This window comes from Mesorhizobium sp. LSJC285A00 (genome assembly GCF_000503155.1).
GTDB lineage: Bacteria > Pseudomonadota > Alphaproteobacteria > Rhizobiales > Rhizobiaceae > Mesorhizobium.
Window position 1 is genome coordinate 1 of record NZ_AYVK01000028.1, and the last position, 57,671, is coordinate 57,671.

34 protein-coding genes and 12 pseudogenes (1 of these 46 running past the window's edge) are annotated in these 57,671 nt (G+C 59.5%); 23 read left to right on the forward strand and 23 right to left on the reverse strand.

Annotation, left to right across the window (positions count from 1 at the left end; translation table 11 throughout):
• Positions 1-122: 122 nt before the first annotated feature.
• From X726_RS01000000167185 to X726_RS147285, 9 genes and pseudogenes are all read right to left on the reverse strand, one after another.
• Positions 123-726: pseudogene (locus X726_RS01000000167185) on the reverse strand (DDE-type integrase/transposase/recombinase); the annotation flags it as partial.
• Positions 727-1,106: 380 nt separating this feature from the next.
• Entirely contained in the window at positions 1,107-1,961 is an 855-nt protein-coding gene (locus tag X726_RS147315; RefSeq protein WP_023671591.1) for a D-amino-acid transaminase, read from the reverse strand.
• Positions 1,962-2,553: 592 nt separating this feature from the next.
• Positions 2,554-4,044, reverse strand: coding sequence for a M81 family metallopeptidase (locus X726_RS147310; protein WP_023671592.1), 1,491 nt, complete (start codon positions 4,042-4,044; stop codon positions 2,554-2,556).
• A gap of 65 nt (positions 4,045-4,109) precedes the next feature.
• The gene (locus X726_RS147305) at positions 4,110-5,183 is read right to left on the reverse strand and encodes a dipeptide ABC transporter ATP-binding protein (protein ID WP_023671593.1); all 1,074 of its coding nucleotides are present in this window, start codon (positions 5,181-5,183) and stop codon (positions 4,110-4,112) included.
• Positions 5,180-6,261: pseudogene (locus tag X726_RS01000000167190) on the reverse strand (ABC transporter ATP-binding protein). The gene X726_RS147305 and the pseudogene X726_RS01000000167190 overlap by 4 nt, the downstream one beginning before the upstream one ends.
• A gap of 1 nt (position 6,262) precedes the next feature.
• Positions 6,263-7,144 (reverse strand): ABC transporter permease, encoded by an 882-nt coding sequence (locus tag X726_RS147300; protein ID WP_023671596.1) that lies wholly within the window; start codon positions 7,142-7,144, stop codon positions 6,263-6,265.
• Between the two features lies 1 nt (position 7,145).
• On the reverse strand, positions 7,146-8,087 hold the full coding sequence (locus X726_RS147295) for an ABC transporter permease (protein ID WP_023671597.1): 942 nt from the start codon (positions 8,085-8,087) through the stop codon (positions 7,146-7,148).
• Positions 8,087-9,694 (reverse strand): ABC transporter substrate-binding protein, encoded by a 1,608-nt coding sequence (locus tag X726_RS147290; protein WP_033001920.1) that lies wholly within the window; start codon positions 9,692-9,694, stop codon positions 8,087-8,089. Before X726_RS147290 ends, X726_RS147295 begins: the two co-directional genes overlap by 1 nt.
• Positions 9,695-9,865: 171 nt before the next feature.
• Positions 9,866-10,576: a gamma-glutamyl-gamma-aminobutyrate hydrolase family protein gene (locus X726_RS147285; protein WP_023671599.1), complete on the reverse strand. Its 711-nt coding sequence runs from the start codon at positions 10,574-10,576 to the stop codon at positions 9,866-9,868.
• A gap of 1,040 nt (positions 10,577-11,616) precedes the next feature.
• Between X726_RS147285 and ggt the strand changes: the two genes are divergently transcribed.
• The 9 genes and pseudogenes from ggt to X726_RS1000000170610 form a co-directional block, all read left to right on the forward strand.
• Complete coding sequence (gene ggt / locus X726_RS147280) at positions 11,617-13,230, forward strand: gamma-glutamyltransferase (protein WP_023671600.1); 1,614 nt, start codon at positions 11,617-11,619, stop codon at positions 13,228-13,230.
• Positions 13,231-13,328: 98 nt separating this feature from the next.
• Entirely contained in the window at positions 13,329-13,532 is a 204-nt protein-coding gene (locus X726_RS147275; protein ID WP_023671601.1) for a hypothetical protein, read from the forward strand.
• Positions 13,529-14,946: pseudogene (locus X726_RS1000000172415) on the forward strand (amidase). The gene X726_RS147275 and the pseudogene X726_RS1000000172415 overlap by 4 nt, the downstream one beginning before the upstream one ends.
• Before the next feature lie 819 nt (positions 14,947-15,765).
• Positions 15,766-16,650 (forward strand): ectoine/hydroxyectoine ABC transporter substrate-binding protein EhuB, encoded by an 885-nt coding sequence (gene ehuB / locus X726_RS147270; protein ID WP_031215181.1) that lies wholly within the window; start codon positions 15,766-15,768, stop codon positions 16,648-16,650.
• 152 nt (positions 16,651-16,802) lie between these two features.
• A complete protein-coding gene (locus X726_RS147265; protein ID WP_023671605.1) occupies positions 16,803-18,671 on the forward strand; it encodes a CocE/NonD family hydrolase in 1,869 nt (622 codons plus the stop codon).
• 184 nt (positions 18,672-18,855) lie between these two features.
• Positions 18,856-19,320, forward strand: coding sequence for a hypothetical protein (locus X726_RS1000000171205; RefSeq protein ID WP_245272141.1), 465 nt, complete (start codon positions 18,856-18,858; stop codon positions 19,318-19,320).
• 93 nt (positions 19,321-19,413) lie between these two features.
• Complete coding sequence (locus X726_RS1000000171210; RefSeq protein WP_023671607.1) at positions 19,414-19,602, forward strand: NAD(P)-dependent oxidoreductase; 189 nt, start codon at positions 19,414-19,416, stop codon at positions 19,600-19,602.
• A gap of 188 nt (positions 19,603-19,790) precedes the next feature.
• Positions 19,791-20,561 (forward strand): class II aldolase/adducin family protein, encoded by a 771-nt coding sequence (locus X726_RS147260; RefSeq protein ID WP_023671608.1) that lies wholly within the window; start codon positions 19,791-19,793, stop codon positions 20,559-20,561.
• A 119-nt stretch (positions 20,562-20,680) separates the two neighbouring features.
• Positions 20,681-20,819, forward strand: a pseudogene (locus X726_RS1000000170610) (IS110 family transposase); the annotation flags it as partial.
• 254 nt (positions 20,820-21,073) lie between these two features.
• On the opposite strand, the gene X726_RS147255 reads toward X726_RS1000000170610, so the two are convergent.
• Positions 21,074-21,667, reverse strand: coding sequence for a hypothetical protein (locus X726_RS147255; protein ID WP_156940688.1), 594 nt, complete (start codon positions 21,665-21,667; stop codon positions 21,074-21,076).
• Between the two features lie 589 nt (positions 21,668-22,256).
• Between X726_RS147255 and X726_RS1000000171815 the strand changes: the two are divergent.
• Together X726_RS1000000171815 and X726_RS147245 are read left to right on the forward strand one after the other, a co-directional pair.
• Positions 22,257-22,612 (forward strand): annotated as a pseudogene (locus tag X726_RS1000000171815) (malonyl-CoA synthase); the annotation flags it as partial.
• 248 nt (positions 22,613-22,860) lie between these two features.
• Positions 22,861-24,576 carry a gamma-glutamyltransferase family protein gene (locus tag X726_RS147245; protein WP_023671612.1) on the forward strand — a complete coding sequence of 572 codons (1,716 nt, stop codon included), beginning with the start codon at positions 22,861-22,863 and terminating at the stop codon, positions 24,574-24,576.
• Positions 24,577-24,882: 306 nt separating this feature from the next.
• Here the strand turns inward: X726_RS147245 and X726_RS147235 are convergent, their stop codons facing one another.
• The 8 genes and pseudogenes from X726_RS147235 to X726_RS01000000167205 all read right to left on the reverse strand — a co-directional run bounded on the left by X726_RS147235 (position 24,883) and on the right by X726_RS01000000167205 (position 36,711).
• On the reverse strand, positions 24,883-25,869 hold the full coding sequence (locus tag X726_RS147235) for a 2-dehydropantoate 2-reductase (RefSeq protein WP_023671614.1): 987 nt from the start codon (positions 25,867-25,869) through the stop codon (positions 24,883-24,885).
• Positions 25,869-27,329, reverse strand: a complete 1,461-nt coding sequence (locus tag X726_RS147230; protein ID WP_031215187.1) for an acyl--CoA ligase — start codon at positions 27,327-27,329, stop codon at positions 25,869-25,871. The genes X726_RS147235 and X726_RS147230 overlap by 1 nt, the downstream gene beginning before the upstream one ends.
• Positions 27,330-27,381: 52 nt before the next feature.
• Positions 27,382-27,978 (reverse strand): lyase family protein, encoded by a 597-nt coding sequence (locus X726_RS147225; RefSeq protein WP_023671616.1) that lies wholly within the window; start codon positions 27,976-27,978, stop codon positions 27,382-27,384.
• A gap of 166 nt (positions 27,979-28,144) precedes the next feature.
• A complete protein-coding gene (locus X726_RS147220) occupies positions 28,145-30,619 on the reverse strand; it encodes an FAD-dependent oxidoreductase (RefSeq protein ID WP_023671617.1) in 2,475 nt (824 codons plus the stop codon).
• Between the two features lie 976 nt (positions 30,620-31,595).
• Positions 31,596-32,777: a Xaa-Pro peptidase family protein gene (locus X726_RS147215; RefSeq protein ID WP_031215189.1), complete on the reverse strand. Its 1,182-nt coding sequence runs from the start codon at positions 32,775-32,777 to the stop codon at positions 31,596-31,598.
• A 782-nt stretch (positions 32,778-33,559) separates the two neighbouring features.
• Positions 33,560-34,459 carry a succinate--CoA ligase subunit alpha gene (sucD, locus tag X726_RS147210; RefSeq protein WP_023671619.1) on the reverse strand — a complete coding sequence of 300 codons (900 nt, stop codon included), beginning with the start codon at positions 34,457-34,459 and terminating at the stop codon, positions 33,560-33,562.
• A 12-nt stretch (positions 34,460-34,471) separates the two neighbouring features.
• Positions 34,472-35,656, reverse strand: a complete 1,185-nt coding sequence (locus X726_RS147205) for a malate--CoA ligase subunit beta (RefSeq protein ID WP_023671620.1) — start codon at positions 35,654-35,656, stop codon at positions 34,472-34,474.
• Between the two features lie 19 nt (positions 35,657-35,675).
• A pseudogene (locus tag X726_RS01000000167205) lies at positions 35,676-36,711 on the reverse strand (CoA ester lyase).
• A 675-nt stretch (positions 36,712-37,386) separates the two neighbouring features.
• Here X726_RS01000000167205 and X726_RS147200 point away from each other — a divergent pair.
• The 6 genes and pseudogenes from X726_RS147200 to X726_RS01000000167210 all read left to right on the forward strand — a co-directional run bounded on the left by X726_RS147200 (position 37,387) and on the right by X726_RS01000000167210 (position 44,321).
• Positions 37,387-38,862 carry an NAD-dependent succinate-semialdehyde dehydrogenase gene (locus X726_RS147200; protein WP_031215191.1) on the forward strand — a complete coding sequence of 492 codons (1,476 nt, stop codon included), beginning with the start codon at positions 37,387-37,389 and terminating at the stop codon, positions 38,860-38,862.
• Positions 38,863-38,874: 12 nt separating this feature from the next.
• Positions 38,875-40,278 (forward strand): aspartate aminotransferase family protein, encoded by a 1,404-nt coding sequence (locus X726_RS147195; protein WP_023671624.1) that lies wholly within the window; start codon positions 38,875-38,877, stop codon positions 40,276-40,278.
• Positions 40,279-40,614: 336 nt separating this feature from the next.
• A complete protein-coding gene (locus X726_RS1000000169380) occupies positions 40,615-41,685 on the forward strand; it encodes a GlxA family transcriptional regulator (protein ID WP_084630848.1) in 1,071 nt (356 codons plus the stop codon).
• Positions 41,686-41,883: 198 nt separating this feature from the next.
• Positions 41,884-43,062, forward strand: a complete 1,179-nt coding sequence (locus X726_RS147190; protein WP_023671625.1) for a M24 family metallopeptidase — start codon at positions 41,884-41,886, stop codon at positions 43,060-43,062.
• A 40-nt stretch (positions 43,063-43,102) separates the two neighbouring features.
• Positions 43,103-43,363 (forward strand): annotated as a pseudogene (locus tag X726_RS1000000172285) (amidohydrolase); the annotation flags it as partial.
• A gap of 1 nt (position 43,364) precedes the next feature.
• Complete coding sequence (locus X726_RS01000000167210; protein WP_023671626.1) at positions 43,365-44,321, forward strand: amidohydrolase; 957 nt, start codon at positions 43,365-43,367, stop codon at positions 44,319-44,321.
• Positions 44,322-44,965: 644 nt separating this feature from the next.
• Here the strand turns inward: X726_RS01000000167210 and X726_RS147185 are convergent.
• The gene (locus X726_RS147185; protein WP_023671628.1) at positions 44,966-45,427 is read right to left on the reverse strand and encodes an Lrp/AsnC family transcriptional regulator; all 462 of its coding nucleotides are present in this window, start codon (positions 45,425-45,427) and stop codon (positions 44,966-44,968) included.
• 290 nt (positions 45,428-45,717) lie between these two features.
• On the opposite strand from X726_RS147185, the gene X726_RS147180 reads away from it, so the two are divergent.
• From X726_RS147180 to ehuB (X726_RS147170), 3 genes are all read left to right on the forward strand, one after another.
• Positions 45,718-46,908: an aminotransferase class V-fold PLP-dependent enzyme gene (locus X726_RS147180; protein ID WP_023671629.1), complete on the forward strand. Its 1,191-nt coding sequence runs from the start codon at positions 45,718-45,720 to the stop codon at positions 46,906-46,908.
• A 38-nt stretch (positions 46,909-46,946) separates the two neighbouring features.
• Positions 46,947-48,092 (forward strand): M20 family metallopeptidase, encoded by a 1,146-nt coding sequence (locus X726_RS147175; RefSeq protein WP_023671630.1) that lies wholly within the window; start codon positions 46,947-46,949, stop codon positions 48,090-48,092.
• Positions 48,093-48,988: 896 nt separating this feature from the next.
• Positions 48,989-49,864, forward strand: a complete 876-nt coding sequence (gene ehuB, locus X726_RS147170; protein ID WP_031215193.1) for an ectoine/hydroxyectoine ABC transporter substrate-binding protein EhuB — start codon at positions 48,989-48,991, stop codon at positions 49,862-49,864.
• A gap of 804 nt (positions 49,865-50,668) precedes the next feature.
• Here the strand turns inward: ehuB (X726_RS147170) and X726_RS147165 are convergent.
• Positions 50,669-52,435 carry a N,N-dimethylformamidase beta subunit family domain-containing protein gene (locus tag X726_RS147165; RefSeq protein ID WP_156940689.1) on the reverse strand — a complete coding sequence of 589 codons (1,767 nt, stop codon included), beginning with the start codon at positions 52,433-52,435 and terminating at the stop codon, positions 50,669-50,671.
• Between the two features lie 425 nt (positions 52,436-52,860).
• Positions 52,861-54,078, reverse strand: a pseudogene (locus X726_RS1000000171820) (IS3 family transposase); the annotation flags it as partial.
• An 83-nt stretch (positions 54,079-54,161) separates the two neighbouring features.
• On the opposite strand from X726_RS1000000171820, the pseudogene X726_RS1000000171825 reads away from it, so the two are divergent.
• Positions 54,162-54,461, forward strand: a pseudogene (locus tag X726_RS1000000171825) (ABC transporter substrate-binding protein); the annotation flags it as partial.
• A gap of 187 nt (positions 54,462-54,648) precedes the next feature.
• On the opposite strand, the pseudogene X726_RS1000000172420 reads toward X726_RS1000000171825, so the two are convergent.
• Positions 54,649-54,894, reverse strand: a pseudogene (locus X726_RS1000000172420) (ABC transporter); the annotation flags it as partial.
• A gap of 438 nt (positions 54,895-55,332) precedes the next feature.
• Here X726_RS1000000172420 and X726_RS147145 point away from each other — a divergent pair.
• A complete protein-coding gene (locus X726_RS147145) occupies positions 55,333-56,022 on the forward strand; it encodes a GNAT family N-acetyltransferase (RefSeq protein ID WP_023671639.1) in 690 nt (229 codons plus the stop codon).
• A 567-nt stretch (positions 56,023-56,589) separates the two neighbouring features.
• On the opposite strand, the pseudogene X726_RS1000000169385 reads toward X726_RS147145, so the two are convergent.
• A pseudogene (locus tag X726_RS1000000169385) lies at positions 56,590-57,065 on the reverse strand (transposase); the annotation flags it as partial.
• A 201-nt stretch (positions 57,066-57,266) separates the two neighbouring features.
• Here X726_RS1000000169385 and X726_RS147135 point away from each other — a divergent pair.
• Positions 57,267-57,671, forward strand: a pseudogene (locus tag X726_RS147135) (IS481 family transposase); it runs 786 nt beyond the window's last position.

A 57,671-nucleotide genomic window follows, 5' to 3' on the forward strand; every position in this document is an offset into this window, starting at 1 on the left:
CCTGGGCAACATCACGCCCATCGAATTCGCCATCAAAATGGCTCTGGAAAAACAGGCCGCATGAGGCCAGAAAAAACTCCGGACTCTCCATTGAACTGGAGGGAACAAGGGTCCCAGGTCATGGTGAACTGGATGCCGTTGTCGGTCAGCACCGTGTGGATAGTGTAGGGACCGCCGCGATCAGATTGCGCAGGAACTGAGCTGCGACCATCTTGCCTGCCTCCCGGTGGAGCTCGGCGTAGGCGAACTTGGATGTGCGGTCGATGGCTACGAACAGGCGCAGCTTGCCCTCGGCCGTTTGCACTCGGCAATGTCGATGTGGAAGAAGCCGATCGGATAGGCTTTGAACTTCTTCTTGGGCGCCTTGTCGCCTTCGATCTCCGGGAGCCGGCTGATGCCGTGCCGCTGCAGGCAGCGATGCAATGAAGACCGCGACAGGTGAGGGATCGTCGGCTGAAGCGCATAGAGACAGTCATCGAGCGGCAACAATGTGTGTTTGCGGAAGGCGACGATAATTGCTTCCTCTTCCAGCGAGAGCACCGACGAATGCGGTTCTTTCGGCCCGCTCGCGAGGTCGGCGACCGAGTTGCGCTTCTTCCACTTGGCAACGGTCTTCTGGTTGATCCCGTAGCGCTTTGCCAGAGGCCTCAGGCTCTCTTAACCATTTTATATCGCTCGACTGATCGCCTCTGTCGTCGTGGCGCTCCCGTATAGAACCTGGCCCATAGCGCATCCCTCCATCCCTGCGAGAAGACTGCACCATCAAAGCCCGGGATCAAACACCTAGAATGGCTTTCGCTTGAGGTGCCGGCGCGAACTGCGGGATGCCCGGGTCGGCAAACTTTTTCGAGTGACCGAGTTCGAGTGGATACACCCGCAATTCGGCAAGCTGGTTCCGCTCAAAACGGCTTACCGTGACAATGCTTTCATAGAACGTCTATGAATCCTCTTGCCGTCTCGGCGACCTTCACCTCCGCACACCGGGACGGGCATTCCTATCAAAAAAACCGGACCCGTTTAGAATTGAGTAGGAATTGTCGCGCAAGGTACGACCGGAGGTTGGTACTTCGGACTCTGTGGTAATCCGCATGGTCTGGCCAAAAGCCCTACATCGCCGAAGCACGGCTTTGGTCGACGTAAATTCGTCGCAAATGCGCTGTGGTGGCCCCCGGTTTACCGGATCCGATCGGCTTCCCATTGATGTTCACGACGGGGGTGACCAGACTTGACGCGGATGTGGAAAACGCTTCCGCGGCTTTCTCGATTTCCGGTACCGTAAACGGCCGCTCCTCTATCCGGAGCTGAAGATTACCAACGCATAGCAGCACGGCTTCGCGGGTAATGCCTCGCAGAATGTCGGTGGAAAGATCTCGTGTCACGATCGTTCCGTCCGTCGTGACGATGTAGGCGTTGCTTGACGAACCTTCCGTGATAAATCCGTCCTTGACGAACCACGCATCATCGGCCCCCTGGGCCTTGGCCTGCATCTTTGCCATTGATGGATATAGGAGCTGAACAGTTTTGATGTCGCAGCGCCGCCAACGCAGATCCTCCAGCGTGACGACAAACTGACCACGGGCAGCGAGTGGGCTATCGAGCACCGTTTTCTTCTGCGTGAAGAGCACAACTGTATTGGGCGTCGATTCGTGCGGGAAGACGAAATCGCGGTCCGACGCCCCACGTGTCACTTGGACATAGACTAGACCTTCGCTGATTTCGTTCCGCTCGATCAGTTCGCGATGGATTTCCAGCAGGTTTTCCTGGGTGAGCGAGAACGGCATTTTCAGTTCACCAAGCGAACGGCGCAGGCGGGCCATATGACCAGGAAAATCGACGAGCTTCCGGTCAAGGACCAGGGTCACCTCGTAAACGCTGTCTGCAAATAGGAATCCGCGGTCAAAGATCGAGACGCGGGCTTCGGTTTCCGGCAGATAGTCACCGTTGACATAGACATGACGCATTTAACTAACCCCATGGAGATGCTGATGACGGCTCCATCCGTGAGCTGTCGAACCGAACGGCGGAAGAATCCCATTCGTTCGCCAGGAGATGCGGGCTGTCGAAATCGACTGACGGGCGTCCTGAGCCACAGGAACACGGGCGCAACGCCGCCAGGCGATGGAGCAGACCGCGGCCGTCCTGCCCGACCTATTCAAAACCGTTCGACGAGGCCTTGTACCATTTTGCCAATCCCGAATGCGGCTGGTGTTGCAATCAAAACCAGGACAGTTAGACGAGCGTGTTGCGCATTCTTGGATTGCCAGGGTCCGGCGCGCGCCACTGTCACGCGAGATCCAAGCGGCAGGCAGCGGCGATTTGCAGCTATTGTAATCGGTCGTCCGCCAGGGGCCGAGGACACGGTCGAATAGCCCGCCCTGGAAAGGAATCTGTATGCTCTCGAGATGCAGGCTATCGGCGGTGTCAGGCATGAGCTGCAATCTTGCCTGACCGGTGAAGGTGACAGGCAACGCGTACGACCTAGGGTCGGACCGAAAACTGGCCGCCGTCAAATCGGAGTCAAAGGCCGGTTTCATCAGATACGCACGAAGCGCGCTAGAGCTTGATGTCATCGAGCGGCCAGATCGGACGGCGGACACGGCGACGCACTGCCTTCGACATAGCGGCGGATCCCGCCATCCCGCCGCCGTCGACCGTAATTACATCGCGCGCGATCGGCTCGAAGGCCGCGCGGAAATGGTGGTAAGACTTCAATGCTATCGTCGCGCAGTGAAAGGGGTCAATGCCCAGCGAGGTGAGCTGGGCGAGGTCAGTCGCTTGGCCGTTCCGCGAGACCACCGCTACTTCGACGCCGCCAACTCGCACCATCAGGCTTGGCCCGTAATTGCGCCATGCGCCTCCGCCCATGGGGCCATGGCAGCGAAATTGGCCGTCGGTGATCGAGACGATCTGCGCCTCGACCTCGAGCGGCCCGCCACCCATCTCGGGGGCATGACTGCCGCCGAGCACGATGCGCCCCTTATTGCCGACGCCGATCGCGGCGCCGGCCTGCACTGCCGCCGGATCGAAGATCGCATGGAAGGCCGCGTTCTGGAGGTCGGCCGCCATCATCGCGCGTAGCAGGTCCGTCGCATCTCCGTAAGCGCCGCTGCCAGGATTGTCGCTGACATCAGCGAGCACCAGCGGCTTGTCGGCGCGAACTTCGCCCGACTTGGCGCGCTCAACCGCCTCGGCAATGGTGATAGAAGTGTCTCGGCCGGAGGCAAACGCGCGTGTCTCCCACGCGTAATCCATGAATTCGTCGGCGATGCGCTGCGCATCAGTGGTGTCACCGTCGGCGGTAATAGTGACGCTGGGGCCGACATCGTAAATGTCACTCCAAGAGAACCCGGCGCAGACGCTGACAACAAGCGCCTTGCCAGAGGCTTCCAACGCCTCGCCGCGGTCGATCAATTCGCGCATCGGACCTGCCTGAGTACGCCCATAATCCAGACCGTGCATCATCGGGCGTTTGGCTATGACGGTGCGGGGACGAATCTCGCCGCGTAGGGCGCGGTCGAGCAGTTCGGCCCCCTGCCAGGCGCGCTCATAGTAGTCGATATGAGGATAGGTTCGCACGGCGATCAGCGCCGAGGCGTTAGCCGCCATCTTCTGAGTGACATTGGCGTGCAAGTCGAGCGTTGCGACGATCGGCGCGTCTGGCCCGAGCAATGCGCGCAATCCGGCGAGGATCTCGCCTTCTGGATCGTCGCAACCTTCAGCGACCATCGCACCGTGTAGGTTAATGAGGGCACCATCACAGCCCTCGGCGCCTGCAAGAAACCAGGCGCATAGCTGTTCAAAAGTTTCCTTCTTCAACATGCCCCCAGGGGTGGCGCTAGCTGCGAGCGGATGAGAAAGCGTCCAGCCGAATTTCTCGGCCGCCTCAAACACCGCGCCCAGGGCGGTGCGTGTGCCCCGCCGCGCCGGCAGAATCTCGTCGCCCAGCAGCAAGGCGCCTGACCGGAAATGCTCGAGCGTGGTCGGCACCTTGCTGAACGTGTTTGCCTCATGTTCGATCTCGCCAGTGATGATGCGGTAGTTCATAATCTCTCCTCAATACAAATTGGTGGCGCAGCAATTAAGCAGGATAACCGGCGGATCATCTGCGGCTATTCTTGGGCTTTCGAATGCAGCAGGATCGGATTATGCGGCTCAGCAACATGCGCAAGCGAATGAACACCCGCTTCAGCTAGCTGGCCTGGAATCTCTGTAGCCGGGGCGCGGACATGACAGGCCACGACGCGCCCGTCGGGCATCGGCATCAAAGGCGGAAGCTCGTTGCGGCAGCGTTCGACCGCGAGCGGGCAGCGCGGGTGGAATGCGCACCCGCTCGGCGGATTGATCGGGCTCGGCACCTCGCCTTCCACGGGCGCGTCCAGCCGAACCCGGGTGGGATCCGGCACCGGAGCTGCCGCGATCAGCGCCTCGGTATAGGGATGGACCGGGTTCGCGAAGAGCGCCTCACACGGAGCGAGCTCCACGATCCGCCCCAAATACATGACGGCCACGCGATGCGCGATATGCTCCACGACGCCAAGGTCATGTGAGATGAAGACGAAGGCAATGCCCATCTGCTGCTGGAGATCCAGAAGCAGATTCAGGATCTGAGCCTGCACGGAGACATCAAGGGCTGACACCGCTTCGTCGGCGATGATGAGAGAGGGGTTGAGCGACAGGGCGCGTGCAATGCCGAGCCGCTGCCGCTGACCGCCCGACAATTCGGATGGCAGCCTGTGCATCATTTCAGGCGACATTCCGACTTTTCGGAGAAGGTCCGCGGCGAGTGCCTGGCGCTGCTTCCGGCTGAGGCGCTCGAAATTCTCGACGGGTTCGGTGATGATCTGTCCGGCGGTGAGGCGCGGGTTCAGCGACGAGTAAGGATCCTGAAAGACCATCTGCATGCGACGGCGCCAGGCGCGAAGCGCGTCCTTCTTGAGGCCGGCAATGTCGGTTCCTTCAATCAGCACGCGCCCGGCGGTCGGCCCCACGAGTCGCATCAGGAGCCGCGCGACGGTCGACTTGCCGCAGCCGGATTCCCCGACGATGCAGAGGGTCTCGGCTGCCTCAACGGTGAACGATACACCCTGCACCGCCCGGATCACCGGGATGGTCTTCTTTAGGAATCCCGCACCGAGCGGATAATGCTTGGTTAGATTCTCGACTTTCAGCAGAGGACCGTTCATGCGCCCATGACCTCTTCGGCGCGCCAGCAGGCTGCGGCGTGGTCCGACCCGACATCTCGCAGGGCGGGCGTCTTGTCGTGGCAAATTTCGATCGCGAACGGGCAGCGAGGCGCAAAGCTGCAGCCCACAATAGACTCGCGCAGGCTTGGCACGATGCCGGGGATTTCTGGAAGGCGGCGCTGACGGCCGCGCCGCCGGTCAGGCACCGAGCGCATGAGGGCTTGAGTGTAGGGATGCGCCGGACGCGCAAACAGATCTATGACGTTGGCCTGTTCCACGATACGGCCGGCATACATCACGATCACACGCTCGCATGTCTCGGCAACAACGCCCAGGTCATGCGTGATGAACATCACAGCCGTTCCCGTGCGCTCTCTCAGATCGACGATCAGCCGCAGGATCTGCGCCTGGATCGTGACGTCGAGCGCAGTGGTGGGCTCGTCAGCGATCAACAGTTGCGGTGAGCAGGCAAGAGCCATGGCGATCATGGCGCGCTGGCGCATGCCGCCCGACATTTCATGGGGATAATTGTTGACGCGACGCTCGGGGTCGGCGATGCGGACGAGACGGAGCATCTCCTCGGCCTTCGCCATGGCAACGGATCGCGAGGCCTTGGTGTGGATCTGAACCGCCTCGGCGATCTGGTGGCCGACCGTATAGACCGGATTGAGACTCGTCATTGGTTCCTGGAAGATCATGGCGATCTGGTCGCCGCGGATCTTTCGCATCTCGCGATCGGAAAGCTCAAGCAGGTCACGACCCTGGAAGCGGACCTCGCCGCCGACTGTCCTGGCGCTTACCTTCGGCAGCAGGCGAAGGATGGAGAGAGCGGTAACGCTCTTTCCNCCTCGCCGCCGACTGTCCTGGCGCTTACCTTCGGCAGCAGGCGAAGGATGGAGAGAGCGGTAACGCTCTTTCCGCACCCGGATTCGCCGACGACGCCAAGCGTCTCGCCTTTTTTCACCTGGAAGCTGATGCCGCCCAGGGCACGGGTCACGCTTTCTTCGCCGTAAAAGTGCGTTTCTAGATTTCGTACATCGAGAAGCACGTCGTTCCCTGTGGTTTGATGCATCTGCATGTCAGCGCCCCCGCTTGGCGCGCGGATCGAACAGGTCGCGTAGGCCGTCCCCGAGCAGGTTGACGGCAAGAACGGTGACGGCAAGGCAGATACCGGGGGCAAAGATCGTCAAGGGGGCGATCGAAAGATACAGCCGCGAACTGGCAATCATGTTGCCCCAGCTTGGAACCTCGGGCGGCACACCCACGCCGAGGAAGCTCAACCCCGCCTCCGTCAGGATCGCGCTGGCGCAGACGGTGGCGCCCTGCACCATGAGCGCCGGAACCGTTCTCGGCAGGATATGCCGCCACAGCACTTTCGGCAGGCGCGCCCCGCCGCAGAGCGCGGCCTCCACATAGGGCCGCTCGCGAACCCCCAGAACCACCGAGCGAACCAGCCGCGCGACGGCGGGCGTCTCGGGGATCGCGATCGCGACGATGAGGATGCCGATCCCGGGACCCGTCAGAGATATGAGCGCAATCGCCAGCAGAATCGTCGGGATCGACATCAGCCCGTCCATGACCCGCATGACGAGATTGTCGAAGCTGCGGCTGTAGCCGGCGATGACGCCGATCAGAAGGCCGGCAGAAGCCGCGCACGCCGCCGACAACAATCCGACCACAAGGGAGATGCGGGCACCGAAGATCGTTCGCGCAAACACATCCCGGCCCAGATTGTCGCTCCCAAACCACATTTCGGCGGAGGGCGGCTGGAGGCGCTTGAATGGATCCATGTTCACTGGATCGCCGGCGTAAAGCGGGGCAGCGAGCACCAGGATGATCAGAAGTCCCAACAGGCCGCCGCCGACCAGGACCAGCGGGTGTCGCCTTGCCAGACGGGGAAGATCGGATAGCTGCAGCCGACCCATCGGCACGGCTTCAAATGGTGCGGAGATGAGCGTCATATCAGTACCGCACACGCGGATCGATCAGCGTATAGGCCAGATCGACTGCGAGATTAATAAGGACGTAGAGACCTGAAGTCAGGATGACCACGCCCTGAATGATGGGATAGTCCCGGTTGTTGATCGCATCCACCACCAGGCGACCGATACCGGGTATGTTGAACACCGTTTCGGTGAGGACGACCCCGCCGATCAGATAAGCGAAGCTTATGCCTATGACGGTCAGGATCGGGACGCCGGCATTCTTCAAGGCATGGTGGAAAAGCATGGCGTAGGACGAAGCGCCCTTGGCAGCGGCCGTTCGCATATAATCTTCCGACAGCACCTCGAGCATGCTTGCACGTGTGACCCGGGCGATGAATGCAATGTGGCCGAGGCCTAAAGCCACGGTGGGCAGGACCAGGTGGGCGAACCATGATCCGAGGCCACCATCGATTGGCACATATCCCTGCACCGGTAGCCAGCGTGTCCTGATGGCGAAGAAGTATATGAGGAAGTAGCCGATGACAAAAACCGGGATGGAATAACCAAGTGCCGAGAAGGCCGCGAGGAGGCGGTCGAGGAACCCGCCAGTTCGCCATGCGGCAAGGATGCCGAAAGAGACCCCGACCGTAACCGAAAGGATCATCGTCAGGATTGACAGCGAAAGGCTCGGCTCAAGACGCTGCGAGATGAGCTCGAGGACAGGGCGTCCCGCAAAGATTGAGGTACCGAAATCGCCGCCTAGCATGTCCCGCAGCCAACGTATGAACTGAACCGGCAGCGGCTCGTTCAGTCCCAGTTGCTCGCGGATGCCTGCGAGCATCTCCTCCGTAGCCGACCTGCCGGCGATCATGGCCGCCGGGTCGCCAGGCGCCAGCCTGAGAAGCAGGAAGACGAAGATCCCGACCATCGCCATGACGGCGATGGCCGAAACCAATCTGCGCAGAATGTAGACAGCCATTAGGCCGATGCTTTCTGCATCTTCCACATCGGGATGTACCCGACAGGTAGCTCAATAAGGCCCGTGAGCGTCTTGCGGCGCGCAATTGGCGAAACGATTTGACCTAACATCAATCCCCCGACGAAGTCCCACCATACTCGCTGCATCTTGTGGGCCAGTGCTTTGCGCTCTTCGAACGAATCCACATCTGCCCATTTGGCCCGCAGAGCCTCGTATTCGTCGTTCTTCGGCCAGCCGTACCAGGCCTTGTCGCCATCTGCACGTAAGAAAGGAACGCTTATTGGATCGCCGAAGCTCATATCGGAATCATTCGAGATGAACATGTTCCACCCACCATCCTCGGTGGCGCCCTTGTTCGCCCGACGTGTGGCAAGCTCAGCAAACGACATTGGTGCGAGCTCGACATTGACCCCAATCTTGCGCAACGCAGCCCCCAAGAGCTGCGAGGCAGTGCTGCCCGTCTGCCAGTCCGTAGGTTGGAGAATGACAACCTTCTCACCGGCATACCCGGCTTCCTGAAACAGTTGCCTGGCCTTTTCCGGATCTCCTCCCTTTTTGAACCATCCTGTATTTTCGTCGTTGGAATACGGGGCGCTGTTTCCAAATATTGATGTGACAGGGTGGGCGTATCTAGAATCGGGGGCCATGACGCTCAAGAACGCTTCCTGGTCGACCAGGTGAAGCATTGCCTGGCGCGCTTTTACATTATTGAACGGCGGCTGCAGGAAGTTCATGCGAAGATAATATACCTTGCCAGCTTTATTTTGAACCTGAAGTTCAAGCTTGGGATCACTGTCGATCACGGAGTACAGGTCGGCTGGCGGCGCCGGACAATAATCAATCTCACCTGCTTGCAGGGCAGAGATTGCAGTCTGCTGATCGGTCATGACTTGCCAGATGGCGCGATCTATGTTGACGCTCTTACCTCCGGCCAATCCGTCTGCAGGCTCTTTGCGCGGAACGTATTGTTCGTTGCGCTCGTAGACGAAGCTTGCGCCGGGTTTGGCAAAAGCCTCATTGAACTTGAATGGCCCCGAACCGATGTTCGAGGTGACCTGCTCGGTTGGGGGCCGATCTGCGTCCTTCTCGCGCATAATAGCGGGGAAAAGCCCACTCGGTGATGCCAAGATGTCGACCAGCAGACCCAGCGGCTCTTTTAGATCGATCGTGAAAGTCTTGTCGTCCTTTTTCGAGATATCCCTGGTACGCGCCATGATCAGCTGCCCGCCGGAATCAGCGACGCCCCAGCGCCGGATCGAGGCCACACAGTCGGCGGCAGTTACAGGGCTGCCGTCGTGAAAGCGTAGGCCGTCTCGGAGTTCGAACGTATAGGTCTTCTTGTCGTCGGAAACGCCCCACTTACTGACCATTTGCGGCTGCGGGAGGAGCTTGGAGTCAATCCCGAACAACGTGTCGTGGATCGCCAAGGCATGGTCGTAGGTCATTTCGGTCGTCGACAAAATGGGATCGAAGATGCCGATGTCAGCCGTCGCCATACTTACCGTTTGCCCCGATGTTGGCGATGTCTGCGCCCTCAAGACCGAAGGTATAGATAAAGCTGTTCCAACAGCGATGCCAGCCTTGAAGAAGTTACGTCGAGAAATCATCTTGGTTCATTCCTCCTTTTAAGCAAATCGCAAACATACATTTATTCCGAAAAGGACAGGGCGCGCCTCATGCCAGCTCTTTTTTCGGGCAAATCACGAGCATAGAACGCGATCAAAATACAAATCGATTTTGCTCCAAGCCGAAGCTTTTTGGCACGTCCGATGTGGCGCTCATCTAGAAGCGTCAACAAAGCCATGAAAGAGGTGACGGCTGGCCGGCTCGCTCTCATAGAAGAACTCCGGGTGCCACTGAACTCCGACCACAAAAGGCCGGCCGGGGGCCTCGATTGCCTCGACAAGGCCATCATTTGCCCGCGCGGATACGATGAAGTCAGGTGCCACCCGCTTAACGGCTTGGTGATGCCCGCTATTCACTCGCAGCGACGATGACCCCCCATTATACTGGAACAGTAGTGTATTAGGCTCCAAATGAACATCGTGAGCAGCTTCCTCCAATGGTCTCCCATTCCGGTGGTCAAGTCCGTTTGGAAGCTCGTCGATTGTATGCGGATAGAGCGTACCTCCCGCGACTACGTTCAGAAGCTGCATTCCCCGACAGACACCGAGAATGGGCATTGAACGTTCGAGTGCCAAGCGCGTCAGCGCAATTTCGAAGTTGTCCCGCGCCGGTTGAACTTTAGCGGCCGGATGAGGAGCGGCACCGTAAGTTTCGCTCGCCAAATCTTTCCCACCTGAAAGCACAAGCCCTGATATCAGATCGAGTATATCTTTCAGCTGACCCGCTTCTACGTACGGTAAGATTATCGGCAGAGCACCAGCTCGTTCGATTGCACGTGCGTACAGATGGCTGCAGAAGTAATTCTCCTTTTCATCTTCATATTCGCCGACAATTCCTATTATAGTCTTCTTATGAGCTGCCATAACGGTCACCTGATTGAGTTTACGTGCATTCGTGTGGCGCGCCCGGTGCGCGCGTCGCGGACGCCGGCGTGATTATAGGGACCTGAAGGAACAAGCCGCCGAGAATTGTCCGTGCCGCACGCAGGAAATCAGCGAATCCGTGCCATTTTCTGCATATTTTTCGCGTTGCTCAAGTGCCCGTCGGCAGCGGACCGACGCGATCTTTTCTGCCGCCAGCATGCTGCTCTCCGGCTTTAATACGTCAGGATCTGGCCCGCGATCGTTGGGTCGTCGTCGCCTCATTGGCTTGAATTCGGATCCTCGTGCCGAGGTCGGCCAGGGCCAGACGGCGCTCCAGGACACAATCGCCTAGGCTTGGACGGAGTCGGCTTGGAGCCGGAGGTGGCGTACAGGTCGTGGAACCTTCATCCCGGCCGATAGTCGGCTTCGTGCATATGCGGCGAGAAAACGCCCATTTGCTGCGATTGCAGCGGGCGATTTGCGCAGAACTGGCCATATGACGAGGCTACGCTACGAAGTGGGCAGTGAGCGGTCCTGTACCAAGCTGCCCAAACGGCAAGTTCCAGTGGAGGCGCGATATGCGTTTTGCGTGCCGCGCGGCAATAACAAAGCATTGTTTTGCGAGTCGACTGAGGAGGAGAAGGTGGCTCAGGCAAACACCGGGTCGGATTCGACGCTCAAGGCATCTGCTTGGGAGGTCACTCCATTCGATTGCCAGGGCCAAGCCAAGCCCTTGTACAGAGACGGCTTCAGTTTGAAGTCGGTTTGTGTAGCCGAGCGCGACGGCACGCGCCTTCCGGTGACTTTATACTACCGACCGATCTGCCGTTTCCAAACCACCGGGATTGGGCTTTCCGGTCCGCAGTTTGCCCAATTCATTCAATCGGCCGTAGGTCTGCGCTTTGATCTCCGGCGCCACAAGGAAATATTGGGTTGCGAGCAGCGCAATCCAGAACCGACACGTGGTTCTCACGGAGTTAGTCGAACCCAACCTATTTCGGTAGCACCACACCAAATCAAAACATCGGAGAAGATCTCGTATGAAAAACCGCGACGCAATGATTGTGGCCCCAGAGCCTGAGGCTGTCGAGGTCGGAGCCGAAATACTGAAAGCCGGTGGAAACGCCATTGATGCGGCCATTGCTTGCGCTTTGGTCGAAGGGGTCGTCGATCCGATGATGTGCGGCATTGCCGGGTTTGGCAGCATGGGCATTTATGCACCGTCCAAAGGACGTCATCAGTATATTGACTTCCATGCGCCTGCCCCGCTCGCCGCGCGCGAGGATATGTGGGAAAATTTGATTGAAGGCGAAGCCCGGGATGGCTTTGGTTTCATTTTGGAAGGGCGGCTCAACGACCTTGGATACCAATCGATCTGCGTACCGTCATCTTTGCGCGCCTACGAGGTTGCTCACGCCCAATACGGCGTCCTTCCTTGGGCAGAAGTCATGGCGCCGGCGATCGATTACGCAAGAAAAGGTTGGACAGTCCGACCCTCCGTCGCCGACTGGTGGTCAGCCGACGGGCAAATGGGGCGCGTCGCAAACCACGAGCGGCTCAGATACGCCGAATCGGGCCGCGCAATCTATTGCCACGAGGATGGCAGCCCGAAGATTGTTGGCGATCTCGTTGTCAATTCTGACCTCGCCAACACGCTTGAGTTGATCGCTCGCGAAGGCGCTGACGTGTTCTACAAAGGTGAAATCGCCGAGCAGATCGCGCAAGACATGAAGGCGAATGGCGGGCTGATTTCGAGGGAAGATCTGGCGACCTACACCCCCCGAGTCAGCGATCCGATCTGGGGCGAATACAGGGGATTGCGCGTGGCAACCAACCAACCCCCCGGCGGGGGTGTCATGTTGCTTCAGATGCTCAATATTCTCGAGAATTTCGATCTCAAAGGCCTCGGCCATAATACCGAGGAGTATGTCAGGATCGCCTGTGAGGCGATGAAATACGCTACAATCGACAAGGACCGGTTTATTGGTGATCCGAAGTTTGTCGACGTCCCGGTCGATCGACTCATCGCCAAGGATTACGCCAAGGAACTTGCGGAAAGAATTTCCGCAGGGATCAAGGCTGACGTTCCCCGATTCAATTCTGGATTTCCGAGCAAGGACACCACGCACCTCAGCGCTGTCGACCGAGATGGCAACTGCGTGACGATGACCCATTCGCTGGGTATGCCGTCAGGCGTGATTACGCGAGGGCTGGGCTTTATGTACAACGGTTGCATGGGAGTGTTCGACCCCCGTCCGGGCCGCGCAGGTTCGATTGTGCCGGGTAAGGCGCGGTTCAGTTCAATGTGTCCTTCGTTTGTCTTCAAGGGCGACGAACCCTATGTCGTGGTCGGAGCACCAGGCGCTACACAAATTGCGATGGGCGTTCTTCAAGCGATTCTGAACGTTCTCGATTTTGACATGTCCATGATCGAGGCCGTGTCCAGCCCTCGCTTTTCCGCAACAAGCAATGCGATCGACGTCACCAATCGCATACCACGTTTGGTCAGCAAGGCCCTTGAGCAAAGGGGCTACGAAGTTATCCGGAGCCCTTTGAGCTTTGGGGTTGCGTGGATTAACGGCATTCGGATTGTCGATGGCTTGCTGGACGGCGCATCTGATCCCGGTGGTGATGGAATGGCGATGAGGGCCTGAGCACCTCTCGGCATTGGGAGGCTCAATTGAGTATCGGTGTCCAACGAAGCTGAGGCGTGCAGTTTGTAGGATACCCTTCAAGCTGGGCAGGGGGCAGCGTGAACGAGTTTCTGATGCACATCGAATGGTGGATATCGACGTGGCACGCCATATCGGTGCCGAACGACAACGCCACGCGTCGGCGTGACCGGTTTGCTGACATGATTAACAGCATGGAGAGCCTGCGCGGCTCCCTGCGCTTCGAAGAAGAGCCGGCGAGCTTCGAGGCGGCGCTCATACGAGACCCAGGAAATGCTCAATGAGCGATCCCGCCGATCTCACCTTGAGCGAGGCTGCATACGCCGTGCACAATCGCAAGCTCTCATCGCTCGAGCTCCTCGATGCCTGCTTTGCCAATATTGAGCGCAGCGATGCAGAGCTCAACGCCACGATTTGGCTTGACTATGAAGGCGCCCGGAGATCCGCGCGCAAAGCCGATCTGGCGGTGAAGAAAGGCGCCAAGCTCGGCCAGTTGCATGGCGTGCCAATGGCCCACAAGGACATGTTCTACCGCAAGGGCAAGCCATGCACGTGCGGCTCGCGCATCCGCAAGGACTTCGTGCCTGAGGTGACAGCCACCGTCCTTGCCCGCATGGACGCAGCCGGCGCCTACAGCTTTGGCGGCCTCAATATGGCGGAGTTCGCGGCGAACGGAACGGGGCACAACAGAGAATTCGGCGATTGTCACAACCCTTGGAGCTTGCGGCACGTCGCGGGCGGCTCTTCGTCGGGCTCCGCCGCCGCTGTGTCCGCGCGCATGACCTATGCGGCGCTAGGATCCGACACTGGCGGGTCAATCCGGATTCCGGCGGCAGCCTGCGGCGTTACGGGCATCAAGCCGACTCAGACCCGGGTCAGCCGTGCCGGCGTCATGCCGCTCTCCTTTTCCTGCGACAATGTCGGGCCCATTGCCCGTACCGCCCGCGATTGCGCACGCATTCTGTCGGTGATCGCCGGGCATGATAGGTTGGACCCGACCAGTTCGTCTGAGAAAGTACCTGACTACGAGGCGACACTCGATGGCAGCTCGGCGATCTCAAGATCGGTGTGGCCACGATGCATTTCCTAGAGAATGCCGATCAGCCGGTGGCGCTTGCATTTGACGAGGCCGTCAGGGGGTTGGCCAAACGCGGTGCCACCGTCAGAAGCATGGCGCTGCCATTTTTGGACGCAATCCATGCCTATGTTAACGTCGTGATGGGGGTCGAAGCAGCCACGATCCATGCCGAGTGGATGCGCCAGCGCACACAGGACTATGCCCCGCATACGTCGAGCTGGCTCTATGCGAGCTGCGCCATCCCTGGCACTTACTATGTAGAAGCCCTGTCGCGGCGCGGGCCAATCCTAACCGAGTTTTTAAAAGAGGTGTTCGGCCGCGTCGACGTGCTCGCCACACCCACCATCCCTATCTGCATCCCAACCCTCGCCGAAACGGACGTCGACGAAGGGCCGGCCGACGCTCGTGCCAGGTCCTCTAGGATTTGGGCTAACACCGCGGCCTTCAACTACTTGGGCCTGCCGTCGGTCAGCGTAAGCTGTGGTTTCGATCCAAACGGGCTGCCGATCGGCATCTCCTTCACCGGCCGTCCATTCGCCGAGGCCTGCGTGCTCAAAGTGGCCGACGCCTATCAGCAGGAGACCGATTGGCATATGCGCCGTCCACTGGTGCTGGCTTAGGAACAGGCGGTCGAGACACAAAGAGCTAACTCCTATGTCTCGCGGTCAATGAGTTTCTCCATGCAGGTGTTTGCGAGGGCGCGGAGGCCTGGGTCTGCTAATCATTCGACCGATGCCCTTTTTCGGGAGTGCCGTCGCGTGGCGGGTCACCGATGGTCCCGAACCTTCTGGATGATCGAATGAATGGCCACTTTCGGTCTTTGACCGCTTTGATCGTCCGCTTCCAGGCGGCGCCACCTGGCCGCCGATACCACACAGGCACGGCGCCATCTCGTGCGCGATCGCGGCGGCCACGACTTGCGCCTTCTTGCCGGCGGCGCTCAGCCGACGGTGGCGAGCGCAGAGGCGAACCTGGGCCTTCCAGGTGGATCTCGCGGCCCCTCGCCCGCTTGGCGATGCGGCCACGCAGGGCCTCGCCGACCCGGGCCGGAAGAGGGTACCTCCAAGCGGTTGGATGAGCCCCCGGCGGGCACGCCGGTTTCCAGCCAGCGTGCCCGCAAGGATCCGGAACCGTGGGCGGAACATCTACCTCGCAGGGAGTTTTGCGATCGTGTCTGCCAAAACGGGCCTGAACACAAAAGCGTGGAATGACGACGATTTTCTGCGCCTAGAACGGCGATTCGCACGAAAGCAGCCCACAGCGGCTGTTATGCTTACGGTTGTGGGCGCACGCGACACCTGTCGGATTTGATTGATGAAAGTCTGTCTGTCGCCAATAGATTTCGGCTCACCACAAAAGGGGAACCCACGCCATGGGTAACGTTACGCACTGATTTGAGTATAGTGCGCCTATGGCAGAATAAGAAAGGAGAAATACCGATGGCGAATTGGACATACTTTGGGGGAAAATGCGCTTTGGATCGGCGTGTACTTCTGAGGGGATTTGCTGCCTTGGGTATGGCGGCGCTTGCATCGGGAACACTCACCGGGGCAGCTTCGGCCGCTTCCCTCCTGGATAAGATCAAAAACGGAGAGCCGATCCGAATCGGTTTCTCAAACGATCCCCCATGGGCCTATGCCGGCAGCAACAACGAGCCGTTGGGCAGCGCCGTTGTCATAGCGCAGCAAGTTTTGAAGAAAATGGGGGTCACCAAGATTGAGCCAGTCGTCACCGAATGGGGCTCGCTCATTCCTGGCCTCCAGGCTGATCGCTTCGATATCATCACCGACAGCATGTTCATCTTGCCCGAGCGCTGCCGCAACGTGCTGTTCACCGACCCGATCGCCACCATCCCAACGGCGGCGGCTGTGCCGAAGGGCAACCCGAAAGATCTGCATTCCTACGAAGATATTCGCGACAAAGGCCTGACCATGGTCACGGGCTCTGCCTACCGAGCGGTTAAGGTCGCTCAAAAGGTGGGCGTCCCCGAGGACAAAATCATGCAGGTCGCCGGCTATGCGGAGATCGTGCAGGCTTTGAAGGCGGGCCGTGCGGACATCGGAATCGGCGACCCCTTGGGTCTGAGGGGAGCTATCGGCAGCGACGGCGGGATCGAACTGGCCGATCCGTTCACCTCTCCGGAGAAGCCAGGCTATGCCGCCTTCGCCTTCCGGCTCGATGACCATGCCTCGGTCGACGCTTTCAATGCGGAGCTTAAGGGCTATATCGGCTCCCCAGAGATGATGGCGGCTGTCGGCGAATACGGCTACGACAAGCTGCTGTTGCCGGACGGTACTAAGGCCGCCGATCTCTGCAAGGGCTGAAGCCAAGCAGCACGGCCTCTAGCGCCTCCCCGGCCCTAACCGGGGAGGCGCTCGAGGTTAGCGACATGGGATCATGCGCTCGCAGGGGGTGCGGTGCTCTGCATTGTGCGTGTTGCGGCAGTAGCAAAAGCATTGTTTAGCGGAGGAAGAAGTTGGCTCAGACAGGCACCGGGTCGGATTCGACGCGCGGGTCATCTGCTTGGAAGGTCACCCCGTTCGACTACCAGCAGCAGGCCAAGCCGCAATACACAAACGGCTTCAGTTTGAAGTCGGTCTATGTAACCGTGCGCGACGGAACGCGCCTTGCGGTGGACTTCTATCTACCGATCGATCTGCCGTCGGACACCAGGTTACCATCTATCGTGCTTTTCACGCCGTACTATCGACGCTGCAAACTAAAGCAGGGCTCGGAGATCGACCCCAACCCGCTGTATGGCTACGCACCGGACTTCTTTGTCCCCTACGGCTATGCGGTTGTGGTTGTGGACGTTCGCGGGACGGGAGCTTCCTTCGGCGCGCGCCGAGGCTTTCGGTCTCCGGTTGAGCGGATGGACTTCTACGACATCGCCGATTGGATCACAAAACAGACATGGTCCGACGGCCAAATCGGATCGACAGGCGTGTCCTACGTTGGCGCTGCTGCCGATTTCTTGGCCACCACAGGCCATCCCGCCGTCAAAGCAATCATTCCCACTTACGCGGTCTGGGACACCTATACAGATATGTTCTACCCGGGTGGTCTTATGTGCCGAACGGTACCGCAAGGCTACACACATTTGGCTGAGGCGCTCGACAGCGACGACCGTGCGACCGTCGCCAGCTATCCCTATTATTCGGATCCGGCATTCGAGGGTCCCGCCCCTGTTGACGCCGATCTGGACAATACGCTTTTGCGTGCTGCCATTGCTGAGCACAGCGCCAATTTTGACATGGTGGAATTCGTCAATCAGAGACCATGCCGTGACTCTGGGTCGATCGGCGATCTCTCCATGACCTGTGAAGTCATCAGCCCGTCATCCTACGTCACGGAGCAAAGGCATCAGGTGGCAACTTATGCGATTTCAGGGTGGAGGGATGGCTACGGATATTCCGACGCGGCTGTCCGTCGGTTCCTTTCTCTGAACAATAGGAAGAACAGGCTGCTCCTCGGACCGTGGGACCATGGGGCGAACATCAATGCCAGTCCTGCGAGCTGCGGTTCGGTACCGCAGTTTGAAAAACATATGGAGTATTTGAGGTTCTTCGACGCTAACCTGAAGGGGAAGGCCGGCGGCTGTGACGAAGAGGACCCCATCCACTACTTCACGATGATTGCTGAGAAGTGGCAATCCTCCAAATCATGGCCGGTGCCTGGAACATCATCTTCGGAACTCTTCTTCGACAGCAAGGGAGCCCTCTCGGGGATCCCCACGGCCGGGGCCGGCAGCTGCAACTACAAGGTGGATTTCGGCTGTGAAACAGGCACCGACACACGCTACGAGCGGATCGGCTCGCAGGTGGTCGACGAGTACTATGTGTCATGGAATGGGCGTGACGACAGAATGTTGGTTTACACCTCATCCCCGGCTGTCGCTGACGTCGAGATCACCGGTCACCCCGAGGCAGTGGTTTGGTTATCGACCACGGCGAGCGACGGAGCGATCTTCGTATATCTCGAGGACGTTGAGCCAAGCGGAAAGCGGCATTACATCACCGAGGGCGTATTGCGATTTCTACATCGCAAAGTGAGTGAAAGTCCGGATCACGACCGGACGATCGGTCCCTACAGAACTTACCGTCACCAGGATATCACCCCGGTCGTTCCGAACTCTGAGATGGAACTTCGCGTCGGGCTTCTTCCAACGTCTTGGCTGCTGAAGGCCGGTCACCGGATCCGTCTGGCAATCGCAGGCGCCGATTCCCGCCATTTCAGCCGAGTGCCTGTGGGAGAAACGCCAATACTCACGGTGCACAGTTACGTCGATAAGCCGTCTCGCATCATTCTTCCCTTGATCAATCCGCCGGTGAAAGTTTTCCACTAGAGCGGTTTTGCTCGATCGGAGTTCGTGGTTTGCGTTAGTGGCTTGCTTGCTCTGTTTCCCTGATCCCAATGAGTTGGCAATAATGACAACGGCTGGGCCTTTTGGGTGAATCGCACGCGAACGCCATCTCAATCAAGTTTGGGTGTGAAGAATGCAACGGGACGCTTCGAAGTCCGAAGATCGCATGGTTGTCGTTGTAAACACGGCGAGCGAGAAAGCCATCGCCGAATGGCGCGAGAGTTTAGCCGAGATGGCGCCGCATCTCGAGGTACGCTGGTGGGACGATGCGAATCTCGACCCAGCCGATGTGCGCTATGCGGTGGTGTGGAAGCCGGAACACGGGCGGCTCGCTCACTTTACCGGCCTGAAGGTGCTGTTCAGCCTCGGTGCCGGCGTGGACAACATCGTCGCCGATCCCGCTTGGCCGCGACACGTGCCGCTAGTGCGTATGGTCCCTGCCGAGGGGCCGCAGCGCATGGGGGAATACGTTGCTTGGGCAGCGCTCTCCCTGCAGAAGGACTTGCCGTGCATCTTCCGATCGCGCGAGGCGAAAAACTGGGATTCCTCGCAACCCCCACACCTGCCACGGAATGCACGGTGGGCATCATGGGACTCGGCGCCATGGGCCGGCGTTCCGCGGACTTGCTGAGGGGTGTCGGCTTTCCGGTTATCGGCTGGTCGCGCAGCCGCAAGGCGTTGCCGTTCGAGAACTTCGCCGGGGGCAGAGGAACTGGACGCTTTCTTGGCGCGCAGCCGGATTCTTGTCTGCCTGTTACCCGCAACGCCGGAGACCACGGGGATCCTCTCCGCGCCGCTGCTGGTGAAACTGCCCAGGGGTGCTGGGCTGATCAATGCCGGCCGTGGTGCCCATCAGAACCTCGCCGATATCATCGCCGCACTCGATGAAGGGCATCTGACAGGCGGCGCTTGACGTGTTCGACCCGGAGCCGCTTCCAGCGGACAGCCCGGCCTGGATTCATCCTAAAATCATCGTAACCAGCCATATCGGGGCCGGGCCCTCGACCCGGGAGTGCGCACGCTACGTCGCGACGAGTATCTCAGCCTTCGAGCTGCGTGAGGCGCTTTACAATCTTTACAATCCAACCAGAGGCTACTGATATGACCCTACCCGCACCGCCTGTGAAACCCGATCCGGATTACGAGTCTACCGAGCAGGAGCTGCGCGAGGATCTCGCCGCAGCCTACCGGCTCTTCGCAGTCTACGGGATGACCGACCTTGTTTACACGCATCTCTCCATGCGTATCCCGGGCGAAGGCCACAGATTCCTAGTAAACCCCTACGGGCTCCTGTTTGAAGAGGTCACTGCCTCTTCCCTCGTGGTGGTGGACGCCGAGGGAAAGGCAGTGCAGGAGACGAGCTGGCCGGTAAATCCAGCGGGCTTCGTCATTCATTCGGCCGTGCATATGGCACGCGACGAGGCGCGCTGCGTCATGCACACCCATACCATCGCCGGCATGGTGGTGGCAGCGCAGGAAGGCGGCATCCTGCCACTCAACCAGATATCGATCGGGTTTCATGGCCGCGTGGCGATTCACGAGTACGAAGGCGTGGCGGCAGATGACAATCTTTCTGAGCGTGAGCGCATCGTCGGCGACCTCGCCGACAAGCCTTGTCTCATTCTGCGCAACCACGGACTGTTGACGGTGGGCTGGACAGTGGCGGAAGCGTTCTACTGGATGTGGTACCTGGAACAGGCCTGCCGCATCCAACTGGCCGCTCAGGCTTCCGGGGCGAAGCTCTCCCTGCCGCCAAGAGAGGTTTCGGAACGCACAGTAGCGCAATTCACCACTGACAAGACCAAGGGCTGGCTCGCTTGGCAGGCGCTACGCCGCAAGCTGGACCGCGAGCAGCCGGATTACCGGTCGTGAGCGAAGCGCGGCTAGGACCAGAGCCGCCTCCCACCGACCTTGACGTGCCGCCAAGATGGCGAACTGGCTGACGTGTTACTGTTCCGCGCCGAGATGGTGGCTGAGAAGCCGCCGTCGCGGTGTTAGTGATCGAAGCGTGCGGGGGCTCGCACCACTGATCACGCCTGATGCAGTCGTTTGAGCATGAGCTGAAGCTGATCCCGCCTCAATATGTCAAACAAACCGCACGTCAAGCGCGGTAAGAACGATGCGGCGGACTAGAAGGGCAGATCCGCCGCTATGCCGCCGAACTCGGGATGTGCAAGATCGAACCGCTGCTCGAGCACCGTGCAAACCGGCTCTCTTGAAGCTACTGCCGGCGGGCTGGGATCAGCCAGGCGACGCATTTCAACTGGACTATGACGGGCTGCTGCCGACCAAGATGAAGCGACTGAAGAGGACGAGGACGGCAAGCTCAGGAAGCTGGTGGCCGATCTCTCCCGGGACAGGTCGAGACCGGAAGAAGGGTTTGATCACGGCTTGGTCGGCAGGCCGACATCAAGACAAGACAAGAGGATCGGCATGCCTGCGGCTTCGACATCCGTTGCAATCATGGCGCCGGTATCAAGGCGGATTGCCGTCGCCGAGCCGTTCAGAGTCGGCAAATTGCCCAACGCAAGCGCGTAGTGCTTGCCGACAATGCTGAAGTAGCGAAGTGATCCTTCCGCCCGCAGATTCCCGCTGTGAGGTGTATCCGCCAAAAGCTCAGCCAAGCGCTGGAGGACAGCGCCGGCGGGGCGCAAGTCGCAAAGCGAATTCAACAAGCCGCTGCGCAGAAAGTAGCCCCGATCGAAATCGACGAAGGTATCTATCACGATGTCCAGCACTGCCCGATGGGTCCAACCAGCGAGCGTTGCCTCAGCAATCCGCCCCGCGTTTTCCTCAGGCGTGCCTGCATCCTCGGCAAAGGTGGCGCCAGCTAGCCGCAGATGCACCAGAGCGCGCTTGCCGTACTTGTGCGACGCAGCGGCGATTGCTTCCAGCTTGGGCCAAAGCGGTTCCGTCGGCTCGATAGCGAAGCAGAGGCCTGCGATGCCCCGGGGAGATCGCAGCGAATTCTTCGTCAACCTCTTCGGCGGGGAAGCCATGCCGACCTGAGGCATGCCACTTAGAGAGCATGACCGGCGCGCCGATCGCGCGGGAGAATGCGGCAAGTGGGGCTGACGTCTCGGCGAATGCCTCGGGCGGAAGAATAGCTTCCACACCGGACAGGATCGGCGCTACAGCGGCTAGGCGGTCGCCGACTTCGGTTGTCGGCGCGCCGACACCATAAACGGTGAAGGTATGGCCGAAGGCGGCGAAATCCGACATCCGCGCAGCCCCCCGCTCGTCGATTAGATCCTGCATCGGAACGCGAAGATGGCGAAGGCCGAGCGACTGCAGGCGCATCGCAAGATAGTCATTGCGCACGTATTTACGGCTCAGTTCATCACAACAGCCGTCGGGTATAATCGGCAGCGGGCGCGCCTATTCCTGTCGCAGGTCAACTCCGACCGGGGCGATGCGGCGACGTGGACGCCAGTCGATGACGAAAATGGGCGAAACCATGTAGGCCGCCTTGGCTTCACAAGGGACATGAGCCGGAAGGGCTCAGTGCCGTCATTGCTTGATCGGATGCATCTCCTTCCTTCCGTTTCTCTATTTGGCGACGCGCTTCAGCGCGGATTATCCATCGTCGGCCGCGGCAAGGACCTCGTGATCTCCGGCGGCTATAATATCTACCCGAAGGAAGTCGAGAGTGAGATCGATCAGCTCGACGACGTCGCCGAGAGTGCGGTCGTCAGCATTGCCCATCCGGATTTCGGCGAAGGCGAAGGGCCATCGTGGTGCTCAAGCCCGGTGCCACAATGGACGAAAAGGCGGTGCTCAACGCGCTGCGCGACCGCCTCGCGCGATTCAAGACAGCCGAAACGAGTATCTTCGCGAAGGACCTCCCGCGCAACACGATCGGCGAGGTGCAGAAGAACCTTCTGCGCGAACGGTTCAGCAACCTTCATATGCCCGCCTCCTAGGAAGTGCTGGCTACCTCGCTTTGATGCCTGGGAGCGAGACCGATGGAAGTGAGACCGGGGTGGCGCTCGGCAGATGGGATGGTTGCCGTGTGAGGCCGAATGGCGCAGGCTCAAACAATGCGTACACAGTAAAGGAAACGTCGATTTCCTGCGTTCACAGGGCACGAGTTGCGCAAAGTAGCCTGGTTGACACTGGTACAGTACCAAAAAGGATACGGATTCAAATAGAGCTGGAACGCGAGGGCAGAATGTCGCTTCAACCGATGATCACTGGTTCGCGGTACATGATCTCCACAGGTCAGTACCTGGCTACGCAGGCTGGCCACGCTATCCTGGAGGAAGGCGGTAACGCCATCGATGCAGGCGTCGCCGCCGGCATCGCCCTGGGCGTCGTCCATGCCGACCAGGTCCAGTTTTCCGGCGTCGCGCCGATGCTCATCTATCTTGCCGAGCAGAACGAAGTGGTGTCGATCGCGGGACTCGGCTGGTGGCCGAAAGCTGCCACTCTCGACCTGTTTGTTCGCGAATATGGTGGCGAAATACCTCTCGGCCTCGCCAGGACGGTCATCCCTGCGGCACCCGATGCCTGGATTCTGGCGTTGGAACGCTACGGGACCATGAGCTTCAGCCAAGTCGCAAAGGCTGCAATCCGCTATGCTCGGGATGGGTTCGCCATGCATTCGTGCATGGCTGCCTTTGTCGACCAGTTCTCAGACTCGTTCCGGCTGTTCCCCACCAGTGCGGCCTTGTTCCTGCCGGGCGGCGAGCCGATCAAGACTGGGCAGCTTTTCGTGCAGGCGGATCTCGCTAACTCGCTGCAGTACATGGCCGATCAGGAAGCCGCGGCCAAGGGTGACAGGGGTAGGGGGCTGAAGGCGGCGCGCGATGCCTTCTACAAGGGCGATCTCGCGCAGGCCATGACTAAATACCACCGGGAGAACGGCGGCCTGCTCACACTGGAAGACCTCGCCTCGTACAGTTCGGAAATCGAACATCCCCTGACCGTCAAGTTCGGCGACATCGATGTCTACAGCTGCCAGCCTTGGTGTCAGGGACCATCTCTTCTCCAGATGCTCGCAATGCTCGACGGTTCTGATCTGAGGACTTTGCCCCACAATAGCACCGAATACATTCACCTCGTCACCGAGACAATGAACCTTGCGTTCGCAGACCGGGAAGCCTATTTCGGCGATCCCCGCTTCGTAGATGTTCCGATGGACGTGCTGCTGTCGCAGGCTTACCTCGACACGCGCCGTGCGCTCCTCAACCCTGACCGCGCTTTCGGCAAGATGCCTCCCGCAGGCAACATTGCCGGATTCCCGCGCCGAAATGACGACCTGAACAAGGCGGCGACACCTCCCAATGCGGGTGCCCTGATCGGTGACACTTCTTATGTCTGCGTGGTGGACGCGAAAGGAAATGCCTTCTCGGCAACCCCGAGCGACGTCTCGTGGGAAGGACCCATTATCCCGGGTCTTGGCTTCTGCCCCTCGCTGCGCGGTTCCCAATCCTGGGCTGTTGAAGGACATCCTTCTGCGATAGCACCCGGCAAACGCCCGCGGTTGACGCCCAATCCGTCGCTCGCCATGCGACCTGGCGAATTCATCATGCCGTTCGGCGCGCCCGGTGGGGACATGCAACCGCAGGGAATGCTGCAGGTGTTCCTAAACCACTTCGTCTTCGGCATGTCGATCCAAGACGCGATCGACGCGCCCCGCTTTGTGACCCACAGCCATCCGAACAGCTTTGAACCGCACGGCTATGCTCCCGGGCGCCTTCTGCTTGAGCTATCCATAGGAGATGACCGTGCGAAGGCGCTGTCCGCGATGGGGCACGATGTCCAATGGCTGCCGGATATCTCTCTGGGTACGGCGGGCGTGTGCGCGGTTGTCGCAGATCGCCAGACAGGTATCCTTTATGGCGGCGCCGATCCGCGGCGCAGTGCCAGAGCCATGGGGTGGTAGGTATCGCAGCTTGAAAAGGCGATGGCGCTGGCCTTAAGCTGCATCGTCCAGTTCGTTCAAATGCACTCGACCTGGAGCTCGTCGCCGAGGTTCATCGGCTCCTTGGCGACAATTCGATCGCAGATCGATGATATCCGGAACCTGCGCGCGCTGCGAACCTCAGGCATGCTGCCGTTTCCATTGGACAAAGATCGCGTGGGCAGTCTCGTTGAGCGCGACGAGCCCGCGTCGCGACCGAAGCGCTTATCAAAGTATTCGAGGTGGAACCCGGCCGAGGCGGTGATCCTCCGCATTGAGCCGTGGCAACTAACCGAAGCTAAAGCACCCGCGCTCGATTGCGAGCCGCTGAACCAGCGCCAGCACCGTGTCGATGGTCGGCGTCGGCTGGCCGGTGAGGCGACCGAGTTCCTGCACCGCGGTGACCAGAGCGTCGATCTCCATCGGACGACCGCGTTCGAGATCCTGCAGCATCGAGGTCTTGTGCTCGCCGACATCGCCGGCGCCCTTGATGCGTCGGTCGACCGGGATGAGGAAGCGCACACCGAGGCTTTCGCCGATCGCCTGCGCTTCCAGCATCATGGCGCGGGCGACGGCGCGTGTGCCTTCGTCGGCGACGATGGACGCCAGCGTGCTGCCGGTCAGCGCCGAGATCGGGTTGAAGGACAGATTGCCCCAAAGCTTCACCCAGATTTCCGAACGGATGTCCTCGCGGACAGGCGCCTGCAGCCCGGCATTGACCATTTCGCGCGCCAGCGCGGTGGCTCGCTCGCTCTTCTCGCCTGAAGGCTCGCCCAGCGAAAAGCGCGTGCCCTCGACATGACGGATCAGGCCGGGCGCATCGACCTCGACGGCCGGGTAGACGACGGAGCCGATGACGCGCTGAGGCCCGATACGCTCCCAGATCGTGCCGCCGGGATCGACGGCTTGAATGCGGGTGCCTTCAAGCGGTCCGCCAGCCTTATGGAAATACCACCAGGGCACGCCGTTCTGCATGGTGACAATGGCAGTGTTCGGCCCAAGCAGCGGCGCGATCTGGTCGAGCGCAGGACCAACTGAATGGGCTTTAAGGGCCAGCACGGCATAATCCTGCACGCCGAGATCTTCGGCGCGCGCGGCGGCCCTGACCGGAGCAACGGATTCATGGCCGCCTTCGATCAGCCGAAGTCCGTCAGCCTTGATTGCATCGAGATGCGCGCCGCGCGCCACGATCGACAGATCGACCTTGCCGGCGATCGCAAGCTTCGCGGCGAGGTAGCCGCCGATCGCGCCGGCGCCGAAAACGGTGACGCGCATCAGCGGAGACCGAGCTTGGCGGCAAGGCCGATGCGCTGCAGCTTGCCGGTCGCGCCCTTGGGGATTTCGTCGAGGATCACCACCTTGCGCGGCACCTTGAAGTCCGCGAGCCGGGTCGCGGCAAAGGCACGAATGTCTGCCTCGCTGGCGCTCTGGCCTTCGCGCAGCACGACAGCCGCCGCGATCTCCTCGCCGAGCTTGTCATGCGGCATGGCGAAGGTGACGACCTGCGCTACCGCCGGATGGTCCATCAGCACGCCGTCGACCTCGAGCGGCGAAATCTTTTCGCCGCCGCGGTTGATGATCTCCTTCAACCGGCCGGTGACGCGCAGATAGCCGTCCTCGTCGAGCACGCCCTGATCGCCGGTGTGGAACCAGCCATGCGTGAAGGCGCTGGCATTGGCGTCCGGGTTCTTCTCATAGGCGGCGGTGACGTTTGGGCCGCGAATGACGATCTCACCGGTCTCGCCGGCTTCGAGCAGCCGCCCGTCGAGAGCCATGACCGCGACCTCCGGCCCGGCGGCGGCGCCCACGCTGCCCGGCTTGCGCAGGCCGGGCGGCAGGCGGTTGGACGCCATCTGGTGCGCGGCTGGGAGCGAAGCCGACGACGAGCGGATGAAGCGCAGCTTGGCTTCGGCGAGTTGCTCGGGGTTGCGTGCGGCGCGCGGCAGGATCGCCTGGTGCATGGTGGGCACGGCGGTATACCAGCTGGGCATTGCTTCGCTGAGCCACTGGAAGAAACGCAGCGCGTTGAAGCCCGGCGTGCAGAAGACGCTGCCACCGGCGGCGAGCGAGGAGAGCACCGCCGCGATCAGCCCATGGATATGGAAAAGCGGCATGATGTTGAGGCAGCGGTCGGCCGAGGTCAGGCCGAGCGTTGCGCCGATATGCGCTGCCGACGCGGCAAGATTGGCGTGGCTGAGCGGCACCAGTTTCGGCCGTGACGTAGTGCCGGAGGTGTGCAGCAGAAGTGCCGTGTCGCTTCCCTCGGCCAAGCCGGACGCGACCAGTGATCCGACGGGATTGCCCTCGATCCTGAAGACGCCGGCCGGCGCGCCTTCTGGCACCACCAGCCGCAGCACCGGGATGCCGAGGCGCTCGGCAACTTCGACCGAAGGGCCTTGCTCGTCCTTGCCGACAAGGATCGCCTTGACCCCGATATCGCTCAGATAGAAATCGAGCTCGTCGGCCCGGTAAGCCGGATTGAGCGGCGCGGTGGAAGCAGCGGCAGCAACAGTTATGAACGCCGTCGCCATTTCCGGACCGTTCGGCAGCACGATGGCGACGCGATCGCCTCGGCCGATGCCCAGCGCGTTGAGCCGCGCCACGGTATCGCGGATCAAGCCGCGCAGCCCGCCGTGCGTCAGCAAGTTGCGATCGGGCGCGGCTATGGCCGGCGCATCTTCAGCGCCGGGTGCGAGACGTTGGGCAAGATCAGTGGCTTTTTCGCTGTTTATCATGGTTCCCAGACTATGTTTCGAACGATCGGCCGATATGTCCAGCAAAGGCTGCTCAATATCCGAGTGCAAGGCGTCCGTGCCGCGCGCAAACATCAATCTTCGGCCCGCGGTTACGATGCCAATCGTGATCGCCCGCGAGTTGCTCCAAGGCTCGCTGCAATGCCCCCCGTGAAAGAAGGATCGCAAGGCGGATCGCCGTCGGATAAACGTCGTTTGTCGACTGAGCGAAGTTCACGTGGTTGTTGGGATGCAGCGCGTCGTATCGTCCGCGTGGCAATCCCATGATTTCCAGGCCGCGGTTGGCGATGACCTCGTTGATGTTCATGTTGGTCGAGGTACCGGCGCCGCCCTGAAATACATCGAGCGGGAACTGGCCGAGATGCCTGCCCGTCGCGATTTCCTCGCAGACTTGGCAGATGATATCGGCCTTTTGCTTGTCCAGATCGCCGAGCGCCGCGTTGGCGCGCGCCGCTGCCATTTTCACATAGGCAAGCGCCTTGATCAGGTTCGGGAAATGGCTGATCCGGACACCCGAAATCGGAAAGTTGGCGATGCCCCGCGCCGTCTGCGGGCCGTAGTAGGCATCGACCGGAATGCTCACCGGCCCGAGCGGATCTTTCTCAATCCGCTCGATTTGTGAACCTTTCATCACGAAGATTGCCTCGTCATTTTGCCTGCCGCATCTGGTCGAAGGTGCGTGTCAGTTGAAGCAGCTTCCATCCCCACAACGAGAGTGAGCCCACCGGGCTTCGAAAGTGGTTGCGGAGCGGAGCTACCTGGGATTGCGCTCCTTCCGCTTCATCAGCGGCGCACACCTATTGCTTAGCCCGATCCCCATTTGGATCGAAAAACGCCCGCAGAGATGCGTCGGCTTCGTAGAGCTTGCCGGCGATCTCGATTTCCCACCGACTGTTCTCGATCAAGTCCTTGGTGACACCGGCGGAATGGTTTACATAGCCCAGTCCAACCGAGGTTCCGATTGTAAAGCTCTTCACGCCAGAGGAAATATAGCCAACAATTCTCCCGTCGCAGCGGATTAGCTCCTCGTGGACGAGAACAGGTTTGGGATCGCGAAGCTTTATGGACACCAAGCGTTTTTTTAACGGCCCGGCATTTTTCTGTGAAGCCAGAGCATCTTTTCCGATAAAACCGCCTTCTTTATTCCAGTCCACCGTAAATCCCAAACCCGCTTCAAGCAGCGTGTCGACTGGTGTGAGATCGAGCTGGTATTCTCGGTAGGCGCGCTCGGAGCGCAGATGCTCAAGCGCGTGGTATCCCGCAGCCTTGAGGCCATACGCTTGGCCGGCCTCCCAGACAACGTCAAACACATGCTGTGCCATCTCGGTTGGAATATGAAGCTCCCAACCAAGCTCTCCGACGTAAGTTAACCTATTGGCTATTACACGAGCATACCCGATATCGATTTCCTGACTGGTGGCGAATGGGAAGGCCGAGTTCGCCAGATCTGTGTCCGTTACTTGGGATAGGATCTCGCGCGATCGCGGGCCTTGCAATGACAGGACCGCGTACCCGGACGTGAGATCAGTTAGAGTGACATTCCATTCATCGGTAATATGTTTTGAGATCCAGGCCTTATCCCTGGGATGGACGGTCGCTGAGGAGATAATGAGGAACTCCGTCTGCGACAAGCGGTTTACAGTAATATCTGTTTCTATCCCGCCCTTTTCATTGAGCATGTGGGTGTACACCAGCTTTCCCACAGGTACATCCACATTGCCGGCGCAAAGCCACTGAAGGAAACGGCAGGCATCGCGACCCTGAACCAAGTGTTTGCCGAAAGAGCTTTGGTCCAACAAGATAGCGTCGTTGCGGGCAGCCTTGCACTCCTGACTGGTATACTTGAACCAGTTCGGCTCCTCGTAGGAGTAGATATTTTTGGTCGGCTCCCCCTCGCCTGCGAACCACATGGGACGCTCCCATCCCATCCCTTCACCAAAGCTGGCTCCAAGCCTCGCCCACCGGTCGTGAAGCGCGCTTTTCCGGACCCCTCGCGATGTCTCAGGCTGGTAGGCTGGCCAGTGCATCTTATAGTGAAGACCCAGCACTTCGGCAGTGCGATCGTGCAAATACCGCCTGTTGACCTGGAAGGGATGGAAACGGGCGACATCGACGAAGCTGATGTCCATTTGAGGTTCGCCGGCAACGATCCACTCTGCCAGAGCTCGCCCTGCTCCCGCGCCGAATTCAATGCCCTCTGAGTTATACCCGGTGGAAACGTAGAGGTTTTTCAATCCAGGAACTTCACCGATCATGAACAGAAGGTCGGGGGTGAAACTTTCCGGACCGTTGAAAAACTTGGCAATGCCGGCGTTCGCGAGATCAGGGACAATTTCTATCGCCTTGGTCATCGGCAGTTCAAAGTGCTCCCAGTCTTCCGGAAGCTCGATGAAGGCCGTTTCCTTCGGAAGCTTTCCCATCGGCAAAGGTTTTCCCCAAGGCTCGAAGGCACCCACCAGGAGCTTTCCTGTGTCTTCTTTCAGGTATACATGTCCGTCGGTGTCGCGCAGCACAGGTAAGGTTGGCGTCACAAAATCCATGGCGTCGGTCACCACATAAAAGTGTTCTGCCGCATAGATCGGAATTCGCGCACCTAACTTGGAAGCGAGGTCTCTGGTCCAAAGTCCACACGCGAGTACGAGAATTTCAGCTTCGACGACGCCATCCTTGGTCTGAACCTGGTAGTTGCCGTCGAGTGTTTTCCAAACGTCCGTTACTTCAGCGTTTTCTACTATTTTTACACCGTTTTTTTTGGCGCCAATAGCTAATGCCATGCATGTGTCGACAGGATTGGTTTGGCCGTCGCCAGGGATAAAGACTGCACCTTCGATGATAGAGGCGTTGAGGGCTGGATAGAGCTTTTTCGCCTCGCTCGGCGAGATCATATTGGCCTCAAGGCCAAAACTCTTGGCGATCGAAGCGTTGCGAGCAGTTTCGTATAGGCGCTCTTTGGTTCTGGCGACCCCAAGCGTGCCATTTCGCTTGAATCCGGTAGCTTGTCCGGTCTCCGCTTCCAGAGCGGAGTAGAGTTCTGCATTATACTTTGCGATCTCCGTTAGCGCGTGAGTGCCGCGCGTCTGCATGATCAAACCCGCCGCATGCCAAGTTGTGCCGGAGGTAAGGGTATTGCGCTCTAAGAGCGCTATGTCCTTCTTACCGTTCGTTGCAAGGTGAAAGGCAATACTTGCGCCTGCTATGCCTCCACCAACTATCAGGATTTCGTGGTGCCGAGTCGGTACTTCACGAGGACGGAAGGGCGGGTTCGTGATCATAAGTATCCTTGTTCGTTCTCGGAGAATCCAGCGCCAAAGTGTTGCGACAATTCAGCTTGAGCTTTGTTGCAGCGCTTCAGCGCATTTCCAGCCCACGTCGAAAGTCAGTCCTTTTCGACAGACTAGGGGGCGACGTTCGTGGAGATGGTGCTAAATGGGGCTAAAAGCGGTGTCCTTCTGCGTATTTCTGAACTCCAGCGCTGAATTATTGCGCGCACGGGATGGCGCGGCACAAACTTCCCAAATATGTGCGTTGCGAACCTTCCGCGCGTCCGACGCCAGGTCGTAACTGCACCGTCTCTGCGGATGGCTCTTGATTCTCCCTGGCCCTTGGCGGATTCGACAAGAACATCCCTCCAGCATGCGCGAGCCTCCGGGTCTGAGAGTCGCCGGATCATGTGGAGAGTTGCCGACGCAGTCTTGCACGTGTCACAAGATCAGAGCCGAACGATCCGCATCGGCGTCGACGCGATCTGGGGGACATGAGAGATGAAGGGCCTGCGCAAAAGGACACTTAAATCGCGCTGGTCGCCTTGGCGGAATGATGAAATGGGGAAGCCGAGGAAGGAGCGGTCGAGCAGCCGCCGTGTGACTGATCCGATACCGATCAAGCCAAATGGCCTGTCTGAGCGAGACGACAAATGCACGCCTTGGGTCGTTTTAGCTAGACTAAACGGGCCAGGTCTGCGCTGGGGAAATCATCTTGGGAGGTCGTCCTGCAACGCTTGCTAGTGAGGTTACCGACGACGAATAGCACGGCCGGCACTCCGCGCTTGTCGCACTTCGATGATTGCTGACCGCATCCACCGACCAGCCAAGATACTGCGCTATCCAGAGGACTTGCGTCTCGTGGCTGTTCGGGCCGCTCACTCAGCTGCTCTCAGGCACTGGATGAGACGGTAGCTGGATTGGGAGCGAAGCACTTCGGTGCACGTTCCCAATCCGGCTGAATAGACGAACGCCAGAAGCTTTTTTGCTAGTCCACGACTATTAGCTCGCGGGCGACATCGGCTAGCCGCTCGCCACCCTTTTCGGTAACAACAAACGACTCCGATATTGCGGCTCCGAAGGCAGGAGGCCTGACCCCTGATTGGAAATGGAAGCACATGCCCGCCTGGAGCACGGTCTTTTCGCCTGAACGAATGCTCACCGTGCGCTCACCCCAGTCCGGCGGGAAGTTCATGCCGATTGAGTAGCCAGAACGGCCCTTTTTGACGTATCCGTGGCGGTTCAAGATGTCCAGCCACACGGTATTCAGCTCGTCTACGACTACACCCGGTTTCGCCATTTCGAGGACAGCGTCGCCACCTTCGATGATGGCATTGGCGAGGTGCTGGGCCTCCTTGGGTGGCTTTCCCATGTAGACCGTACGCGTCAGAGGCGCATGATAATGGCGCCTGGCCGCTCCAATTTCCAGGAGAACCAGCCCCGACTTGGGCAGGGGCTTGTCCGACCATGTGAGGTGTGGAGCGTTCGTTTTCTCGTCAACCTGTATCAATGGACAGAGACTTGTATAGTCACCGTATTTCCCATCAACGCCTCTTGTCTGATCGGCATAAATCTGAGCGACGATTTCGTATTCAGGAACTCCCGGCTTCAGATTATCTACCGCCCGGCGCATGGTGTGGCTGACAATCCGACCCGCTTCCCTCATATAGACGAGTTCGGCGTCGGATTTGACGAGTCGGGCCCAATTAACGAGGCCGCGGCTGTCAGAGAACTCTGCATTTGGAAGGCCGTTGACAAGGTGCTGGTGCGCACGCGCTGTATAGAAATGCGCATCGAGCTCAACCGCTATGCGATCAGATCCCCAACCGCGGGATTTTATGATTTCGCTGACTTCGTCGTAGGGATGCAGCTCCACATGATGAAGTCGGTCGTCGGAAAAATTGATAATGTTGTCAGCAGGCAAGTCCGTCGTAGCACGAGCGCCGTTCACGTCGACCAGCCGCCCTATCCAAATCGGCGTGTCCGACTTTAGGTGCACGAGAACCACTTGAGGCGTATAGAAGGACCAGGCGTCATAGCCGGTCAGCCAGCACATATTTGCGGGGTCTTGGCAGATTAGCAGGTCGAATCCTGCTTCCTCCATACGTGCCTTCACGTCACGGACACGGCGTTGATACTCCGCAGGCAGGAAGGGTTTCACATAGTCCATTTCGCAGTAGTCCTCTGCACCTAGGTTGGCTGACCGGACCAAGCACTCTTTCCATGCCCATCCGTACTCGTCGACAACCTAGCATGCTTCAGAGGTCGCTGCGTGCGGACCTCGCTGGTCGGTCGCAGAAAACCGGCGTTTTTGCGTTCTATGCGCTGCTTAGCTTCCGGTTCTGCGACTCAGCGCCGTGTCCGTGTGCACGGTGGCTTCTTATTGGCTCCAAAGGGCCACAGCGGTGGACATAAGGTGACCAGCTATGGATCCCGATGACGGGCGCTTCTGGAGAATGCTGCAACACGGTCGCATTGGCATACCAACTGGACCATCTCGACGGCCCTGGTGACGCGAGCATCCAGCTTGGCTAGCGTCATGAATGGCCTCTTGAACTTCGTTGAAGATGGCGACCGTTGGAACCTCTACGCAAAAGGGGGTGGGCGACCTCCTGCTGTGTAGGCTTTGGCGGGCGGGAGGCGATCTCGCGAATTTTTTAGAGGCGCAAGAGCGAACTGCTACGCCATTTCGCAATGCCACGGCCCGCTTGTGGACAGCGAGCAGCTGCAGGAGGTGCTGGCCCGCAACTAACGGTGTTCGTAGACCCTTTAGGACTGTTCAATCCCGCCAAGGACTCCGTAACCAGGCTAGTCATGAGTAGCGAGCGCCTCGACGTATATGGCTGAAGTCGGCGTCGAAACTGGCGATGATCCGCAAGCATCACCGTCTTGAGACACATGGCGACCAGGCGATCCTTTACCTGGTCCTCAAATTTGACCTCATATCTTGCGCTATGCGGCCTTCGTGCGACCGGACATCACGCCGGCGACAACCTCGCCGAAGGAAGCTGGCGTTGGCACGATGACGACGCCTGCTTCCTTCAGGATCTCGACCTTTTCCTGCGCCGACTCGCCGAAGGCCGAGATGATGGCGCCGGCATGGCCCATGCGGCGGCCCTTCGGCGCGGAAAGCCCGGCAATGTAGGCGATGAGTGGCTTGCGCATGTTGTCGCGCGCCCAGATCGCGGCTTCCGCTTCCTGCGGGCCGCCGATCTCGCCGATCATGACCACCGCGTCGGTGTCGTCGTCCTGCTCGAACAGTTCTAGGATGTCCTTGAAGGACGAGCCGTTAATCGGGTCGCCGCCGATGCCGACACTGGTCGACACGCCGATGCCGAGCGCCTTCATCTGCGAGGCCGCTTCGTAGCCGAGCGTGCCGGAGCGGCCGACGATGCCGACGCGGCCGGGAAGGTAGATGCTGCCCGGCATGATGCCCATCAGCGCCTGTCCAGGCGTGATCATGCCGGCGCAGTTCGGCCCGATCAGCCGCATGCGGTCCTCGAAGCGGTAGCGGCGCATGTAGCGCTTGACCTGCATCATGTCCTGCGAAGGGATGCCGTCGGTGATGCAGACGCAGAGTTTAATGCCGGCATCCGCCGCTTCCATGATCGAATCGGCGGCAAAGGGCGGCGGCACGAAGACGATGCTGGCCTCGGGGCGGGTTTCCCGCACCGCGCCCTTGACGGTGTTGAAGACCGGCAGGCCGAGATGCGTCTGGCCACCCTTGCCGGGGGTGACGCCGCCGACCAGCTTGGTGCCGTAGCGCTTCATGTCCTCGGTATGAAAGCTGCCGATCTTGCCGGTGAAGCCCTGGACGATGACGCGCGTGCCGCGGTTGAGCAGGATTGCCATTCTTGAGCTCCCTCAGCTTGCTTTTTTCATCGACACCGCGCGCCAGGCGGCGACGGCTTTTTCGGCGGCTTCGGCGAGTGTTTCGGCGACGATCACCTTCTCGCCGGAATTGGCCAGGATGCGGCGTCCTTCCTCGACCTTGGTGCCGGCAAGACGCACCACCAAGGGCACGTCGACGCCGACTTCGCGGATTGCCTTGATAACACCCTCGGCGACCCAGTCGCAGCGATTGATGCCGGCGAAGATGTTGACCAGGATGGTCTTGACATCCTTGTCACCGAGCACGGCGCGGAACGATTTCGCAACTCGCTCGGGCGAGGCGCCGCCGCCGATGTCGAGGAAGTTTGCCGGCTCGCCGCCGGCGATCTTGATCATGTCCATCGTCGCCATGGCGAGGCCGGCACCATTGATGATGCAGCCGATATCACCGTCAAGGCCGACATAGGAAAGGCCACGGTCGCTGGCAAAGGTTTCGCGCGGATCCTCCTGCGACTTGTCGCGCAATTCGGAAATTTGGGGACGACGAAACAGCGCGTTCTCATCGAACGACATCTTGGCGTCCAGCGCCACCAAATTACCGTCACGCGTGACGACCAGTGGATTGATTTCGAGCATCGAGGCGTCGTAGTCGCGAAACACGCGGTAGCAACCAAGTAGCGTTTCGGTCGCCTTGCCAATCAGGTTGTTTTCAAGACCAAGTCCGAAGGCGATCTCGCGCGCCTGATAGTGCTGCATGCCCGCGCCGGGGTCGACAGTCGCGCGAATGATTGAATCTGGCTGCTTTTCGGCAATCTCTTCAATCTCCATGCCGCCGGCCGCAGACGCGACGATCATCACCCGCTCGGCTTTACGGTCAAGGACAAAGGCGAGATAGATTTCCTGGCTGATGTCGACGGTCTCTTCGACATAGAGCCGCGACACCAGCTTGCCGCGCAGCCCCGTCTGATGCGTAACCATCTTCCTGCCCAGCATCGCCTCGGCGGCATCGCTCACTTCCTGGTCGGACGTGCAGATGCGAATGCCACCGGCTTTGCCGCGCGCACCGGAATGGATTTGCGCCTTGACCACCCATTTGCCGCCACCGATCTCGCTCGCACGATATGTCGCCTGCTCCGGACTGTAGGCAAGCCCGCCGCGCGGCACATGCACGCCGTGACGGGCGAGCAGTTCCTTGGCCTGGTATTCGTGGATGTACATCATGTCCTCCCGGTAATTCTTAATGCGCGGCGTGTGCCTGGCCGGCGCGCTCGATCGCTTCGTTCACAACCAAAACATTCCGCGCCATGCGCTCCGACGCAGCGTCGATCATCTTGCCGTCGAGGGCGGCCGCGCCCTTGCCCGCCGCCTCGGCCTCCTTCAGCACTTCGAGGATGCGCCTGGCGCGCGTGACCTCCTTTTCCGGCGGCGAGAACACGTCATTGGCCAAAGCAATCTGCGAAGGATGAATCGCCCATTTGCCTTCGATGCCAAGTGCTGCGGCGCGCCTGGCGCCGGCGACGTAGCCTTCCGGATCGGAAAAATCGCCGAACGGTCCATCGATGGCGCGCAGGCCGTAGGCCCTGCAGGCGACCGTCATCCGCGACAAAGCAAAATGCCACTGGTCACCGGGATAGTCGGGGTTGAGGCCGCCAATGTTGACGGTGCGCGCCTTGTTGCTGGCGGCAAAGTCGGCGACGCCGAAATGCATGGCTTCCAAGCGGCCGGGTGTCGCGGCGATCGCCTCGACATTGGCCATGCCGAGCGCGGTCTCGATCAGGGCTTCGAGGCCGACGCGGGTCCTGAAACCCTTGGCCAGCTCGATCTGGTTGACCATGGCCTCGACCATGTAGAGATCGGCCGGGACGCCGACCTTCGGCACCAGGATGGTGTCCAGCCGGTCGCCGGCCTGTTCCATGACGTTGACCACGTCGCGGTACATGTAATGCGTGTCGAGGCCGTTGATGCGCACCGAGACGGTCTTGCCCTTGGCGCGCCAGTCGATGTCGTTGAGCGCCTGGATGATGTTCTTGCGGGCGCGTTCCTTGTCCGGNGGTCTTGCCCTTGGCGCGCCAGTCGATGTCGTTGAGCGCCTGGATGATGTTCTTGCGGGCGCGTTCCTTGTCCGGCGGCGCGACCGCGTCCTCGATGTCGAGGAAGACGAAATCGGCGGCGCTGTTGGCCGCCTTGTCGATCATCTCCGGGCTGGAGCCTGGAACCGCCAGCTCGCTGCGCTGCAGCCGTAATTTTTTGAGGTGGTTGATGGTGTGGCTCATGTTGCGTCTCCCCTGCACCCGGGCTGTTGACTAGGCCAGACATTTCCATGTCCGCTTGGGTTCCTTCACACGGTAGCACGGCTTAGACGCTGGGCTTTTCCCGCCAGCGCGGAGATGCCGCATAACATCTGCGTTTTTTGCGCGGCTGCGCAGCGAATCCTCTTTCATAGTTCTTTCGTCGCCTATCGGGCGGGCGGCGATCCGCTCGGAATGCCGCCGTAGATATATCTTTGGAGAGGGATTTTTGACTGGTGAGGGGTGGGGTTTGGACCAATTAGATCTCCACCGCGAGGATAGCTAAGCAGGAGATCTCGCATCAAGTTAGGGTCACCCAATGTTCTTTCAATCGAGACGCTCTTCGATTCTATCGAAGAGCCACAACAACTTTGCCCCATGTACTCTGTAACCAAGTGCCGGCACATCCCCGCAAGAGGCACCGCTATAGCGTGGCCCACACTTGCCAGCTACGTGCGCGACGTCGCAGGCTACGCCTAGACTATAGAAATGTTCCGATTCCTTGATGCGGCTCTCATAGAGCAGGCAGAGATCAGACGGAAAAACTCAGCAGAACGTCATTATTCGCAGGAGAACGCCTTGGCCGCCATACATCACGCTGCCAATCGCCGCAGCTGCGGGGCTAGTTTGACGGAAATGGACAATCAACTGGGGTCACTAATGAAAGGTTCAGCAACCATATTGAAAGGGCTAAAACGGCAGGACCTTGTGCAAAAGTGTGCTTATGTGAATGGCGCCTGGCTGTCCAAGGCTGAAACACTCTCTGTGGTGGACCCGGCCACCGGCGAGGAGCTGGCTCATGTGGCGGCCTGCGAGATGTCCGACGTGGACACCGCAGTCAAAGTCGCGAAAAGCGCATTTCAACGATGGCGTGATGTTCTTCCTTCGGTACGGGGCGACTACCTGCGGAAATGGGCTGCAGGTATGCGCGAGAATGCGGAAGACCTTGCCGCTATCATGACCGCCGAGCAAGGCAAACCGTTAGCCGAGGCGCGCGGTGAGATTTCATATGCCGCTAGCTTTCTTGACTGGTTTGCAGCGGAGGGCGAGCGGGCCTACGGCGAGACCATCCCGAGCCATCTCGCCGGCAGCCGACTCTCCGTGCAGCTCCAGCCGGTCGGAGTAACGGTCGCCATAACGCCTTGGAACTTTCCCTCGGCGATGATCACCAGGAAAGCAGGAGCCGCGCTGGCGGCCGGTTGCACCATGATTGTCAAGCCCGCCCCCGAAACCCCCTTGTCAGCTCTGGCGCTTGCCCGTCTTGCCGAGGACGCAGGAATTCCCGCCGGCGTGTTTCAAGTGATCACGGGAGAGGCTGCCCCACTCGCCAAGCGGCTGCTGAATCATACCGATGTGCGGGCATTCTCGTTCACGGGCTCGACCGAGGTCGGTCGGATCCTGCTCGAGGAGTCCGCAAAAACGCTGAAGAAGGCTTCACTTGAGCTCGGCGGCAATGCTCCTTTTATCGTATTCGATGACGCACCGATGGAGACTGCCGTGGCTGGATGCATGGCAGCCAAATTCGCCACATCCGGTCAGGACTGCCTGGCAGCGAATAGGATCTACGTCCAGCGGGGAAGCTATGAGCGCTTTGTAGAGGAATTCGCGAAGGCCACCAGTAAACTGAAAGTCGGGCACGGATTCGAGTCCGGTGTCGACATTGGTCCAATGACCAAACCCTCCGTCACGGAAAAGTGCAGACGGCAGGTTTCCGAAGCTCTTTGTGCCGGTGCCCGCATCGTTGTTGGCGGACAGGACAGTCCGCTCGGCGGCAATTTTGTGACCCCGACTGTTCTAGCCGACGTCACTGACGACATGCTGATCGCCAAGGAAGAGACCTTTGGGCCAGTGGCTGCAATCCTTCCGTTCGATGAAGAGGCGGAAGTGCTTGCGCGGGCCAACAACTCGGAAATGGGCCTTGCGGCTTACCTTTACACAAGAGATCTGAACCGCGCCATGAGGCTGACCGACCAGTTGGAATACGGCATGGTCGCTGTCAACACACCGAAATTTACCGGCGCGCCCATACCTTTCGGCGGATGGAAGCAATCCGGGCTCGGCCGGGAGGGCTCAAGACATGGTCTCGCCGAATATCTTGAACCGAAATACGTGTGCATCGGCAACATCTCAGACTGAAAGGAAAGCCCTATGACTATCAACATCAAGGATATCAGCGAAAAAGATAGAAACGCTGTCCTGCATCCATTCACGCAGCTCAAGGATTTTGCCAGCGGTAAGCTCGGTGAGCCGACGATCGTCGAGACAGGGAAGGGAATCCGCATTCAGGACGCGCATGGCAACCAATTTATCGACGGTTTTGCCGGCCTCTACTGCGTCAATGTCGGCTATGGCCGCACCGAAGTGGCAGAAGCGATCTCGCGTCAAGCCTATCGACTAGCTTATTATCACTCGTATGCGGCGCACACGACGGACGAGCTCGCGATCCTTTCCGATCGCCTCGTAAAGATGGCGCCGGGCAAGATGAGCAAGGTCTTCTACGGCATGTCCGGGTCGGATGCGAACGAGACCCAGGCCAAGCTTGTCTGGTACTACAACAATCTGCGTGGCAAGCCGAACAAGAAGAAGATCATCTCGCGTGAACGCGGCTATCACGGGTGCAGTGTCGTGTCCGGCTCGATGACGGGCATGAGCTTCTATCACGACCACATGGATCTCCCGCTCCCGCAGATCATTCACACCGGTGTTCCACATCACTACTGGGGCGCGAACGCAGGCGAGTCCGAACGCGAATTTTCAGCGCGGCGCGCCGAGGAACTTGACCAGCTGATCGAACACCTGGGGCCAGAAAATGTTGGCGGCTTCATCGGCGAGCCGGTGCTCGGCACCGGCGGTATCACGCCTCCGCCGGAAGGTTACTGGCAAGCAATCCAGCCCGTGCTCAAAAAGCACGATGTGCTCCTCATTGCAGATGAAGTCATAACTGGCTTTGGTCGGACCGGCTCCATGTTCGGCTCGCAGCATTACGGAATCGAACCAGACCTCATAACCATCGCAAAGGGTCTGACCTCGGCTTATTTCCCCCTTTCCGCGGCAATCGTCGGTGAAAAGGTCTACAGGGTCCTGGAGGACGGGGCGGACAGGGTCGGCGCATTCTCGCACGGTTACACCTATTCGGGCCACCCGATCGGGGCTGCCGCGGCCAACGCAGTGCTTGACATCGTCGAGAAAGAAGACCTTCCGGGGAACGCTCGCGAGGTCGGTGCATTCTTCCAGGCGCGGTTGAAGGCGAAATTCGCGCAGCTGCCGATCGTCGGCGAAGTACGCGGCGTCGGCCTCATGGGCGCAATCGAGTTCGTGAGCGATCGTGACAAGAAAAGGCGTTTTGATCCTGCCCTCAAGGTTGGTGCACGAATTTCCAAGGCAGCGCGTGAACGTGGTCTGATTGCTCGCGCGATGCCGCATGGTGACATTCTCGGCTTCGCTCCTCCCTTGGTGACAACCAAGGCTGAAGTCGAAGAAATCGTTGGCATCGCTGAGAGTGCAGTTCGCTTCGTCATGGATGAGCTCACGCGAGACGGGCATAACATCTGAGGCGCGGGCTGCCGAATTTGCGATGTCAGGAGGCCCTGAAAGCCTCGGGATGTTCGACAGGCCCAGGCTGGCCCGCTGTATTGAGCGGTTCACCGGGCGTGAGCGGAAAGATAGAATGACATCTTGCGCCGAAACGGCCCCCCGACCGCGGCGGGCCGGCGCAGTAGCGCGCAAGACCCGAGCCTAGCTGGTGAGCCGGGGGCGATCGGGCGTTGCGAAGCAGCTAGCGGAATACGGTTCGATGGGCGCAGAGCGCTTCTTGTTGCGTAGCTGCTCTGGTCTCCAAGGAAGAAAGTCAGTCTCGCCGTTGGCTCAGGGTCGGAGAAAGGAACCGGGATGCTAGACTCACAGTCAACGTGCCAAAATTTTCGCTTTTATCTGCTGCCGGGCTTCTCGCTCCAGGCCTTCTCGTCGGCAGTTGAAGCGCTGAGGCTCGCCAACGAGGTTTTGGGGCGGGACGTGTATAGCTGGCAGGTCATTTCGGACGACGGGCAACCTGCGGCCTCGAGTTGCGGGCTGTTGGTTTGCGCCGATTCTTCGTTGCCATTCGAACGTGAAAAGACCCGGCGATCAATCTCAACCCCTGCCGTCGTAGTCGTGGGCGGCCGCAATGCTCCTAGTCCAGACAAACAGCTTGATGCATGGCTTCGAGAGTGTCGCAACCGCCGCGGTAGCTTCGTAGGATTAAGTAGCGGTACGATTGCGCTTGCTCGGGCGGGGCTTGCAGAAGGGCGGCGTTGCGCGATTCACTGGGAACAGTTTCCTATGTTCTCTGAGCGGTTCCCAGGCGTGATAGCCACTCAAACAGCCTTCGAGCGGGACGGGAACTTCTACACTTGCGCCGGAGGAGACGCCCCCTTCGACATGTTTCTTGACTTAGTCGACCATCATCATGGGGCGATAGTCGTCAGCCGAATTTGCGAAAAAGCTATCGCGTGTAGCACCCGTTCAGCGGGTGACCGCCAACGTCTTCCTCTTCATTCTCGAGTGCAACTAAATCACCAAGCCGTCATCAAGGTAATCGAGGCGATGGAGGCAAACCTCACCGAGCCATTGCTATTGGACGAACTTGTGGGAGTCGCCCGACTATCCCGCCGTCAAATCGAGCGGCTGTTTAGGCGGGAACTAGGATGTTCTCCGAGCCGCTACTATTTGGATCTTCGTCTGGAACGAGGGCACCTGCTACTCATCAGCTCGCGCCTGCCAGTCGTTGAAATCGCGATGGCTTGCGGCTTTGTCTCTGCATCGCATTTCTCGAAAGCGTATCGCGACGCTTACGGATGCGCGCCGCATCAATCACGATTGCCAGTTTACCAACGAGAGAGAATGCGGTCGAACGGGCCGGAAAATAGAACTCGGCAAATCGATCGGAGACTAAGTAACGAAAGAATGCCTAACTGCCACTAGCAGAGCGCCGCGTTGTTTTCTCCAGATTGCTTATGGCGCTCCTTTGCTGACTGGCCTTAGCATAACCGAGGTCGAACAGGTCCGGCTTCGATCAGCTCTTGTCGATTTGTCCCGTTGCAACCCGGGTCGGGCCAGCCCGCTTACTAGCACTGGCGTTAAGTGAACACACTTGCACACCATAGAATAGGATAATTCGATATGATCCAATTGCCCTTTGCGCTCAGCGAGTACCGCGGCAGGCTTTCCGCCATCCGCGCCGAAATGGCGCGCCGCAACCTTGACCTGCTGATGGTCAACGACGTCGCCAACCAGCACTACATCACCGGCTATGACGGCTGGTCGTTCTACACGCCGCAAATGGTCCTGGTGCCGCTCGCCGACGAGGAGCCGGTTTGGATCGGTCGCGCCATGGATGCCGCGGGCGGGCTGTTGACCGCATGGATGAAGCCCGAGAATGTCGTCGGGTTTCCGGAAGATCATGTCCAGCGGCCTGACCGCCATCCAATGGACTGGATTGCTGCCTGGATCGAAAGAAAGGGCTGGGGGCGCGGCAATATCGGCATCGAGCTCGAGGCCTACTACTATTCCCCAAAGGCGCATACACGGCTGACCGCGGGCCTGCCCAATGCAACCTTCCACGACGCCGACCTTCTGGTGAACTGGATCCGCAGCGTCAAGTCGGACGCTGAGATTGGCTACCTCCGCAAAGCCGCGCGCCTTGCCGAGGCGGCGGTCACCGCGGCCTATGACGTGATTGCGCCAGGCGTGCGCGAGTGCGACGCCGTCGCCAAGATCCAGGCCGCCCAGATAGCCGGCTCGCCGGATTTCGCGGGCGACATCACCGCGCTGCCGCCGACCATACTGGGCGGCGATAATGCCTCGGCACCGCATATCATGTGGAGCGACCGCCGCTTTGGCGAGAACGAAACCGTCGCGCTCGAACTCGCCGGGGTCGTGCGCCGCTACGCCGCCGGTCTGGCCCGGACGCTTCAGCTAGGCGCTATGCCAGCAAAGGTCAGCGACACCGGCAAGGCGGTGCTCGAAGGCATGGAGGCGGTGCTTGCTGCGATCAAGCCTGGTGTTCTGGCGGAAGACGTCGAGGCGAGCTGGCGCAAGGTCATCCAGCGCTACGGCCTGAAGAAGGAGTCCCGGATCGGCTATTCAATCGGGGCCGCCTATCCGCCAGACTGGGGCGAACACACGATCAGCCTGCGCCAGGGCGACAAGACGATTTTGAAGCCGGGCAACGTGCTTCATTCCATCCTCGGTATGTGGATGGATGGCTGGGGGATCGAAGTGAGCGAAACGATCCTCGTCACCGCCTACGGCTGCGAAACGCTGACCAGCTTCCCGCGAGAGATCCATGTCAAACGCTGAAGCCGGCATTGGATTGATGGACGCTAGGCTGCAGCAGCGGATGTTGGAGGTCCGGCGCCATCTTCACCGCAACCCGGAGCTCTCGAACGAAGAGCGAGAGACGCAGGCCTATCTGAAGCAGGCGCTGGAGCACGCTGGACTGAGCGGGATCAGGCTCGTGGCCGGTTTCGGTCTGGCCGTCGACGTGGTTGGCACGGCCGGCCCGTCGAATCGCAAGGTCGTCCTCAGGGCCGATATCGACGCGCTGCCGATCACCGAAACCTCAGGCGTGCCGTTCAGCTCGGAGCGTCCGGGCGTCATGCATGCATGCGGCCACGACGCCCACACCGCGATGGGCTACGCGGCGGGCGTTCTGCTGGAGCGCCAGAAGCAGTCGTTCAGCGGCACCGTCAGGATCATCTTCCAGCCCGCGGAAGAGGCGGAACCGCNTGCTGGAGCGCCAGAAGCAGTCGTTCAGCGGCACCGTCAGGATCATCTTCCAGCCCGCGGAAGAGGCGGAACCGCTCGGCGGCCGCCGGGTCGTCGAGGAAGGGCTGCTAGACGACATCGACGCGGCGATCGGCATCCATGTCGATCCGTATACAGAGACGGGAAAGATCGCGGTCGGCGCAGGGCCGTACACGCTTGCCTGCGATACATTTGACATCATCGTTATCGGCAACTCAGCGCACGCGGCAAATCCGTCCGAAGGCGTCGACGCCATCGCCGTTGCTTGTTCGATCGTGACGGAGCTGCAGAAGATCGTATCGCGCGAGACCGATCCGTACGATCCGCTGGTCGTCTCCGTCACCGGCATCGAAGCTGGCGGCGCCTACAATGTGATCGCCGCCGAGGCGACGTTGAAAGGGACGATCCGAAGCGGGCATGAATCGACCCGTCAGCACGCTTGGAAGAGGCTGCGCCAGGTCGTGGATGGCCTCGCTTCAAGCCACAATGCCAGTGCCGAGGTGGACCTAAGGCGTGGCGAACCGCCGGTCATCAACGACCCTGGCATGGTCGAGCTCATCCGCCGAACTGGGGCCGACCTGCTGGGGCAGGACAACATTGTGAGCGCGCCGGGCTGGACTGCAGCCGATGATTTCGCCTTCTACAGCGAGAAGTGCCCGTCGGTATATTTCCGGCTGGGCATCCGCAACGAGGAGCTCGGAGCGATCTATCCACTTCACCATCCGCGATTTCGAGTCGATGAACAGGCGCTGTCTATAGGCGCTGTTGTCCTCTGCAACGCTGCCCGAAATTTCTTGTTGCCTCAGAGCTAGAGTGGTTCATTTATTGATTGAAATCGGCAGCTCTCGCCGGCGCCCACTGACTTGCCCGCGACTCGGTGGTGCAGCGGCGTGCGGCCGAGTCATGCCGTGAAGTCGCGTCATCTCCTGAAAGTCTTTGCAGTGGGCCACGCGTAACGGCAGTCGCGCTAATCGGCCCGAGGCAGGGAATGTCATCATTCGCTTGGCTTTCATCATCCCGAGCGCACCGAGCAATCTCTCGGTCGAGCTCAGCCATCGCCTCACCCGGTGGTGGACTGGTCGACGAGCAGAGACAGGATCCGGCGTACGGCTTCGGCACGCATCGCATCGTTGGCCCTGGCGCAGCGCCTCAGATCGCTTCGGCGCAGCAGCACCCTTCTTGTGCCGCAGTTCCGCGATGATGATGGACCTCTGGGTGATCGGAGGTTGGCTGGAATATCAGCGAGGTCCACAAGACTTTGACCGCGCGGCGCCCGTTGCCGGAGATTTTTTCGTAGCGTTTGCAGCGGAACCTTATGGGGAGACCGCCCGGAAATGCACCTGTCTGCCAAGAAGGTCGCCATCGGCCCGGCCGCGTGATCACCGGCTGAATGCCGCTTTTCCGGATGACTGGAAAATCCGCGGTAGCAGCAACGAGCCCGGGTGCAGTGCCGGCACTATTCCTCAATAGGCAAAGCTAATGATGCCTTGATCCGGTCCATAACGACCATCGTCTTGACTGCCTTGATATCAGACTCGTGAAAAAATCGACGGGTAAATGCCTCATACTCGGCCATGTCCCGCACAGAGATCATGAGAACGAAATCGGCTTCACCCGTTACATAGTACGCACTCATGATCTCAGGAGTGCGCCTGACCGCTTGCTTGAAGCGATCAATGATGTCTACCCGCTCGCGCTCCAGACTGATAGACGCCAGCATGAGCATGGGACGACCCACGGCTTGCGGGGAGACTATGGCAACGTCAGCCTCAATCACACCATCATCACGCAGTCGCTTCAGTCGCCGTTGACAAGCGGTCGCAGAAAGGCCCGCAAGTTCGCCCAGCTCGGCTGTCGTAAGGCGATTGTCGCGCTGCACGGCATTGAGAAGCTTTCGATCAACTCGATCCAGGTCCATATCACTATCACTGCAAAAAAGGGCACATCTGCGCAGAAAAACGGCTCGACTGTGCTGATATTAGCCTGACATCCGCAATGATCAAGCCATAAAATGATTTGATCAGCGAATTCCTTCGGTTAGCCCGCGTGGTGACCTCTTGTTCTTAATGAATCCGCCCCGGGGCACGGGCGCCCGCAAGGTAGCTCGACGGCTCCTAAAAAAGGCAATTTCGGCTCATAACTGTAGAAACGGGGCGTCATGAGTAGGTTTTGCATTCTCAACCCACGAACACGGATCTGATAACGAGCATGACAAGCCATTTTCTGCCCTTGGACCTCCTTCGACAGGAGTTTCCGGCCACCGAAAGCGCCATTTACATGGATGTCGCAAATCAGGGGCTTATATCCAGGACGACCCGAACGTCTATGGATCAGCACCTCGATAATAGGCTGAATGGCCTCAATGACGAAGAAAGAATGATGCAACTTGTCGAGCGGACCCGTTCCAGATTCGCCAAATTCATCGCGGCCGAAAAAGATGAAATCGCCATCACGAAGAACGCCTCGGAAGGCATCAATATAATCGGAAACGCGATTGATTGGAGGCCCGGAGACAATGTTGTGCTGTGCCGGCAATTGGAGCACGCAAACAACATCTTGCCTTGGCTGCAAATCAGGGACAAGCATCGAATTGAACTTCGGATTGTAGAATCTGATCGCGGTTCAATTCCGTGCGAAGCTCTCGTCAAGGCCATCGACTCTCGCACTCGTATTGTCACAGTATCGACGGTCACAATGGTGCCAGGCTTCAAGACGGTGATGGAACCGATTGCTGAAGCTTGCAAGCGGGTTCGCGCCTTTCTTTTGGCCGACGCGTCGCAGTCCGTCGGTATATTGGATACTGATATCACTCGGCTTGGTGTCGACGGTTTGGTGGCATCCTCTTACAAGGGATTAATGGGGCTCTATGGGTTGGGATTTCTGTATTGCCGCCGAGAATGGGCCGATCGCCTGAGCCCTGCCTACCTCGCGCGCTTTAGTGTCGATCTCGGGGACGCACCAGAATCGGCTCCCATATTTGATTCGATAAAATTGCGTGCCGGAGCGCCTCGTTTTGAAATTGGCCATTACAATTTCCCCGGCGTAATAGCGGCCTACGCATCAATCGGACAACTGATGGAAATCGGCACGTTAGCGATTGAACAAAGCGTCACATCGGTTGCAAGACGGCTCGCATCGGGCTTGTTAGATCTCGGGCTTCCCGTTTGCGGCGGGGCACCAGGGAATCACACCGGAAGTATTGTTGCTCTTGGAGATCAAGCGGCGCTTGCTGGTTCGCGGGAAGCCGACAGCCGGATTCATTCGCTGCACGAGCATTTGTCGAACAACCAGGTGATCGTCTCAGTCCGCCGGGGAATGCTGCGCTTCTCACTTCATCTATACAACACTGCAGACGAGGCTGACCAAGTCGTCGCTCTGGCAAAGAAATGGCTGGAATAGCCGCAAGCTTGCATTCTCAAGGAGGGATAGGAGTATTTATGTCGTCCATAAGCACACAAACGGTCGCGCTTCTCAAGGAACTCATCAAAATTGAGAGTATCAACCCGTCAGCGTCGCCAAAGGGCAGTGGAGAACAGAAGATTGCTGCACATCTTGAGGCTTTCTGCCGAGATCGCAATCTCCCGTTCGAATATCAAGAAGTAACTGACGGACGCTCGAATTTTTTCACCTGGGTTCCGGGGCAGGACCCAGACAGAAGAGTTCTGTTCATATCCCACATGGATACGGTTCCCGTTGACAATTGGGAAACAGACCCCTTTTCTCCGGAAGAGAGGGACGGACGGATCTACGGACGGGGAAGCTGTGACGACAAAGGCCCCCTCGCCGCCATGTTGATGGCTCTCAGCACCCTCGGGGATCGAAAGCCCCGGGCCACCATCGTCCTGGGCGCAAGCGTTGACGAAGAATACCGAAAAAAGGGGGCGCGAAAGATCGCTCAGTCAGGTGTTTCATATGAGGCCGCCGTAGTCGGTGAACCGACTGACTTGGAGCTCGTCGTTGCCCACAAGGGTTCAGTCCGCTGGCAGGTGGAAGTTGAGGGCGTGCCTGCTCATAGCTCCAAACCGCACCTTGGAGTGAACGCAATCACGGGCATGGCCAAGGTGATTTTGGCCCTCGATAAAATCAATGAAACTTTATCGAAACGAGTACATCCGCTGGTCAGCCCCCCGACTCTCACGATCACACTCATTGAAGGGGGAGCAGAACTGGCGACGGTGCCGCCTTCGTGCCGCGTGTGGATCGACAGGCGACTCATACCAGGAGAACGGCCGGCAGACGCTCTCCAAGAGGTAGAAACCATTTTGGAGGAGCTGCGCCAAGACCCCGATAAGATCAAGGCCCGCTCGTTGCTGCCGGCATTGGAAGATCCAGCTCCCCCGAGTGCCGAAGCAACCAAGATCGCCGCAGTAGCCGCAAAGGCCTGTGCTGAGGTTGCCGGAACGGGCGAGCACCGTGGAGTTCCCTATGGTACGGACGCAAGCCAGCTCTCGTTGGGAGGGATCCCATGCGTTATCCTGGGCCCAGGAAGCATCGATCAGGCGCATACCGCAAACGAGTATGTGGAAATAAACCAAGTGGTGAAGGCGGTCGAAATCTATCGAAAGATTATGCTCAGTTACTAAAGACAATTCGAACCGTCACGATCATACAAAGGATGTCACGGGCCCGGCGATGACGTCGGGCTCGTTGGAGCAGCGCATTCGCGGCGGTCGATCGTCGGCGCCCATATCGAGCCCCTCACGCCACCTCTCCGAGCGGCAAGAGTTTTCGCGTTGAGATGGAAATCCGTCACCTCAAATGACGCTAATCTCGAAGCTTTCTGCAATACCGACCTGCACGCGTCGCACATGATCGACGCTCCACGGTTCGGATCAGCAACGTTGCGGTTAAACTTGAGTACCTTGCCGGCCCCCGGTCTTAAGCCCCAGCGATCGACGCCCCCAAGAACAGCAAGGAAAGCGCGCCGCTTGCCAAGCCTGCTGCCAGGCTGACGAGTCGGCGCTGAGGTAAGCCGGAAGGGTCCTGCCGCACGGCTGGACGAGATTTCTGCCACGCCTCCTGCAGGCAAATGCCATGGATTCAACGACTGCCGCGGCTTCCGGCCGATGGTGGTTGCGCTTAGTCGTCCCCATCGAGCACCGCTTGCAGGGAGTGAGGCTACGCACGCTCTGGGACAACGTAGTGTCTGTTCACGCCCTGTCGTTCACAAAACGATCAACTGTCGAGCGGCCCACCTCAGGCGTTCAACGGCGTCCTAGAGCACGCGAAAATCGCCGATTTGCTGCACGCATCAGTTAAATTCCGCATAATCGCGGAGCGTAAGGCTGCTAGTTTTATCAGGCGGGAAAAGCTGTCAGACATTTGACGGAGAAATAAGTTCTCCAGATGTCACGACGTGCAGTCCGCCAGAGACGGGAAACCGCCGCGTTCTGGTCCATGTAAAAGCACTGGCTCGACGTCCTCTCCACAACGTCATCCGGCGGGACCAGCGGCCAAGCGCAATGGAAGGAACTTTCAAATGAACATGTGGCTATCCCTGGGGACTAGGAGCAAACTTTTCAGACGTGTATTTCTGGAGGTGGCTGCGTTGGCTTTGGCCCTCGCCACTGTAGCATTCGCTGGGTCAGCGTCGGCTCAGTCGCTGCTCGACAAGATCAAAAACGGAGAAACAGTCCGGCTTGGCTTCTCGAACGAGCCGCCCTTTTCCATTCCGGGCCCAAACAACGAGCCGCTCGGCTGGGTGAACGCAATGGCGCTGGACCTACTCAAGAAGCTGGGCACCACCAAGGTCGAGCCGGTTGTGACTGAGTGGGGTTCGCTCATCCCCGGCATGCATGCCGGTCGCCTCGACATCATTACCGGCGGCATGTACATCCTACCCGACCGCTGCCGCAACGTGCTATTCACAGAGCCGCTCGCTGTTTTAAGCGCAGCTCTGATCGTGCCGAAGGGCAATCCGCAGAACCTGCGCTCTTATAAGGATCTGCGCGAAAAGGGCCTGACCGTCGCCACCGGCGCGGGCTGGGACGACGTCCAGAATGCTCGCAAGGCCGGCATCGCCGACGAGAAGATTTTGCAGGTCGCCGGATCCGCAGAGGTCCTGCAGGCCGTGAAAGCCGGCCGCGCGGCCGCGGGTGTAGGCGACTATTTCACCATGAAGGAGTTCGCCGCCAAGGACGCCAGCATGGATGTGACCGATCTGCTTCCCGATAGTCCCAAAGGGTATCCGGCCCTCGCCTTCCTGCCCAACCAGCAGGCGACCGTCGAGGCCTTCAACGCGGTATTGAAAGACTATCTGGCGTCCAAAGAAATGATGGGGTCAGTCGGCAAATACGGCTACACAAAAACAAACCTGCCGGACGGCACCACGGCAGCCCAGCTCTGCAAGGGCTGAACCAAGCGGGATTTGCTACCATGGGTGAGCGCCTCCTCGACTTGGTCGGGGAGGCGCTCAGGGAGAGGCAAGGGCATGAAATTCATTTTTTGGCTCGCCTTTCCCCCGCACTTGCCGAGGTGACACGGCTGCTCTTGTGGGGATAGTGATGTTACCGGAATTGTGTTTTGGTGGCCCTTGCGATTTTCGCTCTCCGTCCTCAGCGCGAAGGCCCAGGGACCATTGAGCCATGCGCTTGGCCCGCAGCTCTACCGACGCGGTGCGCGGTGTTGACATTTCGCCCGATGGGGCTCGCTTAAAAAGAGGCGAGACAGCGTTACCCGCGGGATGGAAGTTCCTCCGCACATCCAAAATCTTGTCCCCGACCTCCTCTCATTGCTTCCTGGCGCGCGAGATTAGCGCCGCCCGAACTGGACTTTCGCGAGCCAAGAACGCCGGGGGTCGTCGCTGCGCGACTGCGCGAATGGGTACGGCGAGATCGTGGCCGGCTTCGGTGAGGCATGCGTCGTCGGCGCCGCGATCGCCACCCATTCGTGATGTCGCAAGCGTCCCGTAAGCCTGGCAAAACTCAAACGTCTGCCAAGGAAGAGACCGACTGCGCACGCCCGCGTAGTCGGGCGCATCACACATGCAGCCATGGGGAGCAGCCTGCGATGCCGTGGGGCGCAATGCGCTACCTTGCTGGTACCGAAATTTGCGGCAAGCGCGTTGAGTACAGGCGTAGTCCAGATGCGCTCCCTCGGCATCACATCGTCGGCCAACCGCATGACGCCCGGTCGTTGAAGCTATGGCCGGGACCGGTAATCAGCCAGGTTGTCGAGTGCTGGAGCGGAGCAAGACATTTCGGGTAATCTGCTCGACTACGGGGTCTGCCGGCAACACTGGAGGCTCGAGGCTGCGCGTTGCGGTCCAGTCAATCGACTCTACGAGTCCAAACACCCAATCCACCGTCGGAGCATTGAACAGTAGGCCTTTGCCGGGCTCTTCGTGGACGACCATCGTGACGAATCCACCCAGGCTCCCAAGCGTTTCGCGCGGGCCCGAAGTCTGCTTGTAAGCTGCTGGCCAGCCGCCAAAGTCCCATTCACCCCAACGCCGACAATCGGCGACGGCAAGCAACCGAGTTCCTGGTAGTGCTCCATCGGCGAATGTGAGTTTTGGACGCTGGCCATGTAACTCGACTTCGAGACCATCAGCCTCATGCCCAAGGAGCTTTATTTCTGCACCGAAGGTGTCTCCGTCCCCAACCTCTGCACCATAGAAAACCCAATGCTCGGGATCGCACACGGTAAAGCCGCACTTAGGGCGCGATGGCCCACCGAAGAGCTCCCAGTACCAAAACATTCCGCCGGTCAGTACCTCCCGCGGCGCTCCAGGTCGACGCGTGTAATTGTATACGCCGGTCGTGGTTGTCGTTGACTCTGGCCGCAGATGCCAAGTGAACCCTGTAATCAAAGGGTTGGGTGTTGCGGCGTGCAGCGGATCAAGCGATTCCCCGCCGTCGCCATGCTCGCTGTCAGCGTGATCGCCCGAGGCCTTATAGCACTCGATTGCAGTATCGTCCGAAGTCTCTCGGACAAGATAGCAGGCTAGATTGCCACCAAGGAAGATCGTGGCACCACCGGAATCCCGGAAGGCGCGGACGGCGTCAAGCTGTTTTGCAGTCCAGTACTCGTCATGGCCAATCGTGACGAGAGCAGAATAATCAGAAAGGTTTGCATACCCGTTAGATATGTCCAGACCAGAGCAAAAGTCGACGGAAATTCCTTCGCGTTCCAACCAGTCGATGAAGGCAAACGTGTGCCCCGACTTCGGCGGGTATGGCCCTAGAATGTTTCCGTTCGGGTAACATAACCCGAGACCTGGCCGATGGATCGATGCCTTTGAATTCCTCAGTTCTTCCCAGTACTGGCCATCATCCGACCGCCCATGGTACAAGCTTCGGTTGTGCCAGATGTGGTAGGCGAGCCAGGTAGCGACGTTGACTTGACAGAGTATCTGGCCCCCTGGGCGGCCGCTGCCGCGCCGGACGATGAACAGCGCATCTTCGCCTGCCCGATCGGCGGCGCGCTCCCGTGGCATTTCGTCCGCGCAGAACTGAGCCACGTACACGCCGCTCGGCCACTCATTAGGAACGCTGTCTAGGAGGTTGACCTTCGGCCAGCGGCATCCTTCGGAGTCGGCGTCACCAGGTCCTAGGAGGCGCCCCCCCGCCGACTGTGGCAGACGGTGTGGTTCGACAGGGCCAAACCGCTGAACGAAGGAGAACTTCGGATGAAGATGAGCATCCTCGCACCCGGTCACGCGGTAGATGTCGACGTAACAGCGTTCTGAAGACCGCGTCGCCACGTGCACCGCGAGTTCGTCTCCAGGGGCAACGCTGACGGCCGCCATATAGCCCGCGAAGTACGGTATTGCTTCTCGGCCGGTCGCCGGGAAAGCGACATAGCGGTATCCCGACGTTAGTGAAGGATGAACGCCGGGCAGGAACTCCTCAGTTTGAGGCGGGACCCTCCGCCGCAGAATGACCGGTGGTTCTGGCAAACGAGTCATCGGTCGGGTCAAACTCATTACAAGCTCCTCAGGAATTAGAACCGTGCAGAACCACCTGTCGCCTTAGTCTTTGTACAATGTAGCAGCGCTAGAACGACTGTTTCGACGAATTGACGCCTTCTACGCAGTAAACAGGCTTATAGCGGCTCATTTCTGCATAACCGCAGCAACCGTGAGCAACGCGGCTTTCCGTGCCAAACCCGCTAAATTGGACTGGTCCACTGCTCGATGCCAAGCGAGGCTGCCGGTGCAAAGCATTGGGAGAGTGTTGCCCGTCAGATTGACCTGGGACCCTTGTTCCCTCCAGTTCAATGGAGAGTCCGGAGTTTCATTTCTGGCCTCATGCGGCCTGTTTTTCCAGAGCCATTTTGATGGCGAATTCGATGGGCGTGATGTTGCCCAGGGCNTTTCTGGCCTCATGCGGCCTGTTTTTCCAGAGCCATTTTGATGGCGAATTCGATGGGCGTGATGTTGCCCAGGGCTGAGTGTGGTCTGTTCTGGTTGTAGTCCTCCTTCCATAGATCGATTGCTGCCCGTGCTTGCGTGAGAGTGGAGAACAACGTTTCGTTCAAGCATTCGTCGCGAAATCGGCCGTTGAAACTCTCCACGAATCCGTTTTGCATCGGCTTGCCGGGCGCGATGTAGTGCCATTCGACGCCGCCTTCCTGGCACCATTTGAGGATCGCCATCGACGTTAGCTCGGTGCCATTGTCCGAGATGATCGTGCGAGGCCTGCCGCGGCGGGCGAGGATGGCATCCAGCTCCCGAGCGACGCGGGCGCCCGACAGCGATGTATCCGCGACCAGCGCCAGGCACTCGCGTGAAGTCGTCGACGACGGCCAGAACCCGGAACCGGCGTCCGTCCGTGAAGGCATCGCTTACGAAGTCCAGCTCCAGCGCTCATTCGTCCGACCCGGCGCGATCATCGGCCGTCTTGTTCCCAAGGCCCGTTTGCGGCCGCCACGNCGTGAAGTCGTCGACGACGGCCAGAACCCGGAACCGGCGTCCGTCCGTGAAGGCATCGCTTACGAAGTCCAGGCTCCAGCGCTCATTCGTCCGACCCGGCGCGATCATCGGCCGTCTTGTTCCCAAGGCCCGTTTGCGGCCGCCACGTTTGCGGACCTGGAGCTTCTCCTCCCGGTAAAGCCGCCGCAGTTTCTTCTGGTTCATCACGATCCCTTGCCGTTCAAGCATGATGTGGATGCGCCGGTAGCCAAAGCGGCGGCGCTCGGCAGCCACCGTCTTCATCGCGGCTCGAACGGCGGCATCGTCCGACCGGATGCTTGTGTAGCGAACGCTTGAGCGGTCGACGAAAAGAGCCTTGCACGCCCGACGCTGGCTCACCCCATGCCGATCGCAGGCGTGGGCCACAGCGCATCGCTTGGTATCGGGCGTCACCATTTTTTTGCGGCGACATCCTTCAGGATGGCATTGTCCAGCATCTGCTCGGCCAGCAGCTTCTTCAGCTTGGCGTTCTCCTCTTCCAAAGCCTTCAGCTTGCGCGCATCGGAACCGTCCATGCCACCGAACTTGGCCTTGTATTTGTAGAAGGTCGCTTCCGAGATCCCATGCTTGCGGCAGACATCGGCGGTCTTCATGCCCGCCTCCTGCTCCTTCAAAATCGCGATGACTTGTTCTTCCGTGAACCGTGAACGCTTCATTCGTCCGTCTCCTTGAGTGGGACAGACTCTACCAAAAACTGGAGGAGCTTCAGGGTCTCAGGTCAGCTCGTTTACACCTATGCCTAGTAGGTGTGGACGCCCAGCGCCACGCTGACCGGAAGGGGTTTCCCAAGGAATGGTCGGTTGCCGACGACAACGTCACGTGGACATTCAAAATCTGGCCGGGTTTGAAGTGGTCGGACGCTCGGCCTGCTACGGCCTGAGACGCGGCGTTCACCTACAATCTGCGCGGCTCCATGGGCAAGCCCTACGAGCTGAACACCGGGTGGGATAGCACCGACGGCTTGAAAAACTGGAAGTCGGTCACAGCGCTCGACGACGAGACGTTGCAGATTGTGACCGAGTCACCCACTCGCCTACCTCGCTTAGGTCGGAATAAATATTCCGGAGTCGACGGCATGGCCAGTCCTGCGCCGAGGTCAGCGTGTCCGCGCATTGCCCTATCCACAATAGCCTTCTGATCGATCGCATAGCCGATGGCCTCGCGAAACGCGGGGTCCTGAAGGGCTTTGGTACTGCCAGCCCTTTCCCGGAGAGGGTGTTGAAGGCGAGATAGTCTCGCTGCTCCACTCGCGTTTCACCGACTTGCATCAAGAGATTCCAGAGGTCGGCCCACTGGCTAGGCGTCAGGCCAAAGGCATAGTCGAGGCTGCCGCTCTTTAAACCTTGCGCGACGGGATCGGCCGTCCCGAAGAAGTGGAACTCGAGCCCGGCGGCCTTCGTCTGCCCGCCGCGGAAGTATGGGTTCGGCGTGAAGCGAGCAAACTGACCTTGCTGAAACTCCGAAATCACCATCGGCCCCGTGGTCACCAGCGGCTTGCGGAAATTGACAGTTCCATATTGATTGTTCCCGAGCACGTCTGGAAAGACATCAGCTACGCGGAGCAAGCGCGGCAGGCCGGCCACGCGACGATCAAAAACACGCACGAGCTTGTCGCGGAGCGGCAATCAGAAACCGACGAAAGCCTTGCCAGCGACAATCAGCATGATAATTTGCCCGTGACCGCGCTCTGAGAGCTCATCCAGATTGTCGCGCAGGTCTCTCCCAGATCGACGCGCAATAGCATCCGACCTTGGGGAGCCCCTGCATGCTCCTTGCGCCTAATGGAAGCTAGATAGGGGCCATGTTCAAGCTGAAAGTAGCCCAGCAGTCGATCAACTGATCTCCTCAGCAGGCACGATCACCAGCAAAGGCTTTGTGGTATGAGGACGGAATTTCGAGATTTAGCCGGCATGACGGAGTTCCGTGCTGCCGTGGCCCTGCAGGTTGCGGTCTGGGGGGAAGGCGACACGCCCGATCCGGCCGAACTGATGATCGATATCCAAGCAGAAGGCGGACTCGCTGCCGGCGCCTTCGTCGACGGTCGGCTTATTGCCTATGTCTTCGGTTCTCCTAGCGCTACGTCGGGCGTGCAGCATTCGCGTCGACTTGCTGTGCTATCGGAAGCGCGCGGGCGCGGCCTTGGAGTCGCGCTTAAATTGTACCAGCGACGCTGGTGCCTGACACGCGGCATCCGGCATGTGCGTTGGACCTTCGATCCAATGCGAACGGTCAACGCAGCCCTCAATATCGCGCGGCTAGGAGGCCGTTCCGCGACCTACCTCGTCGATTATTTCGGTGCAATCGGGGGGATCAACGAAGGACTACCTTCGGATCGGCTGCTGGTCGACTGGTTTCTCGACGACTCCGTCGTCGTCGCAAAGGCGGAGGGCCGGTTCCTTGCTGAAGAGGCAAAGGATAGCTTGCGCATTCGACTCCCCGGCGACGTAGAGGCCTTGATGCGCTGTCACAGGGAGGAGGCCTTTCAAGCACGGCTCGCGCTTCGTGACTGCCTGCGGGACGCCTTCGCTGGCGGCTATGTGATAACCGGATTTGACTGCGTTGAGCGAAGTTATATCCTGACCAAGGATGGAGCGCCCTGATGAAGATTGAAGTTCCATCAAGAACGTTTCACACTTCTGCGGATGGCACATCGAGCTTCGGCGTCTTGGCTGTGCCACCGAAGCCACACCGAGATGAGGCGCGGCCGAAGCACTTCGCATCGAGCGGTCAACGTCGGGCCGCTCGAGAAGTTGTTGTTGAACCCGCCCTGCCTATGGGTCCGCTCGGTCCTTGTCAGCGGGTCATTTTCAGCGCACATCAACGGCCGCAGAAACAACTAAGGCCGGTTAACCTACGCACGCCGCGGACAACGCCGATGCGATGTCACTGACGGCGCGGGCGGGCGCGATCGTACGGACGAGACCTATTGGCTCGATCGTTGGCGCCTCGGCCAGCGATTTGGCCTCGATCGGAATCGGTGAAAATAGCCAGTTTGTCGTTTATGGGCGGAAACTAGCCCGTCTTATCCGTCAGCGGTTTGGTTGGGTAGCCGCAGCTCGTGCGGCCATGAGGGGGTGAGGCGTCTGTTTCATCGCGACAGAGCTGAACTTTCGGAACGCGCTGGAGGTTGGGACGGTCTGGTTCAGTGGAGCCTGGTTGCCCGCCGCTCACGGTCCGGCCGGCTGCAGGTTGCTGGCGACGAGACGGAACAGGCTGGCCTCTGGACAGGCGGCGGCGAAGGCCAGGTGAATGCGCGAGACAGTTTCGACCACGCCGGCGCCTTAGCCGCAGCGTTGCGAACTCGGCTTTGGCGAGGCGGTCGGTCGGTGGCACGGCGTCGCGTACGGTCAGCATGAGCCAGTATGCGGCGGTGTGCAAAAACGAGGCGGACCGGATTGGCGATCGGCGAGCGGCAGCTGGTGCGGTCGGAGGCGAGCTGGCTCTTGTGCATCTTGATCAAGTTCTCCGCCTGACCACCGGCGCAGTAGATCACGTCCCAGAGGTGCTCGGCCGAGCCGCTGTCGAGATTGCGGAGCGGACATTAAGGCCCAAGGCGATAGCCTCAATGCGGGCGCAGACGCGGCGCTCGACCTTCCAAGACTTCGGCGTAGCCCCGCAGTGCAGGTCGGTGCTCGAGCGCGCGCGGGGGTGCTGAAGTCGTCGGCTGCCGCATCGAGGAGTCGCTGCAGACCGGATCGCCGGGCAGGCCGAAGACGTAGTCGACGTGCCGGTTCTTCAAAACGACTATAGCGGCTACGATCCGGTAGGCGCAGGCGTGAAACACCCGTCGCCGGCGCCCTAGGTGTTTGATCCCAGGCTTTGATGGCGCATACTTTTCGTCCGAATCAAAGGATGCGCTATGGGCCAGGTTCTTCATGGGAGCGCCACGACGACAGAGGCGATCCGTCGAGCGATACAGCATAGTTGAGGGCGCTGGCGAAGCGCTACGGCATCAATCAGAAGACGGTTAGGAAGTGGAGGAACCGGACGTCGGCCGCCGATCTTCCGACTGGCCCCAGAGATCCGAAGTCGACAGTGCTATCGACTGAGGAAGAGGCGGTCATCGTCGCCTTTCGGCGTTATACGCTGCTGCCACTGGACGATTGCCTCTATGCTCTCCAANCGACTGGCCCCAGAGATCCGAAGTCGACAGTGCTATCGACTGAGGAAGAGGCGGTCATCGTCGCCTTTCGGCGTCATACGCTGCTGCCACTGGACGATTGCCTCTATGCTCTCCAACCGACGATCC

What these genes read in the sequence shown, in the direction of transcription:
- X726_RS147315 (WP_023671591.1), bottom strand. Translation starts at nt 1,961, where the DNA reads ATGCGTCATGTCTATGTCAACGGTGACTATCTGCCGGAAACCGAAGCC.
- X726_RS147310 (WP_023671592.1), bottom strand. Translation starts at nt 4,044, where the DNA reads ATGAACTACCGCATCATCACTGGCGAGATCGAACATGAGGCAAACACG.
- X726_RS147305 (WP_023671593.1), bottom strand. Translation starts at nt 5,183, where the DNA reads ATGAACGGTCCTCTGCTGAAAGTCGAGAATCTAACCAAGCATTATCCG.
- X726_RS147300 (WP_023671596.1), bottom strand. Translation starts at nt 7,144, where the DNA reads ATGACGCTCATCTCCGCACCATTTGAAGCCGTGCCGATGGGTCGGCTG.
- X726_RS147295 (WP_023671597.1), bottom strand. Translation starts at nt 8,087, where the DNA reads ATGGCTGTCTACATTCTGCGCAGATTGGTTTCGGCCATCGCCGTCATG.
- X726_RS147290 (WP_033001920.1), bottom strand. Translation starts at nt 9,694, where the DNA reads ATGATTTCTCGACGTAACTTCTTCAAGGCTGGCATCGCTGTTGGAACA.
- X726_RS147285 (WP_023671599.1), bottom strand. Translation starts at nt 10,576, where the DNA reads ATGGCAGCTCATAAGAAGACTATAATAGGAATTGTCGGCGAATATGAA.
- ggt (WP_023671600.1), top strand. Translation starts at nt 11,617, where the DNA reads ATGAAAAACCGCGACGCAATGATTGTGGCCCCAGAGCCTGAGGCTGTC.
- ehuB (WP_031215181.1), top strand. Translation starts at nt 15,766, where the DNA reads ATGGCGAATTGGACATACTTTGGGGGAAAATGCGCTTTGGATCGGCGT.
- X726_RS1000000171205 (WP_245272141.1), top strand. Translation starts at nt 18,856, where the DNA reads ATGGTTGTCGTTGTAAACACGGCGAGCGAGAAAGCCATCGCCGAATGG.
- X726_RS147260 (WP_023671608.1), top strand. Translation starts at nt 19,791, where the DNA reads ATGACCCTACCCGCACCGCCTGTGAAACCCGATCCGGATTACGAGTCT.
- X726_RS147245 (WP_023671612.1), top strand. Translation starts at nt 22,861, where the DNA reads ATGTCGCTTCAACCGATGATCACTGGTTCGCGGTACATGATCTCCACA.
- X726_RS147235 (WP_023671614.1), bottom strand. Translation starts at nt 25,869, where the DNA reads ATGCGCGTCACCGTTTTCGGCGCCGGCGCGATCGGCGGCTACCTCGCC.
- X726_RS147230 (WP_031215187.1), bottom strand. Translation starts at nt 27,329, where the DNA reads ATGATAAACAGCGAAAAAGCCACTGATCTTGCCCAACGTCTCGCACCC.
- X726_RS147225 (WP_023671616.1), bottom strand. Translation starts at nt 27,978, where the DNA reads ATGAAAGGTTCACAAATCGAGCGGATTGAGAAAGATCCGCTCGGGCCG.
- X726_RS147220 (WP_023671617.1), bottom strand. Translation starts at nt 30,619, where the DNA reads ATGATCACGAACCCGCCCTTCCGTCCTCGTGAAGTACCGACTCGGCAC.
- X726_RS147215 (WP_031215189.1), bottom strand. Translation starts at nt 32,777, where the DNA reads ATGGACTATGTGAAACCCTTCCTGCCTGCGGAGTATCAACGCCGTGTC.
- sucD (WP_023671619.1), bottom strand. Translation starts at nt 34,459, where the DNA reads ATGGCAATCCTGCTCAACCGCGGCACGCGCGTCATCGTCCAGGGCTTC.
- X726_RS147205 (WP_023671620.1), bottom strand. Translation starts at nt 35,656, where the DNA reads ATGTACATCCACGAATACCAGGCCAAGGAACTGCTCGCCCGTCACGGC.
- X726_RS147200 (WP_031215191.1), top strand. Translation starts at nt 37,387, where the DNA reads ATGAAAGGTTCAGCAACCATATTGAAAGGGCTAAAACGGCAGGACCTT.
- X726_RS147195 (WP_023671624.1), top strand. Translation starts at nt 38,875, where the DNA reads ATGACTATCAACATCAAGGATATCAGCGAAAAAGATAGAAACGCTGTC.
- X726_RS1000000169380 (WP_084630848.1), top strand. Translation starts at nt 40,615, where the DNA reads ATGCTAGACTCACAGTCAACGTGCCAAAATTTTCGCTTTTATCTGCTG.
- X726_RS147190 (WP_023671625.1), top strand. Translation starts at nt 41,884, where the DNA reads ATGATCCAATTGCCCTTTGCGCTCAGCGAGTACCGCGGCAGGCTTTCC.
- X726_RS147185 (WP_023671628.1), bottom strand. Translation starts at nt 45,427, where the DNA reads ATGGACCTGGATCGAGTTGATCGAAAGCTTCTCAATGCCGTGCAGCGC.
- X726_RS147180 (WP_023671629.1), top strand. Translation starts at nt 45,718, where the DNA reads ATGACAAGCCATTTTCTGCCCTTGGACCTCCTTCGACAGGAGTTTCCG.
- X726_RS147175 (WP_023671630.1), top strand. Translation starts at nt 46,947, where the DNA reads ATGTCGTCCATAAGCACACAAACGGTCGCGCTTCTCAAGGAACTCATC.
- ehuB (WP_031215193.1), top strand. Translation starts at nt 48,989, where the DNA reads ATGAACATGTGGCTATCCCTGGGGACTAGGAGCAAACTTTTCAGACGT.
- X726_RS147165 (WP_156940689.1), bottom strand. Translation starts at nt 52,435, where the DNA reads ATGAGTTTGACCCGACCGATGACTCGTTTGCCAGAACCACCGGTCATT.
- X726_RS147145 (WP_023671639.1), top strand. Translation starts at nt 55,333, where the DNA reads ATGACGGAGTTCCGTGCTGCCGTGGCCCTGCAGGTTGCGGTCTGGGGG.